Origin of the sequence: Nissabacter archeti (genome assembly GCF_018257325.1) — a bacterium.
Taxonomy (GTDB): Bacteria; Pseudomonadota; Gammaproteobacteria; order Enterobacterales; family Enterobacteriaceae; genus Chimaeribacter; species Chimaeribacter arupi.
On sequence record NZ_JAERKB010000014.1, the window covers coordinates 57672 to 114455 of the forward strand.

General features: G+C 60.3%; 50 protein-coding genes (2 of these 50 running past the window's edge). 21 read left to right on the forward strand and 29 right to left on the reverse strand.

All coding sequences use genetic code 11. The features are described from left to right. Nucleotides 1-409, reverse strand: the 5' portion of a protein-coding gene (locus JK232_RS18585; RefSeq protein ID WP_072929844.1) for an LOG family protein. Its footprint begins 164 nt before the window's first position; only the first 409 of its 573 coding nucleotides appear in the window; it begins with the start codon at nt 407-409; its stop codon lies off the left edge, out of view. Between the two features lie 377 nt (nt 410-786). Here JK232_RS18585 and tyrR point away from each other — a divergent pair, with 377 nt between their 5' ends. Beyond that, nucleotides 787-2355, forward strand: coding sequence for a transcriptional regulator TyrR (gene tyrR, locus JK232_RS18590; RefSeq protein ID WP_072929842.1), 1569 nt, complete (start codon nt 787-789; stop codon nt 2353-2355). Between the two features lie 54 nt (nt 2356-2409). On the opposite strand, the gene tpx is transcribed toward tyrR, so the two are convergent. Then, on the reverse strand, nt 2410-2913 hold the full coding sequence (tpx, locus tag JK232_RS18595) for a thiol peroxidase (RefSeq protein ID WP_072929840.1): 504 nt from the start codon (nt 2911-2913) through the stop codon (nt 2410-2412). 142 nt (nt 2914-3055) lie between these two features. Here tpx and ycjG point away from each other — a divergent pair, with 142 nt between their 5' ends. After that, the gene (gene ycjG / locus JK232_RS18600) at nt 3056-4030 is read left to right on the forward strand and encodes an L-Ala-D/L-Glu epimerase (RefSeq protein WP_072929839.1); all 975 of its coding nucleotides are present in this window, start codon (nt 3056-3058) and stop codon (nt 4028-4030) included. 1 nt (nt 4031) lies between these two features. On the opposite strand, the gene mpaA is transcribed toward ycjG, so the two are convergent. Continuing rightward, nucleotides 4032-4736: a murein tripeptide amidase MpaA gene (mpaA, locus tag JK232_RS18605; protein WP_212589566.1), complete on the reverse strand. Its 705-nt coding sequence runs from the start codon at nt 4734-4736 to the stop codon at nt 4032-4034. 205 nt (nt 4737-4941) lie between these two features. Here mpaA and JK232_RS18610 point away from each other — a divergent pair, with 205 nt between their 5' ends. Both JK232_RS18610 and zntB read left to right on the forward strand, forming a co-directional pair. Continuing rightward, nucleotides 4942-6567, forward strand: a complete 1626-nt coding sequence (locus tag JK232_RS18610) for a peptide ABC transporter substrate-binding protein (protein ID WP_072929834.1) — start codon at nt 4942-4944, stop codon at nt 6565-6567. Nucleotides 6568-6704: 137 nt separating this feature from the next. After that, nucleotides 6705-7688, forward strand: a complete 984-nt coding sequence (gene zntB / locus JK232_RS18615) for a zinc transporter ZntB (RefSeq protein ID WP_072929832.1) — start codon at nt 6705-6707, stop codon at nt 7686-7688. A 298-nt stretch (nt 7689-7986) separates the two neighbouring features. Here zntB and ttcA read toward each other — a convergent pair whose 3' ends face one another. After that, entirely contained in the window at nt 7987-8922 is a 936-nt protein-coding gene (gene ttcA / locus JK232_RS18620) for a tRNA 2-thiocytidine(32) synthetase TtcA (RefSeq protein ID WP_072929830.1), read from the reverse strand. An 848-nt stretch (nt 8923-9770) separates the two neighbouring features. On the opposite strand from ttcA, the gene JK232_RS18625 reads away from it, so the two are divergent. Further along, complete coding sequence (locus JK232_RS18625) at nt 9771-10067, forward strand: putative hemolysin (protein WP_072929828.1); 297 nt, start codon at nt 9771-9773, stop codon at nt 10065-10067. 19 nt (nt 10068-10086) lie between these two features. On the opposite strand, the gene JK232_RS18630 is transcribed toward JK232_RS18625, so the two are convergent. Next, complete coding sequence (locus JK232_RS18630; RefSeq protein ID WP_072929826.1) at nt 10087-11079, reverse strand: 2-hydroxyacid dehydrogenase; 993 nt, start codon at nt 11077-11079, stop codon at nt 10087-10089. Nucleotides 11080-11260: 181 nt separating this feature from the next. Between JK232_RS18630 and JK232_RS18635 the strand changes: the two genes are divergently transcribed. The 3 genes from JK232_RS18635 to JK232_RS18645 are packed head-to-tail and all read left to right on the forward strand — an operon-like array spanning nt 11261 to nt 14472. Further along, on the forward strand, nt 11261-13918 hold the full coding sequence (locus JK232_RS18635) for a YdbH family protein (RefSeq protein WP_212589567.1): 2658 nt from the start codon (nt 11261-11263) through the stop codon (nt 13916-13918). Further along, nucleotides 13918-14112: a YnbE family lipoprotein gene (locus JK232_RS18640; RefSeq protein WP_101828453.1), complete on the forward strand. Its 195-nt coding sequence runs from the start codon at nt 13918-13920 to the stop codon at nt 14110-14112. The genes JK232_RS18635 and JK232_RS18640 overlap by 1 nt, the downstream gene beginning before the upstream one ends. 9 nt (nt 14113-14121) lie before the next feature. Beyond that, nucleotides 14122-14472: a YdbL family probable chaperone protein gene (locus tag JK232_RS18645; protein ID WP_212589568.1), complete on the forward strand. Its 351-nt coding sequence runs from the start codon at nt 14122-14124 to the stop codon at nt 14470-14472. 579 nt (nt 14473-15051) lie between these two features. On the opposite strand, the gene azoR is transcribed toward JK232_RS18645, so the two are convergent. Then, nucleotides 15052-15657, reverse strand: a complete 606-nt coding sequence (gene azoR, locus JK232_RS18650) for an FMN-dependent NADH-azoreductase (protein WP_072929818.1) — start codon at nt 15655-15657, stop codon at nt 15052-15054. 260 nt (nt 15658-15917) lie between these two features. On the opposite strand from azoR, the gene hrpA reads away from it, so the two are divergent. Beyond that, entirely contained in the window at nt 15918-19793 is a 3876-nt protein-coding gene (hrpA, locus tag JK232_RS18655; protein WP_212589569.1) for an ATP-dependent RNA helicase HrpA, read from the forward strand. On the opposite strand, the gene JK232_RS18660 is transcribed toward hrpA, so the two are convergent. From JK232_RS18660 to rstA, 5 genes are all read right to left on the reverse strand, one after another. Continuing rightward, the gene (locus tag JK232_RS18660; RefSeq protein WP_101829297.1) at nt 19774-20601 is read right to left on the reverse strand and encodes a trypsin-like serine peptidase; all 828 of its coding nucleotides are present in this window, start codon (nt 20599-20601) and stop codon (nt 19774-19776) included. The two genes, hrpA and JK232_RS18660, sit on opposite strands and share 20 nt — an antisense overlap. 145 nt (nt 20602-20746) lie before the next feature. Continuing rightward, nucleotides 20747-20833 carry a small membrane protein YdgU gene (ydgU, locus tag JK232_RS23130; RefSeq protein WP_476739375.1) on the reverse strand — a complete coding sequence of 29 codons (87 nt, stop codon included), beginning with the start codon at nt 20831-20833 and terminating at the stop codon, nt 20747-20749. Between the two features lie 303 nt (nt 20834-21136). Continuing rightward, nucleotides 21137-22618, reverse strand: coding sequence for a carboxypeptidase M32 (locus JK232_RS18665; RefSeq protein ID WP_165698440.1), 1482 nt, complete (start codon nt 22616-22618; stop codon nt 21137-21139). 51 nt (nt 22619-22669) lie between these two features. Then, nucleotides 22670-23974: a two-component system sensor histidine kinase RstB gene (rstB, locus tag JK232_RS18670; RefSeq protein ID WP_072929809.1), complete on the reverse strand. Its 1305-nt coding sequence runs from the start codon at nt 23972-23974 to the stop codon at nt 22670-22672. Then, the gene (rstA, locus tag JK232_RS18675; RefSeq protein ID WP_072929807.1) at nt 23971-24693 is read right to left on the reverse strand and encodes a two-component system response regulator RstA; all 723 of its coding nucleotides are present in this window, start codon (nt 24691-24693) and stop codon (nt 23971-23973) included. Before rstA ends, rstB begins: the two co-directional genes overlap by 4 nt. 272 nt (nt 24694-24965) lie before the next feature. On the opposite strand from rstA, the gene JK232_RS18680 reads away from it, so the two are divergent. Continuing rightward, on the forward strand, nt 24966-25379 hold the full coding sequence (locus JK232_RS18680) for a hypothetical protein (protein ID WP_072929805.1): 414 nt from the start codon (nt 24966-24968) through the stop codon (nt 25377-25379). Between the two features lie 69 nt (nt 25380-25448). Here JK232_RS18680 and JK232_RS18685 read toward each other — a convergent pair whose 3' ends face one another. Both JK232_RS18685 and ydgH read right to left on the reverse strand, forming a co-directional pair. Continuing rightward, nucleotides 25449-26843, reverse strand: a complete 1395-nt coding sequence (locus tag JK232_RS18685) for an amino acid permease (protein ID WP_072929802.1) — start codon at nt 26841-26843, stop codon at nt 25449-25451. 261 nt (nt 26844-27104) lie between these two features. Continuing rightward, nucleotides 27105-28064, reverse strand: coding sequence for a DUF1471 family protein YdgH (ydgH, locus tag JK232_RS18690; protein WP_072929800.1), 960 nt, complete (start codon nt 28062-28064; stop codon nt 27105-27107). Nucleotides 28065-28624: 560 nt separating this feature from the next. Here ydgH and pntA point away from each other — a divergent pair. Both pntA and pntB read left to right on the forward strand, forming a co-directional pair. Then, nucleotides 28625-30157 carry a Re/Si-specific NAD(P)(+) transhydrogenase subunit alpha gene (gene pntA / locus JK232_RS18695; protein ID WP_212589570.1) on the forward strand — a complete coding sequence of 511 codons (1533 nt, stop codon included), beginning with the start codon at nt 28625-28627 and terminating at the stop codon, nt 30155-30157. 10 nt (nt 30158-30167) lie between these two features. Continuing rightward, the gene (gene pntB / locus JK232_RS18700) at nt 30168-31559 is read left to right on the forward strand and encodes a Re/Si-specific NAD(P)(+) transhydrogenase subunit beta (RefSeq protein WP_072929796.1); all 1392 of its coding nucleotides are present in this window, start codon (nt 30168-30170) and stop codon (nt 31557-31559) included. Nucleotides 31560-31705: 146 nt separating this feature from the next. On the opposite strand, the gene uspE is transcribed toward pntB, so the two are convergent. From uspE to ogt, 3 genes are all read right to left on the reverse strand, one after another. Next, entirely contained in the window at nt 31706-32704 is a 999-nt protein-coding gene (gene uspE / locus JK232_RS18705; RefSeq protein ID WP_072929794.1) for a universal stress protein UspE, read from the reverse strand. Nucleotides 32705-32863: 159 nt separating this feature from the next. Further along, a complete protein-coding gene (gene fnr / locus JK232_RS18710) occupies nt 32864-33619 on the reverse strand; it encodes a fumarate/nitrate reduction transcriptional regulator Fnr (protein WP_072929791.1) in 756 nt (251 codons plus the stop codon). 287 nt (nt 33620-33906) lie between these two features. Further along, a complete protein-coding gene (gene ogt / locus JK232_RS18715; protein WP_212589571.1) occupies nt 33907-34458 on the reverse strand; it encodes a methylated-DNA--[protein]-cysteine S-methyltransferase in 552 nt (183 codons plus the stop codon). A 275-nt stretch (nt 34459-34733) separates the two neighbouring features. On the opposite strand from ogt, the gene JK232_RS18720 reads away from it, so the two are divergent. Beyond that, on the forward strand, nt 34734-35177 hold the full coding sequence (locus JK232_RS18720; protein ID WP_101829301.1) for a peptidylprolyl isomerase: 444 nt from the start codon (nt 34734-34736) through the stop codon (nt 35175-35177). 87 nt (nt 35178-35264) lie between these two features. Here the strand turns inward: JK232_RS18720 and JK232_RS18725 are convergent, their stop codons facing one another. From JK232_RS18725 to JK232_RS18735, 3 genes are all read right to left on the reverse strand, one after another. Beyond that, a complete protein-coding gene (locus JK232_RS18725; RefSeq protein ID WP_072929785.1) occupies nt 35265-36485 on the reverse strand; it encodes a glycosyltransferase family protein in 1221 nt (406 codons plus the stop codon). Nucleotides 36486-36646: 161 nt separating this feature from the next. Next, nucleotides 36647-37471 (reverse strand): mannosyl-3-phosphoglycerate phosphatase-related protein, encoded by an 825-nt coding sequence (locus JK232_RS18730; RefSeq protein ID WP_072929782.1) that lies wholly within the window; start codon nt 37469-37471, stop codon nt 36647-36649. Between the two features lie 276 nt (nt 37472-37747). Next, nucleotides 37748-38479: an extensin-like domain-containing protein gene (locus JK232_RS18735; RefSeq protein ID WP_241506068.1), complete on the reverse strand. Its 732-nt coding sequence runs from the start codon at nt 38477-38479 to the stop codon at nt 37748-37750. A gap of 105 nt (nt 38480-38584) precedes the next feature. On the opposite strand from JK232_RS18735, the gene smrA reads away from it, so the two are divergent. Further along, nucleotides 38585-39154, forward strand: coding sequence for a DNA endonuclease SmrA (gene smrA, locus JK232_RS18740; protein ID WP_101829303.1), 570 nt, complete (start codon nt 38585-38587; stop codon nt 39152-39154). Nucleotides 39155-39270: 116 nt separating this feature from the next. Next, a complete protein-coding gene (apbE, locus tag JK232_RS18745) occupies nt 39271-40326 on the forward strand; it encodes an FAD:protein FMN transferase ApbE (RefSeq protein WP_072929776.1) in 1056 nt (351 codons plus the stop codon). 14 nt (nt 40327-40340) lie between these two features. Here apbE and JK232_RS18750 read toward each other — a convergent pair whose 3' ends face one another. After that, complete coding sequence (locus JK232_RS18750; RefSeq protein WP_212589588.1) at nt 40341-41183, reverse strand: serine hydrolase; 843 nt, start codon at nt 41181-41183, stop codon at nt 40341-40343. A gap of 509 nt (nt 41184-41692) precedes the next feature. After that, nucleotides 41693-42457 carry a FadR/GntR family transcriptional regulator gene (locus tag JK232_RS18755; protein WP_072929774.1) on the reverse strand — a complete coding sequence of 255 codons (765 nt, stop codon included), beginning with the start codon at nt 42455-42457 and terminating at the stop codon, nt 41693-41695. A 583-nt stretch (nt 42458-43040) separates the two neighbouring features. Here JK232_RS18755 and JK232_RS18760 point away from each other — a divergent pair. Next, nucleotides 43041-43682 carry a DUF1028 domain-containing protein gene (locus JK232_RS18760; protein WP_072929769.1) on the forward strand — a complete coding sequence of 214 codons (642 nt, stop codon included), beginning with the start codon at nt 43041-43043 and terminating at the stop codon, nt 43680-43682. Nucleotides 43683-43701: 19 nt separating this feature from the next. On the opposite strand, the gene cho is transcribed toward JK232_RS18760, so the two are convergent. Then, nucleotides 43702-44562 (reverse strand): excinuclease Cho, encoded by an 861-nt coding sequence (gene cho, locus JK232_RS18765; protein ID WP_072929767.1) that lies wholly within the window; start codon nt 44560-44562, stop codon nt 43702-43704. 228 nt (nt 44563-44790) lie between these two features. On the opposite strand from cho, the gene JK232_RS18770 reads away from it, so the two are divergent. Both JK232_RS18770 and JK232_RS18775 read left to right on the forward strand, forming a co-directional pair. Then, nucleotides 44791-45321 carry a GyrI-like domain-containing protein gene (locus tag JK232_RS18770; protein WP_072929765.1) on the forward strand — a complete coding sequence of 177 codons (531 nt, stop codon included), beginning with the start codon at nt 44791-44793 and terminating at the stop codon, nt 45319-45321. Between the two features lie 137 nt (nt 45322-45458). Continuing rightward, complete coding sequence (locus tag JK232_RS18775; protein ID WP_212589572.1) at nt 45459-46031, forward strand: pentapeptide repeat-containing protein; 573 nt, start codon at nt 45459-45461, stop codon at nt 46029-46031. Nucleotides 46032-46050: 19 nt separating this feature from the next. Here JK232_RS18775 and fetB read toward each other — a convergent pair whose 3' ends face one another. The 3 genes from fetB to codA all read right to left on the reverse strand — a co-directional run bounded on the left by fetB (nt 46051) and on the right by codA (nt 48848). Continuing rightward, the gene (gene fetB, locus JK232_RS18780) at nt 46051-46824 is read right to left on the reverse strand and encodes an iron efflux ABC transporter permease subunit FetB (protein WP_072929761.1); all 774 of its coding nucleotides are present in this window, start codon (nt 46822-46824) and stop codon (nt 46051-46053) included. Beyond that, entirely contained in the window at nt 46821-47486 is a 666-nt protein-coding gene (gene fetA, locus JK232_RS18785; RefSeq protein WP_101834107.1) for an iron efflux ABC transporter ATP-binding subunit FetA, read from the reverse strand. The genes fetB and fetA overlap by 4 nt, the downstream gene beginning before the upstream one ends. 126 nt (nt 47487-47612) lie before the next feature. Beyond that, on the reverse strand, nt 47613-48848 hold the full coding sequence (codA, locus tag JK232_RS18790) for a cytosine deaminase (RefSeq protein ID WP_072929757.1): 1236 nt from the start codon (nt 48846-48848) through the stop codon (nt 47613-47615). Nucleotides 48849-49078: 230 nt separating this feature from the next. Here codA and JK232_RS18795 point away from each other — a divergent pair, with 230 nt between their 5' ends. Further along, nucleotides 49079-49888, forward strand: a complete 810-nt coding sequence (locus tag JK232_RS18795; protein WP_072929754.1) for a PhzF family phenazine biosynthesis protein — start codon at nt 49079-49081, stop codon at nt 49886-49888. 821 nt (nt 49889-50709) lie between these two features. Then, a complete protein-coding gene (locus tag JK232_RS18800; RefSeq protein ID WP_072929752.1) occupies nt 50710-51807 on the forward strand; it encodes a porin in 1098 nt (365 codons plus the stop codon). 165 nt (nt 51808-51972) lie between these two features. On the opposite strand, the gene JK232_RS18805 is transcribed toward JK232_RS18800, so the two are convergent. From JK232_RS18805 to JK232_RS18820, 4 genes are all read right to left on the reverse strand, one after another. Then, on the reverse strand, nt 51973-53019 hold the full coding sequence (locus tag JK232_RS18805) for a LacI family DNA-binding transcriptional regulator (protein ID WP_072929749.1): 1047 nt from the start codon (nt 53017-53019) through the stop codon (nt 51973-51975). A gap of 318 nt (nt 53020-53337) precedes the next feature. Continuing rightward, entirely contained in the window at nt 53338-53787 is a 450-nt protein-coding gene (locus JK232_RS18810) for a DUF421 domain-containing protein (RefSeq protein ID WP_072929747.1), read from the reverse strand. 15 nt (nt 53788-53802) lie between these two features. Next, entirely contained in the window at nt 53803-54321 is a 519-nt protein-coding gene (locus JK232_RS18815) for a hypothetical protein (RefSeq protein ID WP_072929745.1), read from the reverse strand. 136 nt (nt 54322-54457) lie between these two features. Then, nucleotides 54458-55462 carry a hypothetical protein gene (locus JK232_RS18820; protein WP_072929743.1) on the reverse strand — a complete coding sequence of 335 codons (1005 nt, stop codon included), beginning with the start codon at nt 55460-55462 and terminating at the stop codon, nt 54458-54460. Nucleotides 55463-56059: 597 nt separating this feature from the next. Here JK232_RS18820 and JK232_RS18825 point away from each other — a divergent pair. Continuing rightward, nucleotides 56060-56784, forward strand: partial view of a benzoate/H(+) symporter BenE family transporter gene (locus JK232_RS18825; RefSeq protein ID WP_072929741.1) — the 5' portion only. The gene runs 463 nt beyond the window's last position; only the first 725 of its 1188 coding nucleotides appear in the window; its start codon is at nt 56060-56062; its stop codon lies off the right edge, out of view.

The following is a 56784-nucleotide window of genomic DNA, read 5'->3' on the forward strand; positions in this document are numbered from 1 at the left end:
TGACGTCCAGCAGCCCCACCGGTTTGGCGTGGTAGCCAATCTGCCCCCAGGTCCAGATTTCAAACAGCTCCTCCAGCGTGCCGATGCCGCCGGGCAGGGCGATAAAGCCATCCGCCAGCGCCGCCATCCGCGCTTTGCGGGCGTGCATGTCCGGCACCACTTCCAGCTGGGTCAGTCCGCGGTGCGCGGTTTCCGCTTCCACCAGCCGCTGCGGGATGATGCCGGTCACCTGGCCGCCGGCTTCCAGCACGGCATCGGCCAGCACCCCCATCAGCCCCTTTTTCCCGCCGCCATACACCAGCCGGCGCTTTTGCAGGGCCAGCAGGTGGCCCAGTGCGCGGGCATAGTGGGCATAGGCCGGGCTTACCCCGTCACTGGCCCCGCAAAACACACAAATTGTTTGATGCATACCGACTCCTCACACAAAAGAAGGCTACTTCTCGTTATCATTTATGTAACAAGGCAGAAATATCTTATCTGCTTTCCGGCCGGCTGCCGCCCCCTTTTGTCAGGAATTGTCGGCTGGGTCGCGCAGCGTATGCCCTGCGTGACAGTTGGAAAGCCTGGCTGACCGCGCAGACTCTGCGCCCGGCCTGCCATAGCACCCTGTTTCATAGGGCATAATGGTCAATTGGCCGCCTGAAATAGTGAAAAAATGGTCAGCCGGAGTGATTTATCGAGAAAAGTCGTAAATTGTGTCAACTTTTTGTGACAGATAACTTTTTCCTGTCAGGGTGAAGGAGTATGATGCGCAAAGTGATCCGCAACCTGCTGAAAGGTTAACTGATGCGTTTGGAAGTCTTTTGTGAAGATCGCCTGGGCCTGACCAGGGAGCTGCTCGACCTGCTGGTGTTGCGCAGCATCGATTTACAGGGCATTGAGATTGCGCCGATTGGGCGTATCTACCTCAATTTTGCCCAGCTCGATTTTGATACCTTCCGCGCCCTGATGGCGGAAATCCGCCGGATTGCCGGGGTTACGGATGTGCGTACCGTGTCTTACCTGCCGTCCGAGCGCGAACACCGCGCCCTGCGTGCGCTGCTGGAGTCGATGCCGGAACCGGTGTTCTCCATCGACATGCGCGGCAAAGTGGAGCAGGCCAACCCGGCGGCGCTGGCGCTGTTCGGGCTGGAGGAGGATAAAATCCGCAACCATACCGCCGGCAGCCTGATTGGCGGCTTCAACTTCAGCCGCTGGCTGGAGCAGGAGCGCGCCCAGCCGCAGGCGGAGCGGGTGGTGATCCGTAACCAGGATTTCCTGCTGGATATCACGCCTATCTACCTGGATGACGAAAACCGCCACAATGCCGCGGTCGGCGCAGTGGTGATGCTGAAATCCACCGTGCGCATGGGGCGTCAGTTGCAGGATCTGGCCGTCAATGATGACAGCGAGTTCGGCCATATCGTGGCGGTCAGCCCGAAGATGCGCCAGGTGCTCGACCAGGCGCGCAAACTGGCCATGCTCGATGCGCCGCTGCTGATCATCGGTGACACCGGTACCGGCAAAGATCTGCTGGCCCGTGCCTGCCACCTGCGCAGCCCGCGCGGCAAACAGCCGTTCCTCGGCCTTAACTGCGCCTCGCTGCCGGATGACGTGGTGGAGAGTGAGCTGTTCGGCTACGCCGCCGGGGCTTACCCGAATGCGCTGGAAGGCAAAAAGGGCTTTTTTGAGCAGGCGAACGGCGGCACGGTGCTGCTGGACGAAATCGGCGAGATGTCCCCGCGTATGCAGATCAAACTGCTGCGCTTTTTGAATGACGGCACCTTCCGCCGGGTGGGCGAGGAGCATGAGGTGCATGTGGATGTGCGCGTGATCTGCGCCACCCAGAAAAACCTGGTGGAGCTGGTGCAGCGCGGCGCGTTCCGTGAAGACCTCTACTACCGGCTGAATGTGCTGACCCTGACCCTGCCGCCGCTGCGTGAGCGCCCGGCGGACATCATGCCGCTGACGGAGCTGTTTGTGGCGCGCTTTGCCGATGAGCAGGGCGTGGCGCGGCCGAAAATGGCTGCCGGGCTGGCCAGCTTCCTGACGCACTACGGCTGGCCGGGCAACGTGCGCCAGCTGAAAAATGCGATCTACCGTGCGCTGACCCAGCTGGAGGGCCATGAGCTGCGGCCGCAGGACATCGCGCTGCCGGAGTTTGAAACCGACCTGGCGATGACGGAAGAGGCGCTGAACGGCTCGCTGGATGACATCAGCAAGCGTTTTGAACGCTCGGTGCTGACCCGGCTCTACCGCTCTTACCCCAGCACCCGCAAGCTGGCGAAACGGCTCGGCGTCTCCCATACCGCCATTGCCAACAAGCTGCGTGAGTATGGGCTGAGCGGCAAAAAGCCCGGCGCTGCCGACGAGTAAATAAAAAAAGACAGAAGGTTTCCCTTCTGTCTTTTTTTTCATGCCGGCTGCGGCTTAACGCAGCATCGACAGCACTTGCTCATAGTTCGGCTCAGTGGTGATTTCATCCACCAGCTGGCTGTAGATCACGCGGTCATCTTCATCCAGCACCACGACGGCACGCGCCGTCAGGCCGCCCAGCGGGCCTTCGGTGATGTCCACGCCATAGGCCTGCTTGAAGCTCTCACCGCGCAGGGTAGAGAGGGTCACCACATTGCCCAGCCCCTCCGCACCACAGAAACGGGATTGGGCAAACGGCAGATCGGACGAAATACACAGCACCACGGTATTATCGAAGCTGCTGGCCAGCTGGTTGAATTTACGCACTGAGGCCGCGCACACACCGGTATCAATGCTTGGGAAAATATTCAGCACTTTGCGCTTGCCGGCAAAGTTGCTCAGTGCCACATCGGACAGATCCTTGGCGACCAGCGTAAAGCTGCTGGCCTGCTCACCCGGCTGCGGCAGGGTGCCGGAGACGGGAACCGGGTTGCCCTGAAAATGTACTGTTTGTGTCATGCTGCCATCCTTTTACAAGTATTTAACACCGGCCCTCAGTGTATGCCATCACCTGGATATTGGGTATATAAACTTTTCTAATTAATTGTCTATCCTGTTTTGTTATCCATACTTAAAACAAGACGTTGTGAACGGAGCCGCTATGAGAACCCTGCGTTATTATCCTGAAACCTGGCCGCTGCACACGGCCTTTGTGATCGCCCGCGGCAGCCGTAACGAGGCGCAGGTGGTGGTGGTAGAGATTGAGCAACAAGGATGGCACGGGGTCGGGGAGTGCACGCCCTATCCGCATTATGGCGAAAGCGTGGCCTCGGTGATCGCGCAGATTGCGGCCGTGGTGCCGGAGATAGAGCGCGGCGCAGACCGGCAGGCGCTCCAGCAGTTGCTGCCGCCGGGCGCAGCCCGGAACGCGCTCGATTCCGCGCTCTGGAGCCTGGAGTGCGCCCGGCAGGGCGAGAGCCTCTGGCAACGCACCGGCATTGCGCCGCTGCCGGTGGTGAGCATGGCGCAAACGGTCAGCCTTGGGTCGCCGGAGGAGATGGCCGGCGCGGCGCGGGCGTTGCAGGAGTGTGGGGCGACGCTGTTGAAAATAAAGCTCGACGACCACCTGATTGCCGAGCGGCTGGTGGCGATCCGCGCTGCCGTGCCCAAGCTTTCGCTGATCGTGGATGCCAACGAAGCCTGGCAGCCCGAGGGGCTGGCGGCCCGCTGCCAGTTGCTGGCCGATTTGGGCGTGCTGATGCTGGAACAGCCGCTGCCCGCCGGGAAAGACAGCGCCCTGGCGCACTTCATTCACCCGTTGCCGATCTGTGCTGATGAGAGCTGCCATACCGTGGAGGATCTCCCGGCGCTGGCGGGGCGTTACCAGATGGTCAATATCAAGCTGGATAAAACCGGCGGCCTGACCGCCGCGCTGGCGCTGGCGTCTGCTGCGCGCGCACAGGGGCTGGAGGTGATGCTCGGCTGTATGCTCTGCACCTCACGCGCCATCCGGGCGGCGCTGCCGCTGGCCGCTGGCGCGCGGTTTGTGGATCTCGACGGGCCGACCTGGCTGGCCACCGACGCCGAACCGCGCCTGACCTTTCACTGCGGCAGCATCGACCTCAGCGCCCCCTGAGTCAGTCGTGGCGCAACAGCCCAATCAGCGCCGGGAGGTAACGCTCGCTGGCCTCATCGGCTGAGACCGGCGGCAACTCCACCGTGATGCAGGGCAGGGAGCGCTCACTGCACCAGCTGCCGAAGGAGCCGGGGGTCGGGTAGCCGACGCTCGCCACCATCGGCAGGTCAAAGGCGTGGGAGAGCCACTCCGCCAGCGCGGTGCTGTCCGGGTCTTCAATGCAGGCCAGCGGCTCATGCAATGACACCACCCAGCGCGGGGCCAGCTCATCAATCAGCGCGCAGAGCGCCTGCGTCTCGGGTTCAGACCCCGGCGCGCTGCCGCTGCTCAGCACCACATCGCGCGCGTCGGCATAACTGTTCCAGCGGTAATGCGTCTCCCCCGGTTTCCAGTTCAGCGTCGCGAAATTGCGGTTCAGATCCACCCCGTTGGCATTGGCGCGTAACCCCAGCTGGCAGCCGTCCGGGTTGGCCGCCAGGATCACATGGTGGCGCTGCTGCTCCGGCAGCAGCGAGCGCAACGCGCACGACAGCGCAATCACCGCCGCGGTTTCGTCCCCGTGGGTGCCGGCCAGGATCAGGCCGGTCTCCGGCGTGCTGTAGCTGGCCGGAAACCAGAGCAGCGGCGCGCCCAGGGCAGAACGCCCATACTCCACGCCGGGCAACGTCAGCGGCCCGCGTTCACTGCGTAAACGTAATGAGGTCATGCTGTTATTCTCCAGAAAGCGTGTCTTTCCTATTTACGCCTGTTTGTGTGCCGGTAACAGTTTTTTCTTATGCCTGCGCGGCGGTCCCCCACAGAAAAGTTGCGTTTTCGTGACAGCGGCCGGGGGATTTTGGTTCTGTCAGGGAAAAAGGAGTGATACAACAGTCAATGCAAATAAATCAAACAATTAAGCGGGGTAAAAATTGATGCCAACTTGTCACATTCGCTTTCGCCTCAGCGCTGCTGCCCTGTTGGTGGCATGGCTGCCCGGTGCCGGTGCCGCGGTGGTGCCGCCGGGCACGGCGCTGGCTGAAAAACAGGAGATCGTGCGCCATATCAAGGATGAACCGGCCTCGCTTGACCCGATTAAAGCCGTAGGCCTGCCGGAAGCGCAGGTGGCGCGGGATCTGTTCGAGGGGCTGGTGAATCAGGATGCGCAGGGCAAGGTTACCCCTGGGGTGGCGGTACGCTGGGAAACCCAGGACAACCAGCACTGGACGCTCACCCTGCGCAAAGAGGCGCGCTGGTCAAACGGCGACCCGGTAACAGCACAGGATTTCGTCTACAGCTGGCGGCGGCTGGTGGACCCGGCCAACCATTCGCCCTCGGCCTGGTTTGCCGGGCTGGCCGGGCTGGAAAATGCTGATGCGATCATCGCCGGAAAATTGCCGCCCGGGAAGCTGGGGGTAACGGCGGTGGACGCGCATACGCTGACGCTCCGCCTGACAAAACCGGTGCCGTACTTTATCAGCCTGCTGGCGAATTTCAGCCTGTTCCCGGTGCACCAGGCCACGGTAGAAAAATATGGGGATGACTGGACAAAAGTCGGCAATCTGGTGGGGAACGGCGCGTTTACCCTGCAACAGCGGGTGGTGAATGAGAAACTGGTGCTGGTGCCTAACCCGCATTACTGGGATCACGCCCATACGGTGCTGACCCAGGTGACGCTGGTGCCGATTAATCAGGAGTCCAGCGCCACCAAACGTTACCTGGCAGGCGACATCGACATCACCGAGTCTTTCCCGAAAAACATGTACCGGAAGCTGCTGAAGGACATTCCTGGGCAGGTCTATACCCCTGACCAGCTCGGCACCTACTACTACGCCTTTAACACCCGCCGCGCGCCCACCAATGATGCCCGCGTGCGGCGTGCACTCTCTTACGCCATCGATCGCCGCATCATCGCGGAGAAAGTGCTCGGCACCGGGGAGAAACCGGCCTGGCATTTCACCCCGGATGTCACCGCCGGTTTTCATGCCGACCCCAGCCCGTGGCAGCAGTTAAGCCAGGCGGAGCGCGATGCCCAGGCGAAAACACTGCTGGCGGCGGCAGGCTATGGCCCCGGCAAACCGCTGCACCTCTCGTTGCTCTATAACAGCTCGGAGAACCACCAGAAGATCGCTATTGCGGTGGCCTCGATGTGGAAGAAAACGCTGGGCGTGGAGGTGAAACTGGTGAACCAGGAGTGGAAAGCCTACATCGACAGCCGCAACAGCGGGGATTTCGATGTGGTGCGCGCCTCCTGGGTCGGGGATTACAATGAAGCCTCGACCTTCCTGAGCCTGCTGACCTCGGCGCACACCGGCAATATCGCCAAATTCAGCGACCCGGCCTATGACCGGCTGCTGGACACCGCCAGCCGCCAGACAGACGCCGCTGCCCGCAATGCCGACTACAACCGCGCAGAGCAGGTGATTGCCGACCAGGCCCCGATTGCGCCGATCTACCAATACACCAATGGCCGGTTGATCAAGCCCTGGGTAAAAGGCTACCCGATAACCAACCCGGAGGATGTGGCCTACAGCCATACCCTGTATCTGCTCAAACACTGACCCGGTGCCGGGCCGTGTCACATTCCGTAAGGTTTCTTACCGGCCCATGACCTTGATCCTCAAGCGTCCAACGCTAGAATGGGGCAACAACCGGCGGCACGTGGCCGCCCGGCACGCTTTCTTATGCAGGTGAACGAGTGGATGTAATCAGCGGCAAGCAACTTCAGATCTCCGACGCAGTCTATGCCTACCAACTGGACGGCAAGGGCGGTGCCACCCCGATTGACCCCGCCAGTGAGGTAACCAGCGAGAAACCCTGCTGGATCCACCTTGATTACACGCTGCCGGCCAGCGGGGAGTGGCTCAGCACCACGCCGCTGCTGCCGGACGCCGTGCGTGACGCGCTGGGTGGGGACAGTATGCGCCCCCGCGTCAGCCGGATGGGGGACGGGACGCTGATCACCCTGCGTACCATCAATTTCAATGCCAACTCCCGGCCCGATCAGCTGGTGACCATCCGCGTCTACATCACCGACAAACTGATCGTGACCACCCGGCACCGCAAAGTCTATTCGATTGACGACGTACTCAATGACCTGCAACAGGGCAGCGGCCCGGTGAACAGCGGCACCTGGCTGATTGAGCTGTGCGACGCCCTGACGGCGCACGCCAGCGAGTTTATTGAGGATCTGCATGACAAAATCATCGATATGGAAGATGGGCTGTTGGATCAGCAGATCCCGGAGCGCGGGCAGATGGCGCTGTTACGCAAACAGTTGATCGTGCTGCGCCGCTACATGGCCCCGCAGCGGGATGTGTTTACCCGGCTGGCCAGCGAACGGCTGCCGTGGATGAGCGAGGATGACCGCCGCCGGATGCAGGAGATTGCTGACCGCCTCGGGCGCGGCCTGGACGACCTCGACGCCAGCATTGCGCGCACGGCGGTGCTGACGGATGAGATCGCCAGCCAGATGGCCGATGCGATGAACCGCCGCACCTATACCATGTCGCTACTGGCGATGGTGTTCCTGCCCACCACCTTCCTGACCGGCCTGTTTGGCGTCAACCTCGGCGGCATTCCCGGTGGGGAGTGGCACTACGGCTTCGCGACCTTCTGCCTGTCGCTGATGGCGCTGGTGATTGGCGTGGCCTGGTGGCTGAGACGGCGCAAATGGCTGTAGCCGTTGGCGTGTGATGGCAGAAAATGCAGGCTAAATTGAGCGAAATCAACATTTGTCCGGGCAAAAAGGGGCATTATCCCTCCCGCAGGTGAATGCAACGTCAAGCGATGGGCGTTGCGCTCCATATTGTCTTATTTCTTACGTTTAGAATTACTGCATAGCACAATTGATTCATACCCTGCCGGTCTTTCAGACCGGCTTTTTTTTTGCCGTTTTTCCACGCTTTCCGGCGGAGGCCCGCCTGCAGGCATAAAAAAAGCGCACCGGGGTGCGCTTTTCTGACAGGCAGTCGTGACGGTTATTTGATTTCCAGCACGTTCAGGCGTTCCGCCATCACCGGCTCATCCGCCTCATCCGGCTGCCAGCCTGCCGGCTGCAACGGCAACTCTTCGCGGTCAAACGCCAGATCACCGCCGTCCACCACTGCGCTGCCGTGGCGGATGCCGCGGAAATCAAACAGGGCGTGGTCCGCCAGGTGGGACGGCACCACATTCTGCATGGCACTGAACATGGTTTCGATGCGCCCAGGGTATTTTTTATCCCAATCGCGCAGCATCTCTTTGATCACCGCACGTTGCAGGTTCGGCTGGGAACCACACAGGTTGCACGGAATAATCGGGAAGCCGCGGGCCTCCGAGAAGCGCTCGATGTCTTTCTCGCGGCAGTAGGCGAGGGGGCGGATCACCACATGTTTGCCGTCATCGCTCATCAGCTTCGGCGGCATCCCTTTCAGCTTGCCGCCGTAGAACATATTCAGGAACAGCGTCTGGATCATGTCATCGCGGTGGTGGCCCAGCGCGATTTTCGTGCAGCCCAGCTCGGTGGCGGTACGGTAGAGAATGCCGCGGCGCAGGCGGGAGCAGAGCGAGCAGGTGGTTTTGCCTTCCGGGATCTTCTCTTTGACGATGCCGTAGGTATTTTCTTCAACAATCTTATACTCAACGCCCAGCGCTTCAAGGTAAGCCGGCAGAATATGCTCCGGGAAGCCGGGCTGTTTCTGGTCGAGGTTCACCGCCACCAGGGAGAAGTTGATGGGCGCGCTCTGCTTCAGGTTCAGCAGGATGTCCAGCATGGTATAGCTGTCTTTGCCGCCGGACAGGCACACCATAATGCGGTCACCTTCCTCAATCATGTTGAAGTCCGCAATCGCCTGGCCGACATTGCGGCGCAGCCGCTTCTGTAGCTTATTCAGATCGTATTGTTTTTTTTGAGTAACCACGTCTTTCTCTTGCATCGTTATCGCGCCCGCCCACAGAACGGGGGCGGGGGCCGGGAGTCTGCTGTCAGTAATGCGCTGTATGGTACGGATTGCGGCGACGAATGCCAGCGGGTTTTGTGCTGTGGGGCAGGAAATTGCCCGTGATTTCCCCGCTTACCGCTTATTAGTTACAACATACTTTTGGTGTGCATCCTGATACCGGTGCACACCTGAAAATAAGCGGCGTGTTTCAGGCCACGCAGGCGGGCAGGGCCAGGATGTCATCCGATAAAAAGCAGGCCGACGGGGGCAGCGAAAATATAGAAGCGAAAGCGTCGTGTTGCCGGGCAGTAATGTGACAACGCATCAATAAAACCGTAAAAAAAACCGGCAAAAGGGTTGGTTTTGCCGGCAGAAAATCAGTCAGTATTAACTGAAAAAACAGTGGATGCTAATTGCTTAGCCCGTGAACTATATAAAACGCGATAATAACCGCAACAACAAAAAGTGCCGGAAGCCGGCAGAGGGTTAGTCAGCAGAAATAAAATGTTACGACAATGCCCGGCTGGCGCAGCCTGCGCGGAAAAAAGCGCCCTATAGCTGTCACCCCTTTTCAGACATTCCTTACGGCAGTACAGGCTGCGCTAACCGGTTGATCTTGCGGATATTGCATCGGCACACTCTTTTCCAGGCGCGGTATAAAGGCGGTAATGAATGATGCCGATATATCAGAAGACATTAATTATTCCGCGGCGGCGACCCTTTCCATATTTACTCGCCCGGTAATTAACGCTAAAAATAACGCTGGGCAGGCCCCTCTCTCCGCTGTTAACGCCGTCGCCCGTTCCTTTTCCCTTATGCCCATGACACGCAGGAGCAGGCCAATGAAATTTACCGCCGGGTTAATGGTTGCTGGCAGCCTTTTTTTACTGGCTGCGTGCAGCAGCCATAACGATGATGATGATCTCTCGTATGATGAACCGGTACAGCAGGCGACCAGCGTCAACCCGTCACATGCGCTGAACCGGGCGAACCCGGCGTCGGCTAACTGCGGGCTGGTGGGCGGCACGCTGACGCTGGCACGGCAACTCGACGGCAGCACCATCGGCATGTGCCAGTTACCGGACGGCAAACAGTGTGAGGAGTGGGCGCTGATGCGCGGGGCGTGCCCGGCCGGCTGACCGGCCGGACAGCGCGGCATCAGGCCGTCAGCAGGTTGGGGCAGGGCTGGCCATGGATAAGCTGGGAGACGTTCTGCAACGTCACCTCGGCAATGCTGGTCAGCGCTTCTTCCGTCAGGAAAGCCTGGTGGCCGGTAAACAGCACGTTATGGCAGGCGGAGAGGCGGCGGAACACATCATCCTGGATCACGTCGTTGGATTTGTCCTCAAAGAACAGCCCGCGCTCATTCTCATACACATCCATGCCCAGTGCGCCAATCTTCTGCTGTTTCAGCGCCTCAATGGCGGCAGTCGAGTCAATCAGGCCGCCGCGGCTGGTGTTAATGATCATCACCCCATCTTTCATCTTGCTGAACGCCTGCGCATTCAGCAGGTGATGGTTCTCCGGGGTCAGCGGGCAGTGCAGGGTAATCACGTCTGACCGGGCATAAAGCGTGTTCAGGTCAACATACTCTGCGCCCAGCTCCAGTGCCTGCGGTGTCGGGTAGGGGTCAAAGGCCAGCAGCTTCATGCCGAACCCTTTCAGGATGCGCAGCGTCGCCAGGCCAATCTTGCCGGTGCCGATCACCCCGGCAGTGCGGTTATGCATGTTAAAGCCGATAAGCCCATCGAGCGCAAAGTTGGCATCACGGGTGCGCTGGTAGGCGCGGTGGATGCGGCGGTTGAGCGTCATCATCAGGCCCACGGCGTGCTCGGCCACCGCTTCCGGGGAGTAGGCCGGGACCCGCACCACTTGAATGCCCAGCTCTTTGGCCGCGTCCAGGTCAACGTTGTTAAAGCCCGCGCAGCGCAGCGCCAGAATTTTCACCCCCAGCGCGGCAAACTCTTCCAGCACCTCGCGGCCGCCGTCATCATTCACAAACAGGCAAACCGCGTCACAGCCCACGGCGTTTTTGGCCGTTGCGGGGGTCAGCAGGAAATCGAAGAACTCCATGTCGAAATTAAAACGCTGATTGACCAGTTCCAGATATTTACGGTCATAATGCTTGGTACTGTATATCGCCATTTTCATAATCGGTTCTCCGTAGAAAAGTCTGAGTCCAACGTAACAGAAGGCGGAGGCCATCACCACGGTAACAGGGTGTATCGCCACAGGTTTTTTCCCCGGCAGCGGTCAGCGTGCACTGCGGCGGCGGATGAATAGCGTTAATTATGGTATCTTGCAGCGTTTTTTGGGGAAAACAGGACAGGTAATGAGAAAAGGATGGAAAGCGCTGGGGATAGGGCTGCCGGGCATGGTGCTGGTGTTAGGCACCGGCTGGCTGACGCTGCCGCGCTGGCTGCCGGCCGTGGTGGAACACTGGCTCCCGGCAGGCACCCATCTGACGCTGGGCGGCCCCCTGGCGCTGACCCGCACCGGCCTGCGGTTGCCGCCCATGACCTTCCGCGCCGGTACGTGCCGGCTGGCCGACAGCAGCGCCGCCCGGCTTGATTACCGCCACGGCCGCTGGGTGCTGACGGCCGACAGCCTGACGCTGGACAGCCCCTGCCTCAGCCAGCTCCCGGCCAGTGCGCCGGGCGGCGCGCCGTTCTCCCCGGCAGCCTGGCAGCAGCGGTTGCCGCCGCTGGAAATCGCCATTAATCACCTGACCCTGGCCCCGTGGCAGCCCTATGCCGGGCGGCTGACCTTCAGCAGCGGTGCGGCAGGCCAGCACCTGCGTTACCTGAGCCGTGAAACCGCGGCAAACGGCGCACCGCAACTGGCGCTGGACGCCTCGCTCGACCGCCACCAACACCTGACCCTCACCCGTTTCGCGGTCACCCTGGCCGGGATGGAGGCGCCGCTGACGCTGGCCGGCCGCGTGACACTGCCGGTCGCACCGGGCAGCAGCCTGCCGGACCAGGGCGATTTGCAGGCCCACCTGACGCTGGCCGGCGTACCGGCCCCGCTGGCCGTGACGCTGAACTGGCAGGCTGCGCAGGGCACGCTGGAGGTGGCCGCGCAAGACGCGCCGGCGCCGCTGTTGCGCCTGCCCTGGCAGCTCTCCCCGGCGGCGCTGACCATCCATGACGGCACCTGGCGCTGGCCTTATGCGGCGCAGCCGCTGGCCGGTGGCCTCCGGCTGACCCTGCGCGACTGGGACAGCCATTTCACCCGCGCCACCCTGGAAGGGCGGGCGAACATGCTCACCCAAGGCCACAACGGCCGCGCCAACGTGGTGCTCTCTGCCGGGCCGGGCAGCGTCGGGCTGACGGAGAGCGACCTGCGCCTCCAGCTCACCGGGCAGGCGAACGCTGCCCGCCTCTCGTTTACCGCATCGCTCCCGGCGTGGCTGCACGGCCCGCTGCTCAGCCCGGCGCTCACGTTGCGCAGCGGCGCCCTGTTGCGGGCGTGGGGCAACCTGACGGCGAAGCAACGGCTGGAGGAAGCCCGCTGGCCGCTGGCCGGGGTGACGCTGTCGCCCGCCGGGATCAACGGCCCGTTGCAGGCGATTGTGCGGCTGACTGACCGCTACTGGGGCGCAGTCAAACTGCACCTCAACGGCAAAGCACAGGATTTCTGGCCCGACCGCGGCCACTGGCAGTACAACTTCTGGGGCAACGGCACACTGCCGCCGCTCCAGGCCCGTTGGGACATGACCGGCAAAGGGCGCTGGGACGCCGCGCGGCTGACGGTCTCCTCGCTCTCCACCGGCTTTAACCAGTTGCATTATGGGCTGGTCACCGTGGACAAGCCCCGGCTGACGCTGAGCGAGCCGCTGGTGTGGCAGCGCCCCTCAGAGGCGCGCGCGCCCACGCCTGAGGCCATCCAGGGCGGGCTGACGCTGGCAGCCGAACGTATTGGGCTCGGCAGCGGCGGCTATCTGCCGCCTTCGTCGCTGGCGTTGCAGATTAAAGGCGCGTCACCGGCGGCATTCCTGTGGCGCGGCAGTCTGGCCGCAGACCCTATCGGGCCTATCGCACTGCGCGGCCGCTGGGACGGCGAGCGGCTGCGCGGTGAGGGCTGGTGGCCGGATCAGCCCTTGACGGCGTTCCAGTCGCTGCTGGACCCGGCGCTGAAAATCACGCTGCGTGACGGGCGGTTCCGCGCCCAGACAGCCTTCTCCGCCGCGCGCGAACAGGGGCTGGTGGCGGGCGGCCACTGGGTGGTGCAGCAGGGCGGTGCCTGGCTGAAGGATGGCGAGGTCAGCGGGGTGGATTTTATTCTGCCTTACCGACTGGACAACCATCGCTGGCAGTTTGGTGCGCAGCAGCCGGTGTCATTGCGCATCGGCCTGCTCAGCAACCTGGTGGCGATGAAGAACATCACGGCCGATCTGCAAGGCAATTATCCCTACAGCGAGCACCTGCCGCTGACGCTCAGCAACGTCGGCGTGGATATGCTGGGCGGTCATGTGAGTTTGTCGGCATTGCGGTTGCCGCAGCATCAGGCGGCGGTGCTGAAGCTGGATCAGGTTGATCTGAGTGAGGTGTTCACCGCGCTGAAGCCGAAGCAGTTTGCCATGTCCGGCAAGGTGGACGGCGAGTTGCCGCTCTGGCTGGATAACCCGCACTGGCTGGTGAAGGAGGGCTGGGTACGCAACCACGGCCTGCTGACGCTGCGGCTGGCCCCGGAGATGGCAAAAGCGCTGGCCGAAGGCAACCTGACCAACCGGCTGGTGGTGGACTGGCTGCGTTATCTGGAGATCAGCCGGACATCGGCGCAGGTGAGCCTGGACAACCTGGGCGAACTGACGCTGGCGGCGAAGATTGACGGCGTCAGCCCGGCCGAGACCCAGCGGCGCAACATCATCCTGAATTACCGCCATCAGGAGAACGTATTCCAGCTGTGGCGCAGTTTGCGCTTTGGCGACAATGTGCAGGAGTGGCTCTCTGAGAGGCTCTCCAAACCTGCGAGGACGCAACCATGATGTTTTTTTCTGCCCCGAGGCTGACCGGCCTGCTGCCCCTGTTGCTGCTGGCCGGCTGTGTGCCGCGTATTGAGCTGGCAACGCCGTCGCAGCCCATCACGATTAACATGAATGTTAAAATTGAGCATGAGATTCACATTAAGGTTGATAAGGATGTGGAAGATTTGCTGAAGAGTCAAAGCGATCTGTTCTGAGGAGCCTGTATGAAGAGACGACACGGCATTATCGGGTTGGCGCTGGCCTTGAGCGCGCTGGGGTTTTGCGCTTCCGCCTCCGCCCTGACGCTGGATGAAGCTCGCACGCAGGGCCGGTTAGGCGAGACGCTCGACGGTTATGTGGCGCTGGTGAAACCCGACCCGGAAGCCGCCGCGCTGGCCGAGCGGATTAACCAGGCCCGCCGCGATCGTTACCGCGAGATTGCCGAAGAGAACCAGGTACCGCTGGACAACGTCGCCCGCCTGGCCGGCCAAAAGCTGGTCGCTCGCGCCCGCCCCGGCGACTACGTCCGCGGCATCAACGGCCTCTGGCTGCAAAAAGGCCAGGCCACCCCCTGATCCCGCCTCGCCCCTCATTTTTCTCACTGATAAACGCCCCCGGCTAAACCCTTACCTGCTCAAGGATTTGCAGTCTGGTGGGGGCGTCAAAATCATTGCCGAGTGGAGCCGCAGGGCCGGGTGAGCGGGCAGGACGCCAAAAAAACTTCCCCCTACTTTTTCCTTACATACCGAAAAATTTGCAGAAGAGGTGGGGGCGTAAAAATCATTGCCGAATGGAGCCGCAGGGCCGGGCGAGCACACAGGGATGTGTGCGAGAGTCGCAGCCACGCTGGGAGCGTGTCTGCGGCGGCCCGAAAAGCCCGGAGGCGGAGTGAGGGAACCCGCGGGAGCGGGCAATGATTCAGCCGGGGCACCGGAAGCGCGCGGGTGCAGGGCCGGCGCGCCGGCAGGCCCTGCTCGGTTGAGGCGCAGTGGCTCAGGCAACACGCGATGCCAGACAACCGAAACCTTCCACCGGCAGACAACCGGAATTGTCTCCAGGCCCAAATAAAAAAGCGCACCCTCTAAAGGATGCGCCCAAAACCTTCACCCCAAAACATCAGGAGCAAAAAATGAGGGTAATCAACTCAACCGGAATCAGGCGGCCACAACCTGCTTAATCGCGGCTTTCGCCTCTTCCTGCGCTTTGCTGGCCATTTCCGGGCCGTAACCCATGCCTTCCGCAAACACGAACTCGATGTCAGTGATGCCGATGAAGCCCAGGAACAGCGTCAGGTACGGGTTCACCAGGTCAGCCGGGGTATCTTTGTGGATGCCGCCGCGGGTGGTCAGGATCACCGCACGTTTGCCTTTTACCAGGCCTTCCGGGCCGTTTTCGGTGTAACGGAAGGTGACGCCGGCACGGGCAATCAGGTCAAAGTAGTTTTTCAGCTGGGTGGAGATATTGAAATTGTACATCGGTGCCGCCATAACGATGACGTCATGCGCCTGCAGTTCTTCAATCAATTCGTTGGAGAGGGCCAGCGCCTCTTCCTGACGCGGGGTCAGCGGCGCGTCGGACGGGCGCAGCGCGCCGACCAGCTCACCGTCCAGTACCGGTACCGGGTTGGCAGCCAGGTCACGCACAGTGATTTCATCTGCCGCGTGCGCTGCTTTCCACTCTTCAGTGAAGAAGTCAGCCAGTTGATTCGATTGTGAATAGGTCGCCAGGATGCTTGATTTCAGTACCAGAACTTTACTCATAGGTCATTCCTTAGTTCGTCATGTCAGGGCTGTGTGCCCGTTGAATGGTTGCTACTGTAGGGGCAAAGCCACAACAGTAAAAGCGCAATATTTCGAGCACTCTATTCGATTTTATTGAACAAGCAGAACCGCTGGCCGTGCGAAGGGTGCCGGAGCAGCCCCGGCCTGTGCTACCATAAAAACCAGTATGGCCCGCCAAAGCCGAACTCTTTCAGAATCAAGTGCCTTCCGGGCGCTTGCCAGCAACAAGGAACACCATTGTGAAATCTCCGCTCGCGGCATTGGCCCAGCACCTGCCGGACCTGATGCTCCGTGACCAACAGCGCCTGCAGCGTCGCCTGCAGGGTGCCCGCAAGGTCAGTAATCCGCAGGCACAGGAGGCGATCGCCGCCGAACTCAGCCAGGACATCGAGGCAGCCCGCCAGCGGGTGGCCCAGCGTATGGCCGCGCGCCCGCGCATCACCTACCCGGAAAACCTGCCGGTCAGCCAGAAAAAACAGGCGATCCTGGAGGCAGTGCGCGACCATCAGGTGGTGATTGTGGCCGGTGAAACCGGCTCCGGTAAAACCACCCAGTTGCCGAAAATCTGTATGGAGCTCGGGCGCGGCATCAAAGGCCAGATCGGCCATACCCAGCCGCGGCGGCTGGCGGCGCGCACCGTGGCCAACCGTATCGCCGACGAGCTGGAAACCACGCTCGGCGGGGCCATCGGCTATAAAGTCCGGTTTAACGATCAGGTCAGTGACACCACCCAGGTGAAACTGATGACCGACGGCATCCTGCTGGCGGAGATCCAACAAGACCGGCTGCTGATGCAGTACGACACCCTGATCATCGATGAGGCGCATGAACGCAGCCTCAACATTGACTTTATCCTCGGTTACCTGCGCCAGTTGCTGCCGAAACGCCCGGATCTCAAGGTGATCATCACCTCGGCCACCATCGATCCGCAGCGTTTTTCACGCCACTTCAACAATGCGCCGATTATCGAAGTCTCCGGCCGGACTTACCCGGTGGAAGTCCGTTACCGCCCGGTGGCGGATGACGCGGACGACACCGAGCGCGACCAGTTACAGGCGATTTTTGACGCGGTCGAGGAGCTGGGGCGCGAGGGGCCGGGCGACATCCTGATCTTTATGAGCGGTGAGCGTGAAATCCGTGACACGGCGGACGGCCTGAACCGGCTTAACCTGCCGCATACCGAGATCCTGCCGCTCTATGCGCGCCTCTCCAACAGCGAACAGAACCGGGTATTCCAGTCCCATTCCGGGCGGCGCATCGTGCTGGCCACCAACGTGGCGGAAACCTCGCTGACGGTGCCGGGCATTAAATATGTGATTGACCCCGGCACCGCACGCATCAGCCGCTACAGCTTCCGCACCAAAGTGCAGCGGCTGCCGATTGAGCCGGTGTCACAGGCGTCAGCCAACCAGCGCAAAGGGCGCTGCGGGCGTGTCTCCGAAGGGATCTGTATCCGGCTGTATGACGAGCAGGATTTCCTGTCACGCCCGGCCTTTACCGACCCGGAGATTCTGCGCACCAACCTGGCGTCCGTGATCTTACAGATGACCTCGCTCGGGCTGGGCGACATCGCTGCCTTCCCGTTTGTGGAAGCGCCGGACAAGCGCAACATCCAGGATGGCGTGCGCCTGCTGGAGGAGCTGGGGGCAATCCACACCAATGAGAAGGGCCACTACCAGCTGACCGCGCAGGGCCGGCAACTGGCCCAGTTGCCGATTGACCCGCGGCTGGCGCGCATGGTGCTGGAAGCGCAGAAAAACGGCTGCGTACGCGAGGTGATGATCATCACGGCCGCGTTGTCGATCCAGGATCCGCGCGAGCGGCCGCTCGACAAGCAGCAGGCCTCGGATGAGAAACACCGCCGCTTTGCCGACAAAGACTCTGATTTCCTGGCCTTTGTGAACCTGTGGGACTACCTGAAAGAGCAGCAGAAAGCGCTGTCGTCGGCGCAGTTCCGCAAGCTCTGCCGCAGTGATTTCCTCAACTATCTGCGGGTGCGCGAGTGGCAGGACATCTACACCCAGCTGCGCCAGGTGGTGAAAGAGCTGGGGCTGCCGGTCAACAGCCTGCCGGCGGAGTACCGCGAGGTGCATTGCGCGCTGTTGACCGGCCTGCTGTCGCACATCGGCCAGAAAGACGCCGAAAAACAGGAGTTCACCGGCGCGCGCAACGCCCGCTTTGCGGTGTTCCCCGGCTCCGGGCTGTTCAAGAAGCCGCCGAAGTGGCTGATGGTGGCCGAGCTGGTGGAAACCAGCCGCCTGTGGGGGCGCATTGCGGCGAAAATTGAGCCGGAGTGGATCGAGCCGCTGGCCCAGCACCTGATCAAGCGCAGCTACAGCGAACCGCACTGGGAGAAATCGCAGGGGGCGGTGATGGCGACGGAAAAAGTCACGCTGTTCGGCCTGCCGATTGTGGCGGCGCGCCCGGTCAACTACAGCAAAATCGACCCGGCGCTCTGCCGCGAGCTGTTTATCCGCCATGCGCTGGTGGAGGGCGACTGGCAGACGCGCCACGCCTTCTTCCGCGCCAACCTGAAATTGCTGGCGGAAGTGGAGGAGCTGGAGCACAAATCCCGCCGCCGCGACATTCTGGTGGATGACGAAACGCTGTTCGCCTTCTATGACCAGCGCATCGGCCATGAGGTCATCTCCGCCCGGCACTTTGACAGCTGGTGGAAAAAACAGCCTGCCGATCTGCTCAACTTTGAGAAAGCGATGCTGATCAAAGAGGGCGCGGCCAGCATCAGCGCACTGGATTACCCGAACTTCTGGCATCAGGGCAACCTGAAACTGCGGGTGACCTACCAGTTTGAACCGGGTGCGGATGCCGACGGCGTCACGGTGCATATCCCGTTGCCGCTGCTGAACCAGGTGGAGGAGCAGGGCTTCGAGTGGCAGATCCCCGGCGTGCGGCGCGAGCTGATTATTGCGCTGATCAAGTCACTGCCGAAACCGGTGCGGCGTAACTTTGTCCCGGCACCGAACTATGCCGAGGCGTTCCTGGCGCGTACCACGCCGCTGGCGATGCCGCTGCTGGACGCGCTGGAAAAAGAGCTGCGCAAAATGACCGGCGTCACGGTGTCCCGCGAGGACTGGCAGTGGGATCAGGTGCCCGATCACCTGAAAATCACTTTCCGGGTGGTGGATGAGAAAAACAAAACGCTGCGCGAAGGCAAAGACCTGGCCGCGCTGCGCAGCCAGCTGAAAGAGAAAGTGCAGGAGACGCTCTCCGCGGTGGCGGATGACGGCATCGAGCAGAGCGGCCTGCACCTCTGGAGCTTCGGCGCGCTGCCGGAACGCTACGAGCAAAAACGCGGCGGCTATGAAGTTCGCGCTTTCCCGGCGCTGGTGGATGAGAAAGAGAGCATCGGCATCCGGCTGTTTGACAGCGAGCCGGAACAGCAGCAGGCGATGTGGCAGGGCACGCGCCGCCTGTTACTGCTGAATATTCCGTCGCCGATCAAGTACCTGCATGAGAAGCTGCCTAACAAAGCCAAGCTGGGGCTGTACTTCAACCCGTACGGCAAAGTGCTGGAGCTGATTGATGATTGCATCGCCTGCGGCGTCGACAAGCTGATCGCCGAATTTGGCGGCCCGGCCTGGGATGAGGCGAACTTTGCCCGCCTGCATGAATTTGTGCGGGCGCGCCTCAACGAGACGGTGGTGGAGATTGCCCAGCAGGTCGAGCAGATCCTGACGGCGGTGTTCAACATCAATAAACGGTTGAAAGGGCGTGTGGACATGTCGATGGCGCTGGCGCTCTCTGACATCAAGAGCCAGATGGCCGGGCTGGTCTACCGGGGCTTTGTGACCCGCAACGGCTGGAAAAAACTGCCGGATACCCTGCGTTATCTCCAGGCGATTGAGCGGCGGATGGAAAAACTGCCGACCGATCCGCACCGCGATCGTGCCCAGATGCTGAAAGTGGAGCAGGTGCAGCAGGCGTGGCAGCAGTGGCTGAACAAACTGCCGCCCGCCCGGCGTGACGCCCCGGACGTGACGGAGATCCGCTGGATGATTGAGGAGCTGCGCGTCAGCTATTTTGCGCAACAACTCGGTACGCCATACCCGATCTCCGACAAACGTATCCTGCAGGCTATGGAGCAGCTGAGCTAGCCCCGGCGCGCGGGTCCAGCGCCGCCAACTGCGCCCGGATGGCCGTGACGGCCAGGGCGCGGTTATCCGCGCGGTAGCGGTCCTCCGCGGAGGGGGCAGAGCTTTGCACCGCAATCAGCGACCAGCCCTGTTCTCCCTGCCTGAGTAACAACGGTGATCCGCTGTCACCGGGCAGGGTGTCACACTGGTGCGACAGCACGCCGCTTTGCGCCCAGCCGGTCACCAGACAGTCATGGTGGCTGTAGAGCGTTTCCAGGTGATCTTCCGGGTAGCCGGCCTGCGTCACTTTGCGTTCAGCCAGCTTCAGCGCGGTGGTGAGTTCCTGTTGCGACCCCTGCCAGAGCGGCAGCGGTTTCAGCGGCACCTTCACGCCTTCCGGCAGGCGGATCAGCGCGAAATCCCAGATTGCCGCTTTTGGCGGCACAATCCAGCCATCACCTTCAGCCTTGAGTTTCTTGCCCAACTCCTTGTTCACCAGCGTTTGTAATTTGGTGTATTCGTAACGCCATTTCCCGCCGCGGCTGACAAAGCGCAGCGCCACGGCGCGGTCAATCACGCCCGGTGGCGACAGCACGCAGTGGCCGGCCGTCAGCGCCAGATGGGGGGAGATCAGGGTGGCGCTGCACAGATTGCCGCTCACGGTTTCCACCTGGCCGATAGCCTGCCACGGCCAGTCGGTGGCGTGGGAAGGGCGGGTGCGATCGTCATGGCCGAAGAACAGCCGGGTTTGCTCACTTTCCGGGGCATCCGCGTGTGCCGGTAGCGCACATAACCCCCATAAACAGACAACAACTAGCGACATGCGCATAACAATCTGGCCTTGAAAAGGGGATATCCCTAACATTTTTTATATAAGTAACTATAGCTGTATTCATCTTCAGTATGAATTGGTGCCATTTGATTTTGCGAAGGATTTCTTTCGCTTACCGGGCACCGGTCACAAATAGCCACCCTCAAAGATAACAGCAGACGGCAATCAGGCCACAGAGGATCAGGGCGGCCAGAATAATTTCAAACAGGTAGCGGCGCAGCATATCCATCCTGCCTCATCAACGGGGCCTGATATAAAAAACCCGGCATAAGCCGGGTGTCAGACGGTAGACGTGCCGGTACCACAACGGTATGGCAAGGCCGTGATGTGATAGTAGGGCGGTTGGCGGGCGCTTTCCGTGAGTGATTGGTGTCGGCGTGTAACCGAATGTACGGCAGGAAAAACAGGGGGAAGCGGGTAACCTTCCCGGTAATGTCCGGGAGAGGTGCTTATTAGTTACAACATACTAATAGTGGCTTTATAGCCTCACCTCAGCAAAAGAAAACGGGCCGGAAAAGCCGGCCCGGCATCACTATAAATAACGGCTTTCCAGATGCTGACGGAACCATGCGGGGTTCAATGGCTCGCCGGTGGCGCGGGTCATCAGCTCATCCGTGGAGAAACGGCTGCCGTGCTGCCAGATGTTCTGCTTCAGCCAGTCAAACAGGCCCGTCAGGTTGCCGCCGGCAATGTCCTGTTGCAGCGTCGGTAAGGCACGGTTAGCTGCCTGGAACAGTTGGGCGGCGTACATTGCGCCCAGCGTATAGGTCGGGAAATACCCGATCGCGCCGTCCGTCCAGTGGATGTCCTGCATACAGCCATTGCGGTAGTTCCCACGGGTATCCAGCCCCAGATAGTGCTGCATTTTTTCATCCCACAGGGCAGGGATGTCATCCACCTCGATCTCACCCTCAATCAGCGCCTTTTCGATCTCATAACGCAGGATGACGTGCGCCGGGTAGCTCACCTCATCCGCGTCCACGCGGATGAGGCCCGCCTGCACGCGCTGGTTCAGGCGCAGGAAATTCTGTTCGCTGAGTGCTTCCTGCTCGCCGAAAGCCGCGATGACCAGCGGGCGCAAGCATTGCAGGAATGGGGCACTGCGCGCCAGTTGCATCTCAAACAGCAGGCTCTGGGATTCATGGACCGCCATTGAACGGGCGAGGGCGACCGGCTGGCCGGCCCACTCACGCGGCAGGTTCTGCTCATAACGGGCGTGGCCGGTTTCATGCACGATGCCCATCAGCGCCGTCAGGAAATCCTCCGGGTTGTAACGCGTGGTGATACGCACATCCTCCGGCACGCCGCCGCAGAACGGGTGCGCGCTGACGTCAACCCGGCCGCCGTCAAAGTTAAAGCCGAGCAGCGCCATCACCTTCAGGCTCAGCGCCTGCTGGGCGTCTACCGCAAACGGGCCTTGCGGCGTCAGGCAGGTTTCGCTGCGCTGTTTTTCGGCCACCCGCTGCAACAGATCCGGCAGCCACTGTTTCAGGTCACCGAACAGGGTATCAAGCCGGGCGCTGGTCATCCCCGGTTCATACAGGTTCAGCAGCGCATCGTACCGGCCGGTACCGGCGGCCTGCGCGCGGATGGCCGCTTCTTCGCGGCTCAGGCGCACCACCTCTTTCAGGTTGGCGGCGAAACCTTGCCAGTCATTCGCCGGGCGCTGGCTGCGCCACGCATGTTCGCACCGCGCCCCCGCCAGCGATTTCGCCTCAACCAGCGAGGCAGGCAGCAGCACGGCGTTGTCATAGGCACGCTGCATCTCCAGCAGGTTGGCGCGCGCGGCGTCATCCAGCGTCTCCTGGTGCGCCTGCGCCAGCCAGTCACCCACCTCCGGGGCAGTCAGGATGCCGTGGCACAGCACGCTCAGCTCGGCCAACGCTTCCGAACGTGCCTGGCTGCCCTGCGGCGGCATCATGGTTTGCATGTCCCACCCGGCGATCGCCGACAGATGGCCGAAACGGGAGAGCCGGGTAAAGGTGCGTTGCAGGTGGGAATAAGCAGAAGTCATCACATTCTCCATAATGGGTACGTTCTTTAAGAATATCGGGTAACGGGGCGCTCAGCGCGGTTCGCCCGGCAGGCTCAGGGCCGCTTTTACCGGCCAGCAGAAGCGGAAACAGGCACCGCCCAGCGGGCTGGTTTCCACAAACACCCGGCCCTGGAACGCCTGCGCAATGGAAAACACAATCGCCAGCCCCAGGCCACAGCCGCCGGTGGCGCGGTCACGGCTCGGGTCGAGGCGGACAAAGGGCTCAAATACCCGCTCGCGCGCCTCCGGCGGAATGCCGGGGCCATCATCCTCTACCTGTAAACAGGCTTCCTCGCCGTTGAGCCAGAGGCTGATGCGCAAATGCAGGGTGGCATAGCGCAGGGCATTATTCACCAGATTATCCAGCACCCGCTCCATCAGCCGCTGGTCAATGGCACCGTAATCGCCCCGGTGCGGCATCGCCAGCGTGACCTCGCGCTGCGGGTTGACCAACCGGATATCCTCCACCCGGTCAGCCAGCCAGGCGGGCAGATCCACCGGGTCAAGCTTCAGTGCCACCTGCGGGCGGTCGAGGCGCGCATAGGTCAGCAGCTCATCAATCAGCGATTCAAGCTGGCCGATGTCACGGTTCAGAGCGGTGTGCTCGCTCTCTTCCAGGTTGTCACTCATCGCCAGCCGGTAACGCAGCCGCACCAGCGGCGTGCGCAGTTCGTGGGCGATGCCGTCAATCAGCTGTTTTTTGCTGGCAATCAGGGTATTGATGTTGTCCGCCATCTGGTTGAAGGCGATACCGAGCCGGTTCAGGCTGGACGTGCTGTCGAAATGCGTGCGCTCGTCCAGGTGCCCGGCCCCCAGCCGTTGGGCGGCGTTCTCCAGTTGCATCAGGTCACGCCAGTGGGGCCGCATCCACAGAAAGACCGGCAACGCCAGCGACAGCCCGATAAACAGCAGCAGCGCCAGATCCAGCAGCCGCATCTCATGCAGGTAGAAGAGGTAAGGGATCGGCCCGACCACCAGAACGTAATGGCTGCGCGGCACCCGTTGCATGAAGGTGTACTCATCATCCAGCGCGACAATCTCCCCCAGCCGCAGGCGGCGGTCGAGGTCAGCGCCCAGCGAGCGTTTGCCGAGCGGCTCAATATGCAGCTTGAACGAGAGGTTCAGGTCGAGCGTGGTCAGGGTTTTGTTCCAGTCGCGCATCGGGATCTCCCGCAGCTCGCTGCGCATCAGGTAGAGCGAGCTTTTCATCAGGTCATCCATCGACTGCCGCCCGGCGCGCTCCGCCGTGACTTTGTACACCAGCCCGACCAGCATCGCCATCACCAGAAAACAGACAAACAGCAGCAGGAAGAACTGGATAAACAGCTTTCTCATGGCTGCGCCGTCTCCCAGGCGTTGGGGGCGAACAGGTAGCCCTTGTTACGCACTGTCTTGATGCGGAACGGCTCCAGCGCGTTGTCATAGAGTTTGCGCCGCAGGCGGGAAATCGCCACATCGATGCTGCGGTCCAGGCCGTCATAACTTACGCCGCGCAGCGTTTTCAGGAGCGCCTCGCGATCCATAATCTGCCCGGCATGGGTGGCCAGCTCCCACAGCAGGTCAAAGTCTGACGTGGAAAGGGTGATGGTTTCACTGCCCAGCGTCACCTCGCGGTTAACCGGATCAATGCACAGCTGGCCGATATGCAGGGCATTGCGCGACAACAGCGGCGGCTCGTCACGCACCGGTTGCTGGCTGTGCTGGCGCAGGTGCAGGCGCAGCCGCGCCAGCAGCACCGCCGGCGGCGTGGTTTTCAGGATATAGTCATTCGCGCCCATCTCCAGCGACAGGATATGGTTCATGTCACTGTCCAGCGAGGTCAACAGCACAATCGGGCCGGGAAACTGCGGCCGCAAATCGCGGCAGAGCGTCATGCCGTCTTTGCCGGGCAGCATGATGTCAAGCAGCACCAGATCAGGCTGTTCGCGCGCAATCACCGCCTGGGCGGTATCGCCGCGCGGCTCCACCACCACGTCAATATCATGTTTGCCCAGATAGGCGGCAATCAGCTTGCCGACCTCCGGATCGTCTTCGACGAACACTATTCTATGCATAACGTTATACAAAATAAGGAAACGAAAGGAGCCGGAAGCCCAGCATAACGCGTGCCGGGCAGGGATGCCACGCCGCAATGGTAATAGGGTATGAGCAGGGCGGCCGCAATTATTCAGGGTGACAATGAATCATTACAGTTTATCCTGTTTTATGAATGGACTGTTGCTGGCAATCCCCCAGCCGGTTATGCCATGATAAGCGCCGTTACCTTTGAAACGTCTTTTCAATGAATCATTTCAATGCCAAACACTGGCCAGGAGAGGAACAGGGGATGACGACAGATCGCCTTGCATCCGTTGCGGGCAGTGAACGAGTCTGCTTCAATTACATGGAGTATCTCTCTGCGTCGTGCAAGAAACAGTGGCGTTTCGTTGATGCGATTTATGGTGTCCTGCCCATTTTTGGTCTGGTGCTGAAATCCCGCGCGGTGGATGCCCAGTCGCGGCAGGAGCAACTCAAGGAACTGGCGTTGCAGGTGGTCTCCACCCAGGTCAGTGACGAAGTGAATATTGCCCGGCTGATTTTGCTGGCCAGGCAGCAGGGGTTGCGTACGGTAGACATCTGCCTGCCTTACGCGCTGACGCCGGAACAACTGGCGGTGGTGCGGGAGGAGTGCGAACAGGATGTGATGCTGGAGCAACACGGTGAATGTCTGACCGTCACCCTGAATGCCGCCACGCATTAAGCGCGCGTGCTGAGATAAAAAAGGCCGTATCTTTCGATACGGCCTTTTTGTTTTCTGCGGTTTCCCGGTTTACTGCATCATCATCATCCAGCCGGCCGGCAGGCTTGCCAGCAGCAGCAGGGCGACGCCCGTCCACTCCAGCCGGTTCAGGGCCTTCGGTGCCGCATGGCCGCGGCGGGCATACAGGAACACCAGCACACCCGGCGCATACAGCAGCACCGACAGCAGCAGGTGCATCAGCCCGGAGGCGTAGAGCATCCACACGCCATAGGCGCAGGCCCCACACGCGGCCAGCGTCAGGCGCAGGTCACGGCGCTGGCGGGCCAGCTTGAATAAGAATGCACCCACCAGCAGGTAAGGCACCAGAATCATCTCGGAAGCGATGGTCAACAGGTTGTTATAATCGCTGCCGGTCAGCCAGATCAGCACCAGCGACAGCTGCACGGAGCCGTTGGTCATCCAGAGTGACGGGGCCGGGGCGTCATATTTGTTCTGCCCGTGGAAAATACGCGGGAAGGCACCCTGTTCAGCCGCCAGCAGCGGCACTTCCGCTGCCATAATGGTCCAGCTCAGGTAGGCGCCGCACACCGAAATAATCAGCCCGGCGGCGATAATGATCTGGCCGTAAGGCCCCATCAGATCCACCATCAGCCCGGCCATCGACGGGTTACGCATCTCCGCCAGCTCCGCGCGCGGCAACACGCCGAGTGACAGCAGGGTAATCAGCAGGTAGACGCCGAGCGCGCTCACCACCGCCAGCATCGTTGCGCGGCCGACGTCACGTTTGTTCTTCGCCCGTGCGGACACCACCACCGCGCCCTCCACGCCGATAAACACCCACAGCGTAAACAGCATGGTGTCTTTCACCTGTTGCCACACCGGGGTGCCCAGCGCCAGGCCTTTGAAGTCCAGTTTGAACGTGTCGAGCTTAAAGGCGAGGGCGGCCAGCACCACAAACAACCCCAGCGGCAGCAGCTTGGCCAGCGTGGCCGCCATATTGATCCCGGCGGCGGTTTTCACCCCGCGCAGCACCAGCGCATGCACGCCCCACAGCAGGATCGATTCGCCGATCAGCGCCTGCCAGGTGTTGCCGTCACCAAAGATGACCCTGTCCGGCGTGTCGGTAAAGAAGCTTATCGCCGCAAACACAATCACCAGATAAGAGACGTTGGCGATCACCGCGCAGAGCCAGTAGCCCCAGGCGGAACAGAAGCCGATCAGTTCGCCGAAGCCCTCTTTGGCATAGGTGAAGATGCCGCCGTCCAGATCCGGCCGTAACCGGGAGATCAGCAGCATCGCCATCGCCAGGAAAAGAATGCCGACGCCGGTAATGCCCCAGCCGATCAGCAGGGCGGCGGGGCTGGCAACGGCCGCCATATTTTGCGGCAGGCTGAAGACACCGGCCCCCAGCATGGAGCTGAGCACCAGCGCGGTGAGTGCGGTTAACCCTAGTTTTTTTTCCAATGTCCTATTCCAATGCAGAATAAATGACCAAGTGTTAAATTCAAGTCAGCACAATGTTGCTGCGCCGCTTACTTATGTCGGGGGATTGCCCTGAAAAAGTGGGCAGATTCTACGGAGTGATGCCGGGCGATGCAATGATTGCGGCATAAAATTATGCAGACGATCCGCATAAATAAACAACGCGGCTTCCCGCCCGCCGGGACGTGGCGGAAAAGCCAATAAAAAAAGGCAGCCGGGGCTGCCTTGGCAAAATGGGGCAGATTACTTGTAAAGATCGGCGCTGATGGTCAGGTTGCCGCCGCTCTGGTTCTGTTCCCACTGGCGGGTGATGTGGTAGTACTTCGCGCCTTTGTCTGCGGCACGCTTGGCGACTTCCGACGAGATGTCGGTCATGCTGCCGAAGTGGCCGGTGAAGGTCACGGAGTCGAACGGCACCATCTGCGCCGCCGTGGCGTTATTCAGTTCCTGAATTTTGGTTCCGTTCGGCAAGGTCACGGTGTAGCGTTCACCGGTGGAGGACTGGGTCTCAAAGAAACGGCCTACGTCACGGCTTGGTGTGCCGGAAGAGGCCACGCCTGGGATCTCCACCTTCTCTGCGGCCGCGCCGCCGGTCGCCAACGCGGCTTTCGCGGCGTCAGAATCGGCCGGGATCACATCCGGGCTTTGCAGTTTGCGTTCTTTGGCATCTTTCTTATACACATAAGCCGTCACGAACTGGTTGCCGCCCTGGTTGGCGTCAATCTGGCGGACAATAAAGAACGCATCCGCGTCTTTCTTCGCCGCGGCTTTGGAGACGGCGTCGCTGATGTCCGGCTGGCTGCGGAAGAAGCCGCTGACGGTCACCGTGTCATACGGTTCCAGGCGGTAGGCTTCCGGCTTCGGCAGCTCACGCACGCCGTTGAAAACGCGGTATTCGGTTTTTTGCGTATCCGCGGCGTTGGTGTCGTTGTGGTAAAGGTCGGCCGTAACCCGCCAGTTGCCGCCATTGTTGCTATTATTGATGTCCTGAATATAGAAGGCATCCGCCCCTTGTTTATCCGCTTTACGGGACACGGCTGTCGCCGCCTCGTTAATGGCGTTGAACCGGCCGCTGACGGTGATGCGGTCAAACGGTTTCAGGGCTGCGGCTTTCTCTGGAGTAAGTTCCTGCGCGGCGTGAGCAGCAGAGAGCGCAGAAATTGAAAACAGGGCTGATGCGATAATCGTGTTCTTCAGCTTCATAATAAATCCTTTCGCCTTGCGCATTTACATAAGTAACGTGCTGACTTCTTGTTATGTAACAGTAATGTATAACAAAACAGCGATAATTATTACATGTAAACAGGTTAGGTGTCTCAGCTATTTATGTCACCTGCCGCGAAGACACAGGGTAGCCGGCGCGGACGGGGTTAACGCCATAATGTGAAGTAGTTTTGCTTATAACGCAATGCAGCGCATAAACAGCAATAATTAACACTATTCTAACCTTCAGGCAGGCCGCGCCGGTCACCGCACGGCAACAGGTTTTAGCTCAACGGCGATAGTTTGCAAATATTTAGACAAAATGTTGCTTTTATTTGAAATGAAAAGCGTAAAAAAGCGTGCTGCCTTCCATTTTTAACAAAAAAAGTCCGGCCTGCCGGGCGCTTTATAGATCATAGTTCACATATTCAGTAGTTTATATCGGTTCTGTAACGGGTTATTCCGTCACCAGGCAGCGGGTTATCGCCGGCCGGAACCGTGCAGTGGCACAACAATTACCACCTCTACAACAACCACCTCTTAACGGTAAAAGGATCATTATGCGTATTGGTGTACCTAAAGAGCGGGCGGCCAATGAAGCCCGGGTGGCCGCCACACCGAAAACGGTGGAGCAGCTGCTGAAATTAGGGTTCAGCGTCGCTGTTGAACAGGGCGCGGGGCAGGCCGCCAGCTTCGGGGATCAGGCGTTTCAGGACGCGGGCGCGGTCATCACCGACAGCCATGAGATCTGGCAGACGGACATCATCCTGAAAGTGAACGCACCGGACGCCCGTGAGGTTGCGCTGCTGCAACCGGGCACGACGCTTATCAGTTTCATCTGGCCGGCACAGAACCCGGAACTCTTGCAGCAACTGGCCGGGCGCCAGGTCACGGTGCTGGCGATGGATTCCGTGCCGCGCATCTCGCGCGCGCAATCCCTGGATGCCCTCAGCTCAATGGCCAACATCGCCGGTTACCGGGCGATTGTGGAAGCCGCGCATGAATTCGGCCGCTTCTTTACCGGCCAGATCACTGCCGCCGGCAAAGTGCCGCCGGCCAAAGTGATGGTGATTGGTGCCGGGGTGGCCGGGCTGGCTGCCATTGGGGCCGCCGGCAGCCTGGGGGCCATCGTGCGCGCCTTCGACACCCGCCCGGAAGTGAAAGAGCAGGTGCAGAGTATGGGCGCCGAGTTCCTGGAGCTGGATTTTGAAGAAGAAGCGGGCAGCGGTGACGGTTACGCCAAAGTGATGTCCGAGGCCTTTATCCAGGCGGAGATGGCGCTGTTTGCCGCGCAGGCGCAGGAGGTGGACATCATCGTCACCACGGCTTTGATCCCCGGCCGCCCGGCACCAAAACTCATTACCCGCGAGATGGTGGCCTCAATGAAGGCGGGCAGCGTGATTGTTGACCTGGCGGCGCAAACCGGCGGCAACTGTGAATTAACGGTGGCTGACCAGATTACGGTGACAGAAAACGGCGTGCGCATCATCGGCTATACCGACCTGCCGAGCCGCCTGCCGACCCAGTCCTCCCAGCTGTACGGCACCAACCTGGTGAACCTGCTGAAACTGCTCTGCAAAGAGAAAAACGGTGAGGTGGTGATCGACTTTGACGACACCGTGATCCGTGGCGTCACGGTGGTCAACCGCGGTGAAATCACCTGGCCGGCCCCGCCGATTCAGGTCTCGGCCCAGCCGAAAGCGGCGGCCGCGAAGGCGGAGCCGCAGGTGAGTGCGCCAACCGCGCCGCCGTCCCCGTTCAAAAAATATGCCTTCCTGGCGCTGGCCATCATTCTGTTCGGCTGGCTGGCCAACGTCGCGCCGCGTGAGTTCCTGTCGCACTTTACCGTGTTTGCGCTGGCCTGCGTGGTGGGTTACTACGTGGTGTGGAACGTCAGCCATGCGCTGCATACGCCGCTGATGTCCGTTACCAATGCCATTTCGGGGATTATTGTGGTCGGGGCCTTGTTGCAGATTGGCCACGGTGGCTGGGTCAGTTTCTTCTCCTTTATTGCCGTGCTGATTGCCAGCATCAATATTTTCGGTGGCTTTACCGTCACGCAGCGCATGCTGAAAATGTTCCGGAAAAACTAAGAGGCCTTATATGTCTGAAGGATTGGTTACTGCAGCATATATTGTTGCCGCTGTTCTGTTTATTTTCAGCCTGGCTGGACTGTCGAAACATGAAACCTCACGCCAGGGGAACCTCTTTGGCATCACCGGGATGGCGATTGCGTTGATTGCCACCATCCTCGGCCCCGATACCGGCCATGTCGGCTGGATTATTGTGGCGATGCTGATTGGCGGGGCCATCGGCATCCACCTGGCGCGTAAAGTTGAAATGACAGAAATGCCGGAGCTGGTGGCGGTGCTGCACAGCTTTGTCGGGCTGGCGGCGGTGCTGGTCGGCTTTAACAGCTATCTGGACCACGGCAGTGCGCCGATGATGCCGGTGATGGAAAACATCCACCTGACCGAAGTGTTCCTCGGGATCTTTATCGGTGCGGTGACCTTTACCGGCTCGATTGTGGCGTTCGGCAAACTGCGCGGCAAAATCTCCTCCAAACCGCTGATGCTGCCGAACCGGCATAAGCTGAACCTGGCCGCGCTGGTGGTGTCCGCGATGATGCTGATCATCTTTGTGCGCACTGACAGCGCCGGCTGGCAAGCCTTTGCCCTGCTGGTGATGACGCTGGTGGCCCTGGCGTTCGGCTGGCATCTGGTGGCCTCGATTGGCGGTGCAGACATGCCGGTGGTGGTATCGATGCTGAACTCCTACTCCGGGTGGGCAGCGGCGGCAGCCGGTTTCATGCTGAGCAATGACCTGCTGATCGTGACCGGGGCGCTGGTCGGCTCCTCCGGTGCGATTCTCTCCTACATTATGTGCAAGGCGATGAACCGCTCGTTTATCAGCGTGATTGCCGGGGGCTTCGGCACGGACGGATCGTCCACCGGCGAGGCCGAAGAGATGGGCGAGTACCGTGAAACCACGGCGGAAGAGGTGGCGGAACTGCTGAAAAACTCCACCTCCGTGATCATCACCCCCGGCTACGGCATGGCGGTGGCGCAGGCGCAATACCCGGTGCATGACATCACCGCCAAACTGCGCGCGCGCGGCATCACGGTGCGTTTCGGCATCCACCCGGTCGCCGGGCGGTTACCGGGCCACATGAACGTGCTGCTGGCGGAAGCCAAAGTGCCGTATGACATCGTGCTGGAGATGGATGAGATCAATGAGGATTTCAGCGACACCGATACGGTGCTGGTGATCGGCGCAAATGACACGGTCAACCCGGCGGCGCAGGACGACCCGCGCAGCCCGATTGCCGGGATGCCGGTGCTGGAAGTGTGGAAAGCGCAGAATGTGATTGTGTTTAAACGCTCAATGAACACCGGCTATGCCGGGGTGCAGAACCCGCTGTTCTTCAAGGAAAACACCCAGATGCTGTTTGGCGATGCCAAAGAGAGCGTGGACAACATCCTGCGGGCGCTGTGACCGCCGGGAAACCACGGGAAACACCTCGTCACGTTATACAGAAATAAACGTGCAGAAAATAAAAGGGTCGCCGCGGCGACCCTTTTTGCTGCCTGTTGACAGGCTTTTGCCTTTGACCCGCGTTTGCCGGTAACGGCGGCCCGGCGTCAGGCAACCGGGTTATTTTCGCTGGGCGGGGTAGGCTCCGCTGTCGGCATCTTCGGTTCCTGCTGCTCTGCTTCCAGCGGGCAGACAAAATCATCCGGTTTCAGCGCCAGCAGGTCACATTTCAGGTGATCGATCACATGTTCCGTGGTGTTGCCGATAAAGGCCGCTGAAATCCCGGTGCGGCCGATGGTGCCCAGCACCACCACCCCGGCCTGAAGGTGCTCAGCCAGATCGGGGATCACCTCTTCCGGCAGCCCTTTTTCAACGTGGGTCATCTCTTCGCCCAGGCCGAATTTCTGCCGCAGGCTTTTCATCGCCAGCAGGTGCTGGCCGCGGATCGCATCGTTATAGACGCTGGGGTCAAAGTCCGGCAGCTCAATGGCGATATTGATCGGCGTGACCGGATAGGCACCGACCAGATGCACTTCGGTCTGGTTGACATTTTTCGCCAGCGCCAGCGTCTCGCTCACCAGTTTCAGGTTGAGCGGGTCGTGGTACGGCTCCTCACTGGAAAGGTTGACTGCCACCAGCGCTTTGCCGCCTTCCGGCCACGGCTGGTCTTTGACCATCCAGACCGGGCAGGGGCATTTGCGCAGCAGGTTCCAGTCGGTGGGGGTGAAAATCACCGACTCCAGCCGGTCATGCTGGTGGGTCATTTTCAGCACCAGATCGTGCTTCTCGGCCAGCACTTCCTGGATGATCGCTTCATAAGGGCGGTTATGCCACACCACTTTGATCTCGATCGGGACCCCGGCATCAATATAGTGACGGCACTGCTCACTAATCCAGGCTGCCCGCTGGCTGATCACGCCCTGACGCATGGCAGTCCGTTCATCAGGCGAAAGCAGGGTGGTCATTTCATACGAGAAATCATAAATGGACAAAAAGGCTTTGATGCGCCCGCCATTGTGCTGCACCAGGTAAACCGCGCGCCGCAGGGCGGGCTGGTCATCCTGGTTGGGGTCAATTGCCACCAGCAGATGTTGATAATTCGCCATAAGGTCCTCCTCACAGAGCTGTAAAATACAGACTGTCAGCTTACAGAGTAACTCAACATTGGCGAACAGGACAGACGGAGAAGTGAGTCGGATCAATAAATTGCTTGAATTTATTGATCCGGACCAATAGACAACTTGTATCAGTAACCGCCGGGAAAATCAGGCAACCTGACGCGGGTTTCCGGCAAGCTGGGCCAGCGCATCGCCATTTTCAATGGTGATGTACTTGCCTTTCACGCTGAGGATCTCACTTTTCTGGAAACGGCCGAGCAGGCGGCTGATGGTTTCCACGGTTAAGCCGAGATAGTTGCCGATGTCACCGCGGGTCATGGTGAGGCGGAACTCACGCGGGGAGAAGCCGCGCTGGGCAAAACGGCGTGCCAGGTTGTAAATAAAGGCGGCCAGCCGCTCCTCCGCATTTTTCTTGGAGAGCAGCAGGATCATGTCCTGATCGCCTTTAATTTCGCCGCTCATCAGGCGCATCATCTGCTGGCGCAGGTTAGGCATCTTGCCGGAGAGGTCATCCAGCGTCTCGAACGGGATTTCGCACACCATCGACGTTTCGAGCGCCTGGGCAAAACTCGGGTGCTGATGGGTACTGATGGCATCAAACCCCACCAGATCGCCCGCCAGATGGAACCCGGTGATCTGCTCGTCACCCTGTTCAGTGATGGTATAGCTTTTGATGGTGCCGGAGCGGATGGCGTACAGTGATTTCAGTTCGTCGCCCGCCTGGAAAAGCGCCTGTCCTTTCTGAATCGGCTTCTTCCTTTCGATAATATTATCGAGCTGATCGAGTTCATGTTCGTTCAGGGTGAAGGGAATGCACAATTGGCTGATGCTGCAATCCTGGCAATGGATGGCACAACCGCCAGACTGGATACGTCGAATGATTCGCTGTTTTTCTGGGATCATAATAGTCGCTCAGGCAAGAATTGATATTGGTCAATTTTAACATCTTTTTTGGTCACTGATAAGCCACCCCAGAAGCGGTGTATGTCAAAAAAACGAGACAGGGCACGGAGTTAGCGATAGGCACATGAAAATAAAGACTTATTTTGCATAGGGAAATAACAGATAAATCCGGCTGGCGTTATTTTGTGCAAAAAAAACGTGACACCAAGCGCAAAATAAAAAGAAAAGCGGCGAGCAGGCCGGAGAAAAAAGGGCGCTGCCGCTATTTATCAGCATTTAAATTTAACTTAAAGCAAGCTTAACTGTTGTTTGTGCTGCGCCGGTGCCCGGCCGGGAACCCCTTCATGGTGCAGCAGCCACTGCTTACGGTTAACGCCCCCGGCATAGCCGGTCAGGGTGCCGTTCGCGCCAATCACCCGGTGGCAGGGCACCACAATACTTATCGGGTTTGCGCCGTTGGCGGTGCCCACAGCGCGTGACGCACCGGGTACGCCAAGCTGCTGCGCCAGCGCGCCGTAGCTGAGGGTCTGCCCGCAGGGAATGGTACGCAACGCGGCCCACACCTGCCGCTGGAACGCGGTGCCGCCGGTGGCGACCGGCAGGGTGTCGATAATGCCCAGATCGCCGCTGAAATAGGCCTCCAGCGCGCTGGCGAGGCCGTGCGGGTTCACCACTTCGCGCAGCACAAACCCCGGCTTGGCGTAATGCAGCGCCAGTAACCGCTGCATCCGGCCCTCAAACTCCTGCCACTCCACGCTGCGCAGGCAGCCTTGCTCATCCGCCACCACCAGCAGCTCGCCCAGCGGCGTCGGCATCTTCCCGATTAACAGTGTCAGCATCGTCACTCTCCTGAATGCTTGCCAGAACCTGCTTCAGTGTAACGCGCCGTGCCCCGGCAGTGTGCAGCTTTTTCTGCCTGGGTGCGGCCGCTGCACCGTCACCCGGCAACGCGGCGGTAAGGCAGGGCGCACGCAGCGCACAGGGGCGCCTTTGCACGCTGGCACAGCCTTTGCTTGTGCTTTTTATCATGATGCGCCGTTAGATAGTGGCGTGCCGCCAGGTGCAGATCCGTTACACCGCGTACCCGTGCCGCACGGCGGCAAGAGGAGAGAGTATGGCAGAGCAGGAGACCCGTTATCACGCCACGGAACCGGCATGGGCTGGCTACCCCCCGGCCACCCAACCCGTGCGTCGCCCGGCGGGTGTTGTGCCGCAACACCTGCCGGAGCGCCGGCAGGCCAGCCACCTGTTTCTTGCCTGCACCCCGGCGCAGGCCGCTGACACGGAGCAACGTATGCGCAGCCTTTACCAGCGTCTGTTAATCGACATCCGCCGCTTTCACCGGCTGGCGCAGCGCCACTCAGACGGCCCGCAGGCCGCCGCCGGGGGCGCACTCGGCTGGGTAACGCGCGGCATGTTGCCCGCCTGCCTGGAACGCGTGCTGTTCGCGCTGGACGCCGATACCTTAAGCCCGGTGTTCCGCTCGCCGGACGGTTTCCATGTGATTTATTGCAGCGGCATCCGGCCGCACGGCGTCTGGTTGCCCGACGCGGGGTAAACCGCCATAAAAAATGCCGGTCAGTGGCCTGACCGGCATCTGTCATACGCAGCGGGCGTGAAGACCGCCTATTCCATGAAGAAAAGGCTACACGTCACCGGCGTTGTCTTTTTCCACCGCGTCATAGATGCGTTCCAGCATATCCGGGAAGGCAGACTGGATGCGGCTCCAGCTCGGGATAAACGGTTTTTCGCTTGGCGTGTCCGTGAAGGCGGCACCCGCTTCCATGATCGCGTTGGAGAACATCTCCACGGCGGACTCTTCGCTGTGACGGTCAAACGTCAGGCCGTTCATGCGCGCGTCGTGGTCGAAGTCATCGATCATATCCAGTGCGGTGCGGTAGTAGGTGGCACGCAGCACGCGGAAGGATTCGCTGGTGATCGGCACGCCCAGGATCGCCAGTTTACGGTAGAGCGCTTTGGTGATGTCGATACTCATGCGTTGCAGGCCGGCCGTGGCATCATCTTCTGACATCGGCTGGTGCTTGTGGTCATAGTTATCGGCAATATCCACCTGGCAGATGCGCTTGGTGGAGGTGGTGCGGTGCAGCTCAGAGAGCACGCCGATCTCCAGGCCCCAGTCACTCGGGATACGCAGGTCATTCAGCACATGGGTGCGCATCGCGAACTCGCCGGAGAGCGGGTAACGGTAGCTGCGCAGGTACTCCAGGAAGTCTGAGCGGCCGTACACGCGCTCCAGCGATTTCAGCAGCGGGTAAACCAGCAGGCGGCCCACGCGGCCGTTCAGTTTGCCGTTGGCCACACGCGCGTAATACCCCTTACAGAAGTCGTAATGGAAGTTCGGGTTGGCGATCGGGTACATCATGCGCGCCAGCATCTCACGGTTATAGGTGACAATGTCACAATCGTGCAGGCCGACGGCGGTGGTGCGGCGGGAGGCGAGGGTATACCCCACGCAGAACCAGACGTTACGGCCTTTGCCCGGCTCCTGCGGGGAGAGGCCCTCTTTCGCCAGCTCCTCATCCAGCGCTTTCAGGCGCGGGCCGTCATTCCACAGGATGCGGTGGCGCTGCGGCAGGCGGCTGAAGAACTCGCGGGCAAACAGGAACTGGTCACGGTCAGCGCGATCCAGGCCGATGACAATCTCTTCCAGGTAGTTCACTTTGCACAGCTCATCCACGATGTGCGTCAGCGCCGGGCCTTCCAGCTCAGAGAACAGGGAAGGCAGGATCAGCCCCATGGAACGTCGCCCGGAGAACACCTGAAGATCGTACTCCAGCTCCTCCAGCTTACGGCGGGAAAAGTTATGGAAGTTGGTAATCACACCGTCCTGATAAAAATCACTCATAAACGCTCCACTTTTAGAATTAATAAACGTATTGGGACTGTTGCCGCGCCCGGAGGGCGGCGTGTGGCGCCCTGGTGGGTGCCGGTATTCCCTTACCCAAAACACAGTGACTGCAAAACATGTCCTGAAAAAACCGTAAAAACCCCTGAAAACGCGCCGCCTCAGGCAGGCGCTTTCTTCTTGATAAAATAGTCCAGCCCCTGTTTCCAGCCCTGCGGGCCGTACAGCGTGGTACGGAAAACGCTGTCGCTGTCGTCATGTTTCAGCGGCATCGGCTGGTCATGGTGCCCGCGGATCACGACCGCGCGGTCCACCGCATCCAGCATGGAGAGGTCATTCGGCCCATCGCCCAGGCCGATAGTCACCATGGCGTGGCCGCGCTGGCGGCGGTACTCCCCGGCCAGCCACTGCACTGCCTGGCCTTTGCTGACGCCCGCGCCCATCACATGCCAGAAGCGGCCGCCACGGGTCAGCGTCAGGCCCTCCTGGTTGAGGTAGGTTTCAAAGCGCGCCAAATCACGCTCGCTGCCGAACCACACCAGCGGCTCAGAGCCTTCGCGCGTCATCGCCAGTTGCGCCTCATCAACCGGTAACCCGGTCCAGTCCGCCACCTGGGCGGCATTGACGTCACCGAATCCACGGCACTCAAAATCATAGCGCAGCCGCAGCGCATCGATGATTTTTCGGATTTCGCCATACTCCGCACCAAACACTTTGCGCGGCCAGGCGAGGTGATCACGCCAGCTCTCCGGCAGCGCTATCACCGCGCCGTTCTCGGCGATAAACGGCACATCGGTGAGGTTCAGCGCCTTTTGCAGTTCCGTCACTTCCGCAGCAGTCTTGCTGGTGGTGATCACCACCGGAATCTGATGTGCCGCCAGATAGTCCAGCCAGCCCTGCGCAGGCTTCCAGCTGTAATCGTCATGATCCAGCAGGGAGCCGTCCAAATCGGTGAAAATAAGCAGTGAATTATCCAGATACGGCATTGTCATTCCCCAAAGCGTGGTACAGATCGCGCATCGCCGATCCCTCTGCGCGCCGTAAACCGGGGGCGTCTGGCCTCCCGGCGCGGCGCTTTTCTGTCACAGTGACGGTATGGCCTGTTAAAAGTATATACGCTATTCAGACAGGCAATGGTTAAGCTGTAAACAGACAAATTCTGAATGTTATCATTGCTGTTTTTTACATCAGCCAGACTATCGTTTTGCCATAAGCCGCAACCGGCAGATAAACCACGGTGCTAAGCGCAATCCGGGCAGCGATCAACGGCAGATGCCGAAGCCGCGCATCCCGAGGTGAAAGTGGTTGGCGTGGGCGGCGTTGTAGTCCGGCCCGAGGGTATTGCCGAAAAAACGGCAGCTCTGGCTGAACACCTGATGCAGGTAGCCGGCGGTGGGGGTCGCCTGCGGCCACTGTTTCAGCACGCTGATGCTGCGCCCGTCCGCCAGGCGGAAGCCTGCGACATCCAGCGCTTCGGCGGTGGCGTGTTCGCTCAGCCGCGCATGTTCCCGGTGGTAGATATTGCGGCAGGCGTAACTGCCGAGGTGGTCAATGCGCGTCAGGCGGCTGCCGAGCAGCTGTTCGGCCTGCGGCGCGGCGGCCTGATTGATGAACATCGCACTGCTGAGCGCCAGCGGGCAACTGGCCAGAAAGCTGCTGCTCAGGGCCACGTTCCCGAAACGGGTGACGCGCACCGGCGCGGGTAACGGGCATTGGCCGCCGAGCGGCGCAGGCCGGGTAAAGCTGATGCGGCCGCGCTCGCGCGCCTGCGTCAGCACCTGCAAACAGGCGGCCGGGTCATTTTGCAGGCGGCGCAGTTTATAGCGGGTCACAAAGGTGGGCGGGTCATCGACCGTCAGCGGCACAAACGGGTTATAGCCGGGCGGGATCTGCGCCATGATCCACGGCCGCCAGTCCGGGTACAGCCGCGGCACGGCGATCGCGGCCGCGGCCAGCACCCCCAACACCGCCACCCATTTCATGCCTCGTCCCATTTTGCTGCTCCCTGAAGTGGCCCGGTGTTGAGTATAGCCGCTTGCAGCCTCCCGGTTTCCTGCCGGCAACATCATGGCTACAATACTCCCCAGGAGGAAACCAGAATGAGTGATGAAGATGACCTGTTCAGTCAGGAGATGGCGGATGTCACACCGCTGTCAGAGAAGCGCAGTGTGGTTTACCTCAAAAGCAGCAGCCCGGCCGAACGCCGTGAGGCGGAAGAGGCACGCCTGAAGGCGCTGGATAACCCGCTGACCCAGGGTTTTCTGGACATTATCGCGTTGGATGAGCCGCTGGATTATAAAGATCCCGGCGTGCAACAGGGCGTGCTGGACAAGCTGCGCAAAGGCAAATACCCCACGCAGGCCACCCTGAACCTGCTGCGAAAGCCGGTGGCGGAGTGCCGCCAGATGCTGTTTGACTTCTACCTCAGCGCGCAGGAGAACCAGTGGCGAACCTTACTGATTGTGCATGGCCGCGGGCGCGACGCCAACAGCCATGCCAATATCATCCGCAGTTATGTCGCCAAATGGCTGAAACAGCTCGACCAGGTGCAGGCGTATTGTGAGGCGCAGAAACAGGATGGCGGCGCCGGGGCGTGCTACGTGGTGCTGAAAAAATCGGCACAGGCGAAGCAACACAACTGGGAGCGGCACGCCAAACACAGCCGCTGACCCACAAAAACCGGCCGCTGCGCCGGTTTTTTTCGCGTTGTTGAGCCGGGGTTGCTGCAATTGCCCGCCCGATTTGGTGAAATCAGCGCCTGAATTTTTTTGCCGGACACTGCGTTATGCCATTCCCTTTTTCCCGTTGTTCCTCTTTCCCCGCGCTGGGGCTGCTGGCCGCCGCACTGATGCTGGCCGGGTGTGACACGCCCCCCGCTGACCCCGGCATGGTGATTGAGGGCAAGATCATGGGCACCGTTTACCGCGTCAGCCTGGCGGGGGTCGATGAGGCCCGGCGTCCGGCGCTGGCGCGCGATATCCTGAAGGTACTGAACACCGACGACCAGGAAATTTCTACCTATAAGCCGGACTCGGTGCTGTCACGCTTTAACCGTTACCAGGGCAGTGCGCCGCAGCCCATCAGTGCCGACATGGCGGATGTGCTGGTCACCTCACTGCGGATCGGTACCCTGACGCAGGGCGCGATGGACATCACCGTCGGCCCGCTGGTGAACCTGTGGGGCTTCGGGCCGGACAAGCAGCCGGTCAGCACGCCGGATGAGGCGCAGATTGCGGCGGCCAGGCAAAACGTCGGCTTGCAGCACCTGACGGTGACCGCACGGGCTGACGGCCAGTGGCTGCAAAAAGACCGGCCGGGGCTGTATGTGGATCTCTCCACCGTGGGCGAGGGCTACGCCACGGATCATCTGGCGCGGCTGATGGAGCAACAGGGCATCAACAACTATCTGGTGTCGGTGGGCGGCGCGGTGCTGTCACGCGGCCATAATGCGCAGGGCAGGCCGTGGCAGGTGGCGATCCAGAAACCCACTGACCGGGAGAACGCCGTCCAGGCGATTGTGGATTTGCAGGGTCACGGCATCAGCACTTCCGGCAGCTACCGCAACTACTACGAGCTGGACGGCAAACGGCTTTCCCACGTCATCGACCCGGCCACCGGCCACCCGATTCATCATAAACTGGTTTCCGCCACGGTGATCGCCCCGACGGCCACGCTGGCCGATGCCTGGGACACCGGGCTGATGGTGCTCGGCACCGACAACGCGCTGGCGCTGGCGAAACAGCAGCAGTTGGCGGTCTACCTGATCACCCGTGAGGGCGACCATTTCGCCCATTACATGTCCCCGCAGTTCAAAACCTTCCTGGTCGAACAGGAAAAGTAACCCTTTCCGGCGCGCTAACCGTGGCGCGCCAGCCAGTTTTTCAGGTGCAGCGCGTCACTGTAGTGCGCGTAGCGGTTTTTCCCGCCCATGATCACCATTAACACCGGTTTGCCGTGGATAAGCGTCCGCACCACCATGCAGTGGCCCGCCTCGTTGGTGAAGCCGGTTTTTTGCAGCTGGATGCGCCAGTGGTGGTTATGGATAAGCCCATTGGAGCTGTGGTAGACCAGCCGCCCGTGGCCGGGGTACACCACCTCACCTTTATCCGTCGAGAAACGGCGGATCAGCGGGAAGTGCCAGGCGGCGCGCGCCATCCGGGCCACATCCTGCGCGGAGGCGACATTGCGCGGCGACAGGCCGGTCGGGTCAACAAAGTGGCTGTGGCGCATCCCGAGCTGCCGCGCCTTGCGGTTCATCTGCCGCAGGAAGCCGGGACGCCCGCCCGGCGCATAACGGCTGAGCGCCGCCGCCGCCCGGTTCTCCGAGGACATCAGCGCAATGTGCAGCATATCGCGGCGTGACAGCACCGACCCGACCGTGAGGCGCGAGTGGGTCTTCTTCAGCAGATCCCGGTCCGTGGGTTTAACGTGGATGCGGGTGGTCAGCGGGCGCTTTCCCTCCAGTACCACCATCGCCGTCATCAGTTTGGTCAGGGAGGCCAGCGGGTAGGCGCGGGCGCTGTTTTTGCTGTACAGCACCCGGCCGGTCACCGCATTGACCACATACACCGAGCGCGATTGCAGGCGCGGTTTCCGGGCAGCAGCCACGGCCGGTGAAGGCGGCAACAGCAAAAAGACGAGCAGCGGGCACAGGGTGAACAGCAGGGAAACACGGCGGAGCAGCAGGGAAAAAAGCATGGGGGGCAACATCACCATCAGGTCAGCAGGAAATAACAGAACAGGCAAGTGGCTCATTCATAAGGAAAATACGCAATAAATCAGGCCGGGACAGTCTGCGGGGCAATTATGGAGAAAAAGTGGATACGGCGGCCCTTCCTGTCTACCGCAGGTAAGGGAGTATGTAGAAATCTTTCCGTTGCCCGCCGGAGGGCAGAAAATGAGGCAATGCAGCCGTCATGCCGGCAAAAAAACGTGACGGTGTCACGTAACGTTGCCGGCAGACAGGGGGCTTGTCCCGTACAGCATGGCCGGGACAACAGCAGCAGAAGAGCGGAGAACCAGGTTGAACACAAGGGGAGCGGCCCTGAGCAAGCGGTTAACGCATTAACATTGTCTCAGTGGCCGCTTTATTGAGAAAACAGGTAGAGGTCTTCATCTGATCAAACAAAAGGTTAAGTCACTCGCCTGCAAGGGGCGCAGGGGGAGTCAGGGGGCGGCTGTTCATCATGATGCGGTTTATCATGACGCTATTCATCGTGTAAAAACTGGCTCACCAGCGTTGCCTGCAACGTCAGCATCGCCTGTTCTGCATGGCGCATGTGATCGGTGGTTATCCGGTATACCTGACAGCCATCCTGAGCCTGCAACGCGGTGATTAATTGGCGTTGCCATTCAATGCCTTGATGGCGGGCCACCGGCTGGGAAAGCAGGTAAATGTCTTTACAGATCGCCAGCTCTTTCAGCAGGCGTTGCAGAAAACGGCACATAAACGCCAGCAGGCTGTTATCAGAGTAACCGGCCACCAGCGAGTGGAAATCCAGCTCCGCCATGCGTTGCCGCCAGCGTTCGTCATCGTCGGCAGGTTCATGGTCATACACCGCGATCAGCTCGTTTAACCGGGCGAACCCCGCCTCATCAATCCGGCCGATGGCGCTTACGGCCACCAGGGGTTCCAGTGCCTTACGCAGGGCATAGATATCCGAGATAGAGATATTTTTTCCGAACAGGTAGTTGGAGAGGAGGCTCATGGCGCGGGATTCAGACATGGTTTCAATGAAGGCGCCGCCGCCGGGGCCGGTGCGGGTGCGTATCAGCCCTTGCGCTTCCAGCGATTTTAATGCCTCGCGTACCGTGCTTTTCCCGGCGGCGAACTGGTTTATCAGGTCTTTTTCCTGTGGCAGGCGATCGCCCGGCCCCAGGTTTTGTTCAATGATGTTGTCTTTAATCGCGTGGGCGATTTCATCTGTGCGTTTACGCCGAACCACGTCTGGTTTGTCGTCGTGTTCTGTCATCTATAGTTCCTTTAAGATAAACCCATGCCGGACAGCAGGGGTCAACATAACCCGGTTACACACCTGGGTATCACCATTTTTTCCGGTACACGGAAAAAGCATTCTCCTGGGGCATGCGTCGCTGCCCGTCTGAAATGCGCATGACATGCGCCAAAAGGGCCGGTAAAACCGGGCCGGAAAATCAACAATGGAATGTGTTCGCAATGGCAATGCCGGACATCACCGATGAAAGGAAAAACACGCAAATGTGGGTCCGGAAAAGGCGGGGGTTTCCCAGGCCATTTTGCGCAAGCCTGCCCACACAGTGGTTCGACAAAGCAGCAAAACACATGCTAAGCATGATGAACTATTTTTATGACAATAATTAGCCGCAAGCTGCACTTTTAACACAAAGGTGTGATTAATTGCACAATAAACCAACAATAAAATGAGGTTTTGCTAACCATTCGTGGCGTGGGTATTTATAATGACAAATAGATTATCGCCAGGGAACGTTCCCATCCTGGTAAGGCCAGAGAGGGAAAAAACGCCCTGATCACCGCAGGCAGCCGGGGAGGCTGCCGGGCAGCATAGGCAGGAAAGCATGACATTTTCTATCGTGGCCCGGGACGAAGCGACCGGGGAGCTGGGCGTGGCCGTCGCCGCCGGGCAACCGGCCATTGGCGCACTGGTGCCGCACGGGTTTTCACAGATTGGGGTACTCGCCAGCCAGGGGTTGCCCAACCCGCTTTACGGCCCGCAAGGGTTGGCGCAACTGGGTTCGGGGGTCAACGCTGCCTGCACGCTGGAGCGGTTGCTCAACGCTGACAAGGCGCGGGCAGGGCGGCAACTGATTATTCTGGATCGGTTCGGCCGTACTGCCGCCTGGACAGGCGCGGACTGCGACGGGTACGCCGGGCATTTGCGGGCTGATCAGGTCGCCGTGGCCGGCAGTTTCCTGGCCGGGCACGGGGTATTACAGGGGATGATGAACAGCTGGCTGAAATCGCAGGGCAAGCCGCTGGCGAAAAGGCTGATGCTGGCGCTGCTGGCGGGTGAACATGCCGGCGGCGACGTCCGCGGCATCCACGCGGCCGCGCTGCGGGTTTACGGCGAGCGCCGTTACCCCGATCTGGACCTGCGGGTAGACTGGTGTGAGACGGCGCTGGTGAACCTGAAAGCCGCCCTGAAACAGGTGCAGTCCGCCTCCCACACCGCCTTTCTGCGCCGTCTGCCGGTACGCTGAGCGGCCTGCCGGCGGCGGGTTACAGCTCCACAATCGGCAGTTTGCCGCGGATGATTGGCCCACAGAGAATTTTGTAGCCGTCACTGTCGAAGCTTTTGGCCGTGGCTTTCAGGCGCGGCGCATCGGCCAGATCCTCCACTGACCCCAGGTAGAACCAGTTATGGATGATATGGTACTGCTTCATACCCGGCCGCTCCTCCACTAACGCAATCGCGCCCTGATAGGGCCAGCAGACCACCTGCACCGAGGCCAGCGCATCCAGCAGCCGCTGGTTATGCGCCTCCACCGTCTCTTTCCCGCAGCAGGCCCCGGCACAGCGCCCCAGGCTGGCGCGGAAACAGGCGCGCCCGGCGCGGGTCGCTTCCAGCCCAAGCAGGCCGTGGCACAGCTTGTGGTTATCTGCCAGCGTCAGCAACGTCTGCTGGGCGGCGCGGCGGCTGGAATACAGCCCATACAGCCCCGGCGCGTGGGAGAAGTCGATCTCTTTGGCATAGACCACGGTGGGTTTGCCGTCGAGCACCTGCAACGAGCAGAGCTGGCGGTTGTGGCGCAGCCGCTTATTGTGCAGCGGCTGTTGCTGCTTGATCATCTGCGCTTCCAGCAGCAGCGCGCCCACTTCTCCGGCCGTGGGAATAAAGGTGATATGGCGCGACTGGCGCAGCATCCGTGCTTCCTCTACCGTACGCAGGTGCGACAACACCCGGCTGCGGATGTTGACACTTTTGCCGATGTAGAGCGGCATTACGTCGCTGTCACCGTGGAACACATAAACGCCGGGGCACTTCGGCAGGGCGTCCAGGGAATCACGCAGATGTTCGGGGTATTGGTAAATTGCCGCCGGTTCAAACTCGAGCCGGTGGGTGGAAGCACGTCTGGCCAAAACATTCACTCCATCACTGTAATTATATCCAGCCTACCAGAAGCGATACGATTGAGAAAGTCTGTATAAGATTTGTCCCGCACTAAGAGGCGGCCCGGACGGGGCTGCCGGCCGCGGGAGCGCGGCGGATAGTCTATCCTACCTGTAAGCGCGGTGCGCCCTGCCTGCGCCCGCCCGGAAAGATGCGTGTTCCGCCTGCGCCGGCAGGCCATGCCGTGAGGAGAAACTATGTCGTTGATTATTATGGAACAACCGGAACAGACCGTGTATGGCGTCCGGGTCGTCGGCCCCTATGAACGCACCATCCCGCTGGGGTTTACCCAGCTCACCCGCTGGCGCAAAGCGCGCAACATCACCGGCGGTGACATCATGACCCTCTACCTCGACAATCCGCTGACGGTGGCGCAGGAGACGCTGCGGGCTGACGTGGTGTTCACGTTTGAAGAGGGCATGACACTGCCGCCGCCGGAGCAGATGACGCGCGGCAACGTGCGCATTACCGAGCAGGTGATCCCCGGCGGTATTTATGCCATGTGGCGCACCCGGGTCTTCAAGACCGATTTTGTGAAGGCGTGGCGGGAGTTTTATGAGCAGCGCCTGCTGGAGAGTGAATACCGCCCCTGCCTCGGCGCCTGCTATGAACGCTACCTGAACGAGGGCGCGGAAGCAGACTATTTCGATATTGAAATCCACCAGACGGTGTGCCTGCGCGCCTCGCTGGAATCCGGGGCGGTGCTGCCCGCGCCGGACAGGCGTTGATCCCCCACCGGGCATAATGCTGAAAACCGGCGCTGCCCGGTTGCCTGCCTGCCGGGGATCGGGCAGATTAAGGGGAAATCTGCGGCTGTATACCGGATTACCCCCCGTTACCCCCGGCAAAAGACAGGTATGTATTTATGCGCCACTATCGCCCGGTCGAGAACCGGCATTTCAGATCATTGCGGATTAAAGATAAGCGCATCAGCGGGTTGGGCTTCTACCAGTGTACCTTTGAAGGGTGCGACTTTTCCTCGCTGGCGCTCACCGGCTGCATGTTCGAGCAGTGCGAGTTTATCAATTGCAGCCTGGCCAACCTCACGCACCAGCAGCTGTCGGTGCTGTCGGTGCGTTTTCAGTCGTGCAAAGTGCTCGGCATCGAGTGGGCAAGCCTCAATATCCCGCTCGCGTTCTGTATGACCGGCTGCAAGCTTATCTACAACACCTTCCATGGCAACAGCCTGCCGGAGATTGAGTTCTCCCACTGCAACCTGATCGACACCCAGTTCTCCCGCTGTGACCTGCGCAAAAGCAACTTCACCGGCAGCGAGTTCATCCACACCACGTTTGAACACTGCTGCCTGAACGGGGCCAACTTCCTCGACAGCGAAGGGCTGGTGCTGGACGCCGAAAGCAACGCCATCACCGAGGTCTCCTTGCCGCTGGACGCGGCGCTGGGGCTGTTGCAGAAGTACCGCCTCACGATCCGTTAACCCTGCCGCCCACGCACCGTTACTCCGCGCCGGGCAGGGTCAGCTGTTGCCGGGCGTTGAAGAAGGTGCGGCAGGCGAGGTAACCGGCGATGATCGCCGCCAGGCTGGCGGTGGAGAGCAGCATAAACGTCACCATGATCTGGTATTTGATCGCCATCACCGGATCAACCCCGGCAAAAATCAGCCCGGACATCATGCCCGGCAGGCTCACCAGCCCCACGGTTTTCGCCGCGTCCACGGTCGGGATCATCGCCGCGCGGAGGCTGCCGCGCAGGATGGCGCGGGCGGACTGGCGCGGTGTGGCCCCGAGGCTCAGCATCTCCAGCACCTGTTGCTGCTGGTCATGGAAGCGCCGGCGGAGCTGGGTGTAGCAGAGGCCCACCGCGACCATCGCGTTACCGGCGATCATGCCGGTGATGGGGATCACCTGCATCGGCAGGAAAGCAATCGCCCCGCTGGCGAGCAGCAGCGCGAGCGTCAGCCCGGTCGCCACCCCGATGGCGGCAAAAGAAATGGTGAACGCGTGCGGCAGGTTGCGGCTGCGTTTGCGCGCATTGAGCGCCGCGTTGAAACAGATAAACAGCACCATCAACAGCGTCAGCCAGGTGTTATCCAGCGCAAAAAGGGTCTTCAGCACATAGCCGACCAGCACCAGTTGCACCACCGCGCGTAAGCTGCTCCAGAGCATCTCTTTTTCCAGCCCGAGCTGCTCACGGCGGCTCACCAGCAGGGCAACCAGCACCAGCCCCAGCGCCATCATCAATGCGCTGTTGGTTATCGCAGGGTGGGTCATGGTGCCTCCCCGGCCGTCAGGCGCTGGTTCTCCAGCCACAGCACCCGGTCAGCATGGCGTGCTTCCTGCCGGTCGTGGCTTATCCACACCACGGCGGTCACGTGCTGACGCGTCTCGCGGCGCAAAAAGGTGCCGACCCGCTGTTTGTTTTCGTCGTCCAGCGCGCTGGTGACTTCGTCAAGCAGCAGCACCTGCGGCATACATTGCAGGTTACGCAGCAGCGCCACCCGCTGTTTTTCACCGCCGGAGAGCGCGGAGACCGGTTTCGCCAGCATCGTTTCCGGCAGGGCCACCCCGGCCAGCCCGGCCCGGATCCGCTCTTCATCCACCGGCAGCCCGCGGATCAGGTAAGGGAACGCCAGATTGTCCCGCACGGTGTCGCCGAACAGGTGCGGTGACTGGAAACCGTAAGACACCTGCTGCCGGTAGGCGGCCGGCTCCCGCGCGGCGATATCCTGCCCGTTAAACAGGATGCGGCCGCTGTCCGGTGTCAGCAGGGCGGCCATCAGCTTCAGCAGGGTACTTTTGCCGCTGCCGGAGGGGCCGCGCAGCATCACCCATTCACCGGGTGCCAGTGAAAAGGAGAGGGCCTGAAGCAGGGGACGATCGTTAAGGCGGTAACTGACGTCAATCAGTTGCAGCAATGCGGGGGGAACAGCCATGCAGACTCCTGTCGCCGGCAGCCGCTGCCACGGCTGCCGCTGAATAAAGGGCGACAGCATAGCGAATATTCCGCCTTTACGCTGCCGGCCTGCCGGGCCTTTTTTAGGGAAAGGGCGTTATGCCGGTCAGTGATAGCGTACCTGTTCCGGCTCCCGCGCCATGATCACCTTGCCGTGGCGGATCGAGAGGCGCACCCTGGCCTGCCGGCGCAGCACCTCGTAATCATTTTCGGCCTCCAGCACCACAAGATTGGCCGGGCGGCCCACCGCCAGCCCGTAGCGTTCACCGAGGTGCATCACTTTCGCGCTGTGGCCGGTCACGAAATCCAGGCAGCGTTGCAGATCCTCATAGCCCATCATATGGCAGATGTGCAGCCCGGCATCCAGCACCCGCAAAATGTTGCCGTTGCCGAGCGGATACCACGGATCTTTGATCGAGTCCTGGGCGAAACAGACGTTCAGCCCGGCGCGGTCCAGTTCCGCCACGCGGGTGACGCCGCGCCGTTTCGGGAAGCTGTCGAAACGCCCCTGTAAGTGGATGCTTTCCGTCGGGCAGGAGACAAAATTCAGCCCGGCCAGCCCCAGCAGGCGGAACAGTTTCGCGCAGTAGGCGTTGTCATACGAGCCCATCGCCACCGTATGGCTGGCAGTGACGCGCTCACCCATGCCGCGCGCCCGCGTCTGCTCCGCCAGCACCTCCAGGAAACGTGACTGCGCATCGTCGGTTTCGTCACAGTGCACATCCACCAGCGCGTCATGCCGCTCTGCCAGATCCATCAGAAAGCCCAGGGAACTGACGCCCTGTTCGCGGGTGTGTTCATAGTGCGGGATGCCGCCAACCACATCCGCGCCCATCGCCATCGCGGTTTCCATCAGTTTCCGCCCGTCCGGGAACGACTCAATGCCCTCCTGCGGAAACGCCACGATCTGGAGATCCACCCGGTCGCGCGCCTCGTCACGCACCTCCAGCAGCGCCTTCAGCGCGGTCAGCGCCGGAGAGGTGACGTCCACATGGGTGCGCACATGCTGGATACCGTGATCGCGCAGCAGATCCAGCGTGGCGTGGGCGCGCTGTTTCACATCCTGATGCGAGAGCGTGGCTTTGCGCTCTGCCCAGCGCGCAATGCCCTCAAACAGCGTGCCGCTCATGTTCCAGGCCGGCTCCCCGGCGGTCAGCGCCGCATCAAGATGGATGTGCGGCTCCACCAGCGGCGGGATAACCAGTTGCCCGGCGGCGTCCAGCGCGTCCGGGTGCGGGGGCAGTGAGCCGGGTTGGGCATCAATGGCGGTCAGCACGCCCTGTCCGGCGCAGAGGGTAAACAGGCCGCTGCGGTGGCGCAGCCGGGCATTGATCAGTTTCATCGGATCTCCTTCTACAAGGCAGATAACACGAAAGGGGGAGGCCGGCCCGGCAGCGCGGGCGGCAAGACGGTTTTAATGCACCGCTTTCACAGAGTATGGCAATTTCATTTTAAATTTTTTCACAATGTTCTATAGCTTAATAGGCATGTTACAAAAAAGTTACTTACAAAATACCTGTTATCGTAACGGCCGGACGATCCAGAGAGATCGCCGGTGAGAGGGGGGGATGTATGGACGTGGATCTGTATGAGGTAAATGCCTTCAGTAACCGGCCGCTGGGCGGTAACCCGATGGGGGTGGTGTTACTGGAAGAGTGGCTGCCGTCCCACACACTCCAGGGCATGGCAAGCCAGACGATGACACCGGTCACCGCGTTTGTGGTGCGGCGCGGCAAGGTATGTGAAATCCGCTGCTTTACCGCCTGGCGGGAGCTGGCGCTCAACGGCAGCGCGGTGCTGGCGTCTGCCGCCGTGATCATGGACTTTTATGACCGGCACCAGCGGCGGGTCACGTTTATCCATTCGCGGGGTGAGGCGGAAGTGTGGCGGCAGGAAGGGCGGTTGCATCTGGATTTGCCGCAGTGGCGGCTGCGCCCGCGTGCCGACAGCGCGCCGGTGCTGGCGGCGCTGGGGGTCGCACAGGGGGAAGTGTGGCAGGGGCGCGATCTGGTGGTGGTGCTGGAGAGCCGGGAACAAGTCGCGGCGCTGAAGCCCGATTTTATCCGGCTGGCGCGGCTGCCGGCGGCGCTGGTGGTGGTGACCGCCGCCGATCAGGACAGCGGCTATGTGCTGCGCGCGTTCAGCCCCTCTACCGGAGTCTGTGAAGATGCCGCCACCGCCACGGCGCACTGTGCGCTGGCCCCGTTCTGGGCGGCCCGGCTGGGCAAAAGCCAGTTACAGGCCGAGCAGCTCTCGTCACGCCGGGCGAACTTTACCTGTGAACTGCTGGGCAACCGGGTGGTGATTGAAAGCCAGGTGTTGCAGGTGCGCCATAAATTATTGACCCTCCCGCGTGAAATGACCCAACCCTCTTCGCTGTAACCCTGCACTGTTTCTGCCCCAGCTTACCCGTCGTTAATCACGGCGGGTAATGTTATTGCGCTAATTGTTTGTGAACCTAATTGTTTGTGAGCCTAATCGTTCGTTGGGTTAATTCTCTGCCTGCCGCCAAAAACAGGCCGTTATATTCCCGCTGGAAAAAAATAAAATCAGGCACTTTCTTTACGGTGACAACTCGCTGACACGCGTGCGCCTCATCACATTGATGTTTTACTTTTTCTGGAACAGATAACAGGGCACGGGAAATAAGGCATATCTCCCTGAAGCCGTCAAATTCATCCTGACGGGCAGGGTGTTAGCATCCTCACACTCCTGATCAATTTTTTTCAGCCTGCCTGTAACACCCTGACATGAATCTGCACTAAAGAGGTGCAGTGCACCAAAATACAGCAAGCCTATAGACAAAAAAACACAATATTCAGCACGTTAGCGCATAAGGTGTGATTTACATTTGGTTACATTCATTTTCATGAAAATGACATATCTGTGGTTATTTTTTCATTTTAACTTTTTGTGCTTAGTGTTATGGTTTCTTCCGCTTACCGTCAGACGTATTTTGAAATACGCTGATCTTAATAAAAGCCAATAAAGAAAAATGCCGGCAGCCAGTTCACCGAATATGGCAGGGCGCCCTGTTACCTGAAAAAAGAATTACCTTAAAACATACTCTGAAAAAGCATTACCTGAAAACGAATTATCTAAAAATAGTTATCTGAAACAGTCTCTGAAAAAAGAGAACGGCTTCGTATAACCAAAAAACAAGATCTGATAAACGCAGTCTTTAAATCAAGGAAACGCAAATAATGATGAAGCGCAGTCTCCTGGCCCTGGCGGTCTCCTTTATTGCCGCCTCAGGCGTAGCCCACGCGGCCGAGATTTATAATAAAGACGGAAATAAACTCGATTTATATGGCCGTGTGGCGGCGAAATATGTGTTCACTGACAACGCCAACGCTGACGGCACCTACGTGCGTTTTGGCTTCAAGGGCGAAACACAAATCACTGAGCAGCTGATCGGCTATGGCCAGTGGGAATATAACGTCCAGGCCAATAACTCTGAGGGCAGCGATGCCCAAAACGGCAATAAAACCCGCCTGGGCTTTGCCGGTTTGAAATTCGGCGAATACGGTTCCTTTGACTACGGCCGCAACTACGGCGTGGTGTATGACGCCGAAGCCTATACCGACATGCTGCCGGAATATGGCGGCGACTCCTACTCCCAGACCGACAACTACATGACCGCGCGCTCCTCGGGCCTCGCGACTTACCGTAACCGTGACTTCTTTGGCCTGGTGGAAGGGCTGAACTTTGCGGTGCAATACCAGGGCAAAAATGACCGCGACAACACCGCGGATGAAGGGCGCGGCAACGGCGACGGCTATGGCTTCTCGGTGGATTATCAGGACATCGGCGGCTCCGGCATCGGCGTGGCGGCGGCGTACTCCAACGCCAACCGTACCGCCAACCAGAAGAATTCCGTGGTGGGCGGCGGTGACCGCGCTGAAGCCTGGACCGGTGCGGTGAAATATGACGCCAACCAGGTTTACCTGGCGGCGATGTACGCGGAAACCCGCAACACCACCCGCATTTCCGGTGAAACGGATGCCGGTGTGGCCATCAGCGGCTACGCCAACCGTACCCAGAACGTGGAAGCGGTGGCGCAGTACCAGTTCCTGAACGGCCTGCGTCCTTCCGTGGCGTATGTGCAGTCCTGGGGCAAAGAGATTGACGGCGTGGGCGATGCCGACCTGGTGAAATATGTGGAAGTGGGCGTGACCTATTACCTCAACAAGAACATGTACACCTACGTGGACTACCAGATTAACCTGCTGGATGAGGACAACGCGCTGGGCCTGGGCACCGATAACGTGGTGGCCGTTAACCTGACTTACCGTTTCTGATCCCCCATACCCTCTTTTCCCTTTCCTGTGTCGCAGTGGGGAAACAGCAAAGCGGAGCCGGTTGGCTCCGCTTTTTTTATGGCCGCGCCCGGTGTAAGGGGCGGCAGGAAACAGGTTATACCAGGCGGGAACGATCCCTGCCGCGGGCGCGGCAGGGCCGTCAGGTCAGACGGCTTTATCCAGCGGCGTGTTGCCGTGGGGGGCTATCGACTCACGCTTCACCGATTGCACCGGGATGCGGGCCACGCTGTTCTCCTGCGTTTCCTGCGACTCCTCTTTGAGCATCTTGATCAGCAATTCCACGGCGGTGCGCCCCAGTTCGCCGGCATTCTGGCGGATGGTGGAGAGGCGCGGGGTAATGAGTTCCGCGTAGTTGGCATCATCGAACCCGACGATCGACATATCCTGCGGGGCGCTGAGCTTATGCGCGCGCAGCCCGTCCAGCAGGCCGAGCGCCAGGTAGTCACTGCCGGCAAAAATCGCCGTGGGCGGCTCCGGCAGCGCCAGCAGGCTGTCCAGCGCGTGCTGGCCGAATTCACGGGTGTAATCCCCGAACAGCACCAGCTCCGGCAGATAGGGCAGGTTGGCCTCCGCCAGTGCCTGCCGGAAGCCCTCATGGCGTTCACGCACGCTCATCAGTTCACCCGGCCCGCCGACATACGCGACGCGCTGGTGCCCGGCCTCGATCAGCTGCTGTGCCGCCAGCCGCCCGCCGGTCACGTTGTCGGCGAAGACTTTCGGCACGTCCGCACCGGGGATGTCCTCATCGATCAGCACGATGTTGCTTTGCCCCTGCAATTCGGCCAGCAGCGCGCCGTTGTCCGGCCGGTTGGTGGCAAACAGCAGGCCATCCACCTGGCGGGTATCCAGCCAGCGGATAAACTGCACCTCTTTTTCCAGATTGTTGCGCGTGACGCACAGCACCAGGCTGTACTGATGGGCGGAAGCCGCCGCTTCAGCCGCCTCAGCCAGCTCAGCAAAGAAGGGGTTACTGATTTCTGGCAGAACCAGCCCGATGGTTTCACTGCCGCCCTTGCTCAGGCGGCGTGCCAGGCTGTTACCACGGTAATTCAATGTGCTGATGGCATCCTCAATCCTTTGTGTGGTCTGTTGCGGCAGCACGATACTGTTATTCAAATATCGTGACACCGTGGCTTTTGATAAGCCGGCCAGACGAGCCACATCCGATAGAACCACCCGTTTATTCGCCATAAAAGTTCACTCTGTCAGCGGGTTATTGTGAATTGCTACCCTTATTGTTAGCACAAAATCCTATTTGGTTTAATACTATCTGCTCCTACCACTGACTTATACAACCAGAGGGGGGGTTGTATAAGCTACTCCTAAGGGCAAACGGTTTCGCACCAGGCTGCCGTACAGGCCATGCGGCATCTGCCCTGCGGCCGGGCAGCTCAATATTTAACCTCATTAATCCCCAGTAAGTGTAAAGATTTCGTTAAACCTCTGTTTAAGAATAACCGCAGAAGAATAGTGTCCGCTACTGAAAACGTTTCAAGCAGCAATAGGGCATTACGCCTCTTTTTGCGGGATCACCGAAATTTTGCCGTTGGTTTCCAGAATCGCATATTTTATCTGGCTGGCCTGCTCCAGCCCCTGTTCCTGACGCGCCACTTCCATCACATCTTCCAGGCTGATGCGCAGCTGCACCATGCGCTTGTCCAGGGTTTTGCCGTTCTCAATCAGGATAATCGGGGAGCCGTCCAGCAGCAGGTCAGCCGCCGGCACCTTGTCTTTGAGCATGGAAAGCAGAATATCGATGGCGATCAGGGTACCGATGGTAATAAAGGCACCAAACAGCGAGAAATCATCACCCAGCAGCGCCTGTTGGGTCGCCTCACTGATGATCAGCAACAGGATAAAGTCGAATGAGGTCATCTGGAGGATCGTGCGCCGCCCGGCAATTTTGAACACCAGCATCAGAAAGAGGTACATACAGGCAGCACGCAGCACCATATCCATGAGTTTCAGCTCCTCTTAAGGGTAGACAAGTTGGGAGAACCGTAACGGCGGGTGGCCGCTAAGGCGCGCCTCACTGTGGTAGTGGCCGAAGGATTTCGGCTGCACCGTGAGGTAAAGGGCCGTGGACGCAGAGGCGGAAGAGGTCGGCAGGGTGATAATCATGCCTTGATCGGTGGTCACCATCTGCGCCGTCTGCGGCTGTACCGCGACGATCTCATAGTTATTGACAAAATCCCCGCCGAGCTGCACCACCGCCGGGGTGCGCCCCTGCGGCCACACATGCAGCACCAGCTGGATTTCCGATTGCTGGCGGGCGAAGCGGTCATACTTGATCTGCACCGTGCGGTCCGGGTTGGTGTCCACACGGTCACTCAGCCAGCCATTGGAGAACACCCCCAGCAGCGCCGCCGCGATAAAACTGAACAACAGCAGGTAGCCGAGCTTTTCCAGGAACAAGGCCCGGCGCAGCCAGCGCATATTCTCCCTGACCGGGTAATGGCGGCTGGTGAACTCATCTTGCGGTGGAGAGGCCATAGATAACTCCCGTCAATTGAAGGTGTTATAAGCGTAGCTCAGGTCAGGCAGCGCGGCAGGAAAAGCGCGGGGCGTGGGGGGAAGGGCACAAAAAAACGGCCGGCAAACGCCGGCCGTTGGGGAGAACCGTACGGAATTACAGTTTGCGATGGTCAGCGGTCACGGCACGCGGCTGGGTGCGACGGCCCCATGCCCCGGCAGCCCCGGCAACCACACCACCGATAATCAGCATAAAGAAGCCATACCAGCTCGCTTTGGAGATGCCGTCAGCCGCCACGTCAGCCGCTTCACGCGCTTTCTGTTCAGCCTGGCCTTTCAGCTCCTGGTATTTCTGGTAAGCCTGGGCGTAAGACTGCTGGGCGCGCTGCACAATCTGGTCTACTTCCTGGTCAGATTTGCCGGTACGGGCCTTGATGATGTTTTTCAGGGCATCCACGTCCGCAGCCTGCAGGGTGCTTTCACCACGGCCCATCACGCCGGTCAGCCACTGGTTCAGTGCCTGATCAGGGGCCTGGGCGGTGTTGGTTGCCTGGTTCTGGGCGGTATTGGCTTCGGTATTGGCCTGCTGTTCCAGGTTTTCCGGTTGCAGTTCCGGCTTACCGGTCTGGCGCAAGGTGGTTTCCAGCTCGCCTTGCAGGTCATCCAGGTTGATGTTGGCCTGTTGCAGCTGGTCTTTGATCATCTGGGTCGCTTGCGGGGTGACATTAGAGATGCCGCTGCCCACGGCACGCAGGCCGGAACCGGCCACATTCACCGCACCACCGACGGCGCTGGTGAACACGGTCAGCACCAGGTAGGTGCACACCAGCGTATTCACGCCCCACACCAGCAGGCCGTGCAGCATCCCTTCACGTTGTGCCAGGCGGCCGGCAACATACCCGCCGACAGCACAGGAGATCAGGATCGTGGCGACCATCCAGATTGCCGCACCGGTACTTAACCCACTGAACGGATTGCCCTCTTGTAATGGATCAATGGTCGAGGCCCCAATCGCGGTCCCCAGCATGGAAAGCAGCAGGTACGCCACCATGGATAAGATCACGCCCGCAAACACCGCGCTCCATGAAATCCGTTTCAACGGCGTCAGCGTGGCATTTGCCGTGCGGTTGTCCGTGATGACGTTGGCATCATAGTTGGTCATGTCATGTTCCTCGCAAATTTTCCGTCAGATTACCCAGAATCAGGGTATGAACTCCTCATGGCGACCCGGTAGCACTGGCGTCTGGCTGTCCGGCCACGGCCGGTACACAGGAGGTTGGTTCTGAAAAATTATCCTCGCCCCGGGTGCCGTTTTTTCATGCAATTACAGCGTTAAGCGTAGTCAGGAACAGGGCTTATGCCATTGTGGGAAAAGCAAAATCCCGGAGATTTGCATTATCGGCACCATAAGATGCTGATTGTTAAACGATGAAAAATAATAAATATTCCAAAAATGTGAGGAACTTAACAGTCTTGGTAAATAGCCTATGAAAACCGTTATTTCCGTCACAGAAACGCGATGGCGCGGCAGCATTTCGCTGCCTGGCGAGGCGCAACGGCAGGCACCTGCCTGCGCCTGTACCGGTGCGCCGCCGGCCGGGCGGGCAACCGGTTAACGCCGCTTATACCGCAGCCCGGTTGCCGGGCCGCCCGCCACGGCGTACCCGGCCGGTGGCCCGGTGCCAACGGAGGATCCCGCGCCGGTGGGTGATATAGTGCAGGCTGTGCGCGTTATCACACGGCTAACCCGGAGAGACTTATGGAAAAAATCACGGCGGCCCGGCCGGGCATCCACCTGCGCGATCTGTCGCTGTCAGCAGTGATTGCCGGTTTTGTGGCGGTGCTGGTGGGGTACACCAGCTCGGCGGCGATCATCTTTCAGGCGGCCGCCGCCGCAGGGGCCACCCCGGTGCAGATCGGCGGCTGGCTGAGTATGCTGGGGCTGGCGATGGGCCTCTCGTCGCTCGGGCTGTCACTCTGGTACCGCATCCCGGTGCTGACCGCCTGGTCAACCCCCGGCGCGGCACTGCTGGCCACCAGCCTGCCGGGCACCAGCCTGAATGAGACGATTGGCCTGTTCCTGTTCGCCAATGCGCTGATCCTGTTGTGCGGCGTCACCGGGCTGTTTGCCCGGCTGATGAACATCATCCCGCCGGCAATCGCCGGGGCGATGCTGGCCGGCATTCTGTTGCGTTTCGGCCTGGAGGCCTTTGGCGCCCTCCAGGGCTCCCCGGTGCTGGCAGGGGCGATGTGCGCGGCCTATTTCCTCGCCCGGCGCTGGCTGCCGCGCTTTGCGGTGTTGCTGGCCCTGGCGGCCGGGCTGGCCGTGGCCGCCGGGCAGGGCGCGCTGGCGTTTACCGGGCTGGAGACCGCCTGGGTCATGCCGCCGTTTATCCGCCCCGAATTCACCCTCCATGCGCTGGTCGGCATCGGCATCCCCTATTTTGTGGTGACGATGGCATCGCAGAATGCGCCGGGGATCGC

What these genes read in the sequence shown, in the direction of transcription:
- tyrR (WP_072929842.1), top strand. Translation starts at nt 787, where the DNA reads ATGCGTTTGGAAGTCTTTTGTGAAGATCGCCTGGGCCTGACCAGGGAG.
- tpx (WP_072929840.1), bottom strand. Translation starts at nt 2,913, where the DNA reads ATGACACAAACAGTACATTTTCAGGGCAACCCGGTTCCCGTCTCCGGC.
- ycjG (WP_072929839.1), top strand. Translation starts at nt 3,056, where the DNA reads ATGAGAACCCTGCGTTATTATCCTGAAACCTGGCCGCTGCACACGGCC.
- mpaA (WP_212589566.1), bottom strand. Translation starts at nt 4,736, where the DNA reads ATGACCTCATTACGTTTACGCAGTGAACGCGGGCCGCTGACGTTGCCC.
- JK232_RS18610 (WP_072929834.1), top strand. Translation starts at nt 4,942, where the DNA reads ATGCCAACTTGTCACATTCGCTTTCGCCTCAGCGCTGCTGCCCTGTTG.
- ttcA (WP_072929830.1), bottom strand. Translation starts at nt 8,922, where the DNA reads ATGCAAGAGAAAGACGTGGTTACTCAAAAAAAACAATACGATCTGAAT.
- JK232_RS18625 (WP_072929828.1), top strand. Translation starts at nt 9,771, where the DNA reads ATGAAATTTACCGCCGGGTTAATGGTTGCTGGCAGCCTTTTTTTACTG.
- JK232_RS18630 (WP_072929826.1), bottom strand. Translation starts at nt 11,079, where the DNA reads ATGAAAATGGCGATATACAGTACCAAGCATTATGACCGTAAATATCTG.
- JK232_RS18635 (WP_212589567.1), top strand. Translation starts at nt 11,261, where the DNA reads ATGAGAAAAGGATGGAAAGCGCTGGGGATAGGGCTGCCGGGCATGGTG.
- JK232_RS18640 (WP_101828453.1), top strand. Translation starts at nt 13,918, where the DNA reads ATGTTTTTTTCTGCCCCGAGGCTGACCGGCCTGCTGCCCCTGTTGCTG.
- JK232_RS18645 (WP_212589568.1), top strand. Translation starts at nt 14,122, where the DNA reads ATGAAGAGACGACACGGCATTATCGGGTTGGCGCTGGCCTTGAGCGCG.
- azoR (WP_072929818.1), bottom strand. Translation starts at nt 15,657, where the DNA reads ATGAGTAAAGTTCTGGTACTGAAATCAAGCATCCTGGCGACCTATTCA.
- JK232_RS18660 (WP_101829297.1), bottom strand. Translation starts at nt 20,601, where the DNA reads ATGCGCATGTCGCTAGTTGTTGTCTGTTTATGGGGGTTATGTGCGCTA.
- ydgU (WP_476739375.1), bottom strand. Translation starts at nt 20,833, where the DNA reads ATGGATATGCTGCGCCGCTACCTGTTTGAAATTATTCTGGCCGCCCTG.
- JK232_RS18665 (WP_165698440.1), bottom strand. Translation starts at nt 22,618, where the DNA reads ATGACTTCTGCTTATTCCCACCTGCAACGCACCTTTACCCGGCTCTCC.
- rstB (WP_072929809.1), bottom strand. Translation starts at nt 23,974, where the DNA reads ATGAGAAAGCTGTTTATCCAGTTCTTCCTGCTGCTGTTTGTCTGTTTT.
- rstA (WP_072929807.1), bottom strand. Translation starts at nt 24,693, where the DNA reads ATGCATAGAATAGTGTTCGTCGAAGACGATCCGGAGGTCGGCAAGCTG.
- JK232_RS18680 (WP_072929805.1), top strand. Translation starts at nt 24,966, where the DNA reads ATGACGACAGATCGCCTTGCATCCGTTGCGGGCAGTGAACGAGTCTGC.
- ydgH (WP_072929800.1), bottom strand. Translation starts at nt 28,064, where the DNA reads ATGAAGCTGAAGAACACGATTATCGCATCAGCCCTGTTTTCAATTTCT.
- pntA (WP_212589570.1), top strand. Translation starts at nt 28,625, where the DNA reads ATGCGTATTGGTGTACCTAAAGAGCGGGCGGCCAATGAAGCCCGGGTG.
- pntB (WP_072929796.1), top strand. Translation starts at nt 30,168, where the DNA reads ATGTCTGAAGGATTGGTTACTGCAGCATATATTGTTGCCGCTGTTCTG.
- uspE (WP_072929794.1), bottom strand. Translation starts at nt 32,704, where the DNA reads ATGGCGAATTATCAACATCTGCTGGTGGCAATTGACCCCAACCAGGAT.
- fnr (WP_072929791.1), bottom strand. Translation starts at nt 33,619, where the DNA reads ATGATCCCAGAAAAACAGCGAATCATTCGACGTATCCAGTCTGGCGGT.
- ogt (WP_212589571.1), bottom strand. Translation starts at nt 34,458, where the DNA reads ATGCTGACACTGTTAATCGGGAAGATGCCGACGCCGCTGGGCGAGCTG.
- JK232_RS18720 (WP_101829301.1), top strand. Translation starts at nt 34,734, where the DNA reads ATGGCAGAGCAGGAGACCCGTTATCACGCCACGGAACCGGCATGGGCT.
- JK232_RS18725 (WP_072929785.1), bottom strand. Translation starts at nt 36,485, where the DNA reads ATGAGTGATTTTTATCAGGACGGTGTGATTACCAACTTCCATAACTTT.
- JK232_RS18730 (WP_072929782.1), bottom strand. Translation starts at nt 37,471, where the DNA reads ATGCCGTATCTGGATAATTCACTGCTTATTTTCACCGATTTGGACGGC.
- JK232_RS18735 (WP_241506068.1), bottom strand. Translation starts at nt 38,479, where the DNA reads ATGGGACGAGGCATGAAATGGGTGGCGGTGTTGGGGGTGCTGGCCGCG.
- smrA (WP_101829303.1), top strand. Translation starts at nt 38,585, where the DNA reads ATGAGTGATGAAGATGACCTGTTCAGTCAGGAGATGGCGGATGTCACA.
- apbE (WP_072929776.1), top strand. Translation starts at nt 39,271, where the DNA reads ATGCCATTCCCTTTTTCCCGTTGTTCCTCTTTCCCCGCGCTGGGGCTG.
- JK232_RS18750 (WP_212589588.1), bottom strand. Translation starts at nt 41,183, where the DNA reads ATGCTTTTTTCCCTGCTGCTCCGCCGTGTTTCCCTGCTGTTCACCCTG.
- JK232_RS18755 (WP_072929774.1), bottom strand. Translation starts at nt 42,457, where the DNA reads ATGACAGAACACGACGACAAACCAGACGTGGTTCGGCGTAAACGCACA.
- JK232_RS18760 (WP_072929769.1), top strand. Translation starts at nt 43,041, where the DNA reads ATGACATTTTCTATCGTGGCCCGGGACGAAGCGACCGGGGAGCTGGGC.
- JK232_RS18770 (WP_072929765.1), top strand. Translation starts at nt 44,791, where the DNA reads ATGTCGTTGATTATTATGGAACAACCGGAACAGACCGTGTATGGCGTC.
- JK232_RS18775 (WP_212589572.1), top strand. Translation starts at nt 45,459, where the DNA reads ATGCGCCACTATCGCCCGGTCGAGAACCGGCATTTCAGATCATTGCGG.
- fetB (WP_072929761.1), bottom strand. Translation starts at nt 46,824, where the DNA reads ATGACCCACCCTGCGATAACCAACAGCGCATTGATGATGGCGCTGGGG.
- fetA (WP_101834107.1), bottom strand. Translation starts at nt 47,486, where the DNA reads ATGGCTGTTCCCCCCGCATTGCTGCAACTGATTGACGTCAGTTACCGC.
- codA (WP_072929757.1), bottom strand. Translation starts at nt 48,848, where the DNA reads ATGAAACTGATCAATGCCCGGCTGCGCCACCGCAGCGGCCTGTTTACC.
- JK232_RS18795 (WP_072929754.1), top strand. Translation starts at nt 49,079, where the DNA reads ATGGACGTGGATCTGTATGAGGTAAATGCCTTCAGTAACCGGCCGCTG.
- JK232_RS18800 (WP_072929752.1), top strand. Translation starts at nt 50,710, where the DNA reads ATGATGAAGCGCAGTCTCCTGGCCCTGGCGGTCTCCTTTATTGCCGCC.
- JK232_RS18805 (WP_072929749.1), bottom strand. Translation starts at nt 53,019, where the DNA reads ATGGCGAATAAACGGGTGGTTCTATCGGATGTGGCTCGTCTGGCCGGC.
- JK232_RS18810 (WP_072929747.1), bottom strand. Translation starts at nt 53,787, where the DNA reads ATGGATATGGTGCTGCGTGCTGCCTGTATGTACCTCTTTCTGATGCTG.
- JK232_RS18815 (WP_072929745.1), bottom strand. Translation starts at nt 54,321, where the DNA reads ATGGCCTCTCCACCGCAAGATGAGTTCACCAGCCGCCATTACCCGGTC.
- JK232_RS18820 (WP_072929743.1), bottom strand. Translation starts at nt 55,462, where the DNA reads ATGACCAACTATGATGCCAACGTCATCACGGACAACCGCACGGCAAAT.